The sequence below is a fragment of the Amycolatopsis sp. NPDC051102 genome (genome assembly GCF_040682815.1).
Lineage (GTDB): Bacteria > Actinomycetota > Actinomycetes > Mycobacteriales > Pseudonocardiaceae > Amycolatopsis.
The window spans coordinates 168738-223943 of record NZ_JBFBBT010000003.1 but is presented as its reverse complement, the minus strand read 5'-3'; the positions used below and the strand labels follow the sequence as shown (position 1 = coordinate 223943).

Here is a 55206-nt window from a genome sequence, read left to right as displayed (position 1 = left end):
TGCCACCAGACCAACGACGCCTACGCGGGCACCATCGCCTGGAACTACCTCGCGGGACTGACCGGTGCGTCGGCCAAGCAGGCCAAGATCGCTCTGCGCGGATCCGACCTCCCGGCCTACGCCGCCGCCCACCCCGGCCCCTGCCCGCTGGATCTTCCCATCCGGGGCACCGTTGGCGGGCAGCCCTGGCACCCGGGAATCACGTTCGATGAAGCCTTCGGGCTCGTCGTGCGGCTGGTCGACTGCTGCTTCATCGTGATCGCCTACCTGACCGGCATGCGTCCCGGCGAAGTCCTGGGCCTGCGTCACGGCTGCTGTCCCACACCGGCCGCCGAGGGCAGCTCGGCCGTCACGCACCTCATCCACGGACGCCAGTTCAAACACGCCCGTGACGAGCACGGCAACCACGACTCCGCCGGCGCCGTCCGCGAGACGCCCTGGATCGCGATCCCGCCGGTCGTCCGCGCCATCCGCGTCCTGGAGCGGCTGGTCGGGCCCGGGAAGCTGCTGTTCGACGCGCACACCTTCGACCCGCGCCGCGGCGAGACCCGCCACGGCAAGGCCATGGCGACCACCACGATGGCCAACCGGCTGGAACGCACCGTCGCCTGGCTGAACGCCCTCGCCGAGCAGCTCGGCCGCCCGCAGGAGACGATCCCGCCCGATGGGCGGATCGGCATCGCCCGGTTCCGCCGGACACTGGCCTGGCACATCGCCCGACGACCAGGCGGGCTCGTCGCGCTCGCCCTGCAATACGGCCACCTGCGCACCGTCATCAGCGAGGGCTACGCCAGCCGCTCCCGCGGCGGCATCCACGACCTGCTCGACATCGAGACCGCCCGAGCCACCGCCGACCACCTCAGCGACGTCCATGACGCCCTCGAAGCCGGCCACGGAGTCTCCGGGCCCGCCGCGCGCCGCCTCATCAACTCCGCCACCCAGCACCACCACCGCTTCGGCGGCACCGTCACCACCGCCCGCCAAGCACGCACCCTGCTCGAAGACCCGACCTTCACCGTCTTCGACAACCCCGACGCCTACCTCACCTGCAACTACAACCCCGCCAAAGCCCTCTGCCACCCCGACCGCAGCGGCACACGCGACACCCCCAGCCTGGACCGCTGCGTCGCCAGCTGCGCCAACATCGCCCGCACCGACACCCACGCCCACGGCCTCACCCAAGCCGCCACCGACCTGCGCGACCAAGCCCGAACCGCCCTGCTGCCTGCCCCGCTGGCAGACCGGCTCCACGCCAAAGCCGAGCACCTCGACCAGCTCGCGCAGCAACACCACCACCAGTGAATCACCCTCAAGGACAGCCGGCCATGAGCGCTTCTCACGAACGCGACAGCATCCGCGACGCCATGCAACGGCTGCTGGAAGGCAAACCTCTGCGATCCGACGGGGCGCTCACCGTCGTCTCTCTCGCCACCGAAGCCGGCGTCAAACGCCACGTCCTGACCCACCGGCATACCGACCTAAAGGACGAGTTCTATGCCAAAGTCCGCGCACAGGGCCACATCCCGGCCAGCGAAGTCAAGCTCCGCGCTGACCTTCGAGAAGCAAACGACGTCATCACACAGTTGCGGGCGGAGAACCGGGAACTCGCCGGCACCGTCGAGCGCATGGCCCGCGTCATCAACGCGCTCACGGTCGAAAACGATCAGCTCCAGGACACCGTCGCAAAGCGCTCTTCCGGGACCGTCACTCCTATCCGAACACGATCTTGAGTCACGGTTTCGCAACACAGTTGGAGTCGGCAGGGAAGTCGGGTGCCCGTTCCACGGCAACGCGGGCTGGCGCTGGCTCCGCGACACGACCCCGACGGCTGGGCCGAGGCGGTCGAGTTCGATCGCGCCATCCGCGACGGCTACCCGCACGCCACCAAGCAGGGCCAGGAGTTGCGCGGGCAGTACTTCCTGCACCGGTCGTGCCGGCCGCTCGACGAAGTCGACCTCGACCCGCCTGCTGTCGGAAAGCGGCACCTGCGGCTGGTCTCCGCCAAGGCGGTGGAGGAGGACGATCCTGATGGCTGCTCGCCGTGGTCGTGCCGATCCGGCACCCCGGTCAGCGAGGAGCGTGCGGCATGACCGGGATGCTGCGCTCAGCCACGGACGCGGGGCATGAGCTCCTCTGGTCGGGTCTCGCAGCGTCGGCCACCTACCATCCGGACGAATTGACGATCGACGTCATCACCGCTCTGCAGCGTGAAGTCAACGACGAACTCCGACGGGAGGGCTATCCCGTTCAGCAGTCAGAGCTTCGTGGCAGTCCGGCCAACCCCGGGCGCCAGGCGCCGGGATGACAGCTCCTCACCAACGGGTGACTTGCCATGGCTGGTGCTGCGTCACGGCCGCTCCGGGGTGCGGTCCGATCGGAGGCAGAACCGGCGTCGGTACGTCGCAGCACCACGACCGGTCCACAGATGGGGTTCTGCGCACCGCCGGCGACCGTCAGCGCGCCGATCCCGACCACGCAGCACCTGCGCCCCGTCGCAACCGGCAGCCCCGACAGGGGCGGCCCAAGAGCGCGCCAGAAATCCAACAGCGAAGCTCAATTTCAACCCTGTAAGGACAACGAAGATGACCGAGTCACTGCCACGACGAGCATGGACACCCAAGGAAGTAGCCGCGCAGCTGGGAATTCCCTACGAGACTGTGCTTGACCTGATCCACAAGAAGAAGCTCGGCGCCGTCACAGCCGGACGCTACTACCTGATTCCCGATTTTGAAATAGAAAATTTTCTGCGCACACAAGAGTTGCCCTAACATCGATTGCGCAAATCGAAAATGCGAAATAGCCGCAATCACCTCATCTTTCCAGCGACGGAGTCGGCATCATGGGGCGACCAGCAACACCGGTAGGCACATACGGCGTCATCAACGTCGAGCAGTTGCCTCCGACCCGAGCTGGCAAGGTGCGTCATCGCGCGAGCGCGTACTTCAGAATGGCAGACGGATCGCTTCGCCTCGTTCGCCGGCAGGCACCCACGAAAGGGCAGGCAACGGTCCGCCTGAAAGAAGCGCTACGCGAACTGGCAACCGAAACCCAGGACGGCGACATCGACAAAGACACACGTTTTCACCATGTGGTTGAACTGTGGCTCGAAGAGATCGCTCAGGAGGCAGAATTGGGCAACCTGTCCCCCACCACCGTCAGCCTGTACCGGCGAGCCCTCAAAAACTGGGCGCTCCCCTCACTCGGCCAACTGCGATGCCGCGAAGTCCTCGTCACCCGATGCGACAAGGTAGTCAAAAAGGCACGCGCTAAGGCGAGCTATGACACCGCCAAGACCGTCAAGGCAGCCCTCTCGGGCGCCTGCGATTTTGCCGTGCGCCATGGCGGCATGGATGCGAACCCCATTCGCTCGGTCGGGCGCATGTCGCGGGGCAAGCAGAAGGAAGTCGTGACGTTGTCTGCCCCGCAGCGTGCCGACCTCCTGGCGAAGCTGCGCGCCTACGCGCCGACGCGGCAGGTCGACGCCTGCGGACGGTCGCTGGGGGCACGCGGTCGGATCTGGCTCGATCTGCCGGATCTCATGGAGGCCATGCTGTCGAGCGGAGCGCGGATCGGGGAGGTACTCGCCATCCTCGGACCTGACGTCGAGCCGGCGGCGCCCACCGTCGCGGTGACTCACCACGTCGTCCGCGTGTCCGGTGTCGGGCTCGAGAGGCGCGAGCTTCGTAAGGGGAACGTCGGTGGCCTGCTGCTCGCGGTGCCGCAGTGGTCGGTGCCCATGTGGCAGCGTCGTAAGGACGCCGCTGGCGACGGCGCCCTGTTCGCCTCGTTTACCGGCGAACTCCTCGACCCCTCGAACGTGATCAACCGCCTGACCGAGGCAGTGACCGCGGTCGGCTACGAGTGGGTGACCAGCCACGTGTTCAGGAAGACGGTCGGCACCGTGCTCGACGAAGCTGACCTGCCGATCACGGCCATCGCCGACCAGCTCGGCAACACCCCAGCAGTTGCGGAGCGCCACTACCGGAAGCAGCGAGTAGCCAACATGGGGAACGCCGCTGCGCTGGAGGCGATGATGCCCGCAGCGACGACACCGTGACGCAGTTTTAATCACTAAATTCTCCCTCCAGGCGCCACGGCCCCACAACGCAGAGAAGCCCGGCCGCTGGCCTGGGCTTTCTCATTGCGAAGCTCCCCGCTTGGACTCGAATCAAGAACCCTCTCCACGGTTATCCGCTCCGCGGAGGCCAGCGGATCCGGCACCTAAGCTGCAGACTTCGGTCATGGATCGTCCGGTAGAGATCACTCCCGCCACGCTGGCCCCCCGGCTCGCCGACTTGCCGACTCACGAGATGCCCTGGGAGAGCTTCGAACTTCTCCTGCGCCGGATGGCACGGGAGGTTCGCGGCCTGCGGCAGGTGCAGCTCTACGGGACCCGGGGACAAGCACAGTACGGCATCGACATCATCGGGCGGAACGCCGACGACATGGGTGAGGCGATCCAGGGCAAGAAGTACGTTCGGTTCACCAAGAGGGATCTGGCCGACGCGGTGACGAAGTTCCTCACCGAGCGGTCGAAGCTGCCGTTCGAGGTCGAACGGCTGATCGTCGCTGCGGGCTGTCACGTGGATCGGACCGAGGTCGCCGACGAGCTGTACCGGTTCAGCCAAGACCACGACGACCTCGAGATCGAGTTGTGGGATCGCCGCAGTATCGGCGACGATCTGCGCGGCCGCCGCGACATCGTCACGGAGTTCTTCGGCGATGCAACAGCTGAGTTGTTCTGTTACCACGCTCCGCCTCCGGTCGTCCTCGCGCCAGCCGCCGACCGGATCGGGATGGCGGACGCGTTGATGCGAGGTCCGGCGTCGGCGGTCGGCGCGGATCGGCACCTCGGCGAAGCCGCCCGGATGGAGGCGGAAGATCCGCGCGGCGCGGCCCGGGAGCTGCAGCTCGCCGAAGCCTTGCTGGCCGACGGGAGTTTCGGAGCGCACGCCGCCGTGCTGACTCGCCGCCGGGCTGAACTGCTGTCGGCCGCGGGCGACCATGAAACAGCCGCGGCGCTACTGAGTCGACGATTCTGGCAGGCTCTGGACAGTTACGACCGGGACGAAGCGGGGGAAATCGCGCATTCCCTGCACCGCGTGAGCGAAGCCGCGGGCGGCCTTGCCATCTACGCGATCGCCGAGGCAGCGATCCGAGTCGAGCGCCATCCGCTCGGGCTACCCGCGGTCGAATTCGCCGAGACATGGTTCGCCGAGGCGCCGGAGGAAACCGCGCGACTCGCCTTGCTGACGGCCGAGACCGCTGCCATCGACTTCCCCGGCACGTGGACCCGCGAGAACGCCGATCTGCTAAAGCGATGCGCCGACGCCGTGCCCGGCACCGACGCGGACGGGCTTGTCCACCGGCTCCGCATCGAGATCGCCGACGCCACCGGGGAATGGACGGAACTGCTGGATCGGGCACGTCGCCGCCGCCTCACCCGTGGCACGGCGGCGATGATCCTGGCCCGATACGCAATGCACCACGCCGAACGCGGTGCCTTCGCCGCGGCGGACGAGTCCTGGGAGGAGGCAATCGAGCAGGCTTGCCTGGACGGCCGCAACACCGCCGCCGCTCAGTGGGTTCATTCGCGCCGGTGCCTCCACTCACGGCACCGGGGCCTGGAAGCGGATCTCGGCGACTTTCCCAAGCTGGTCAAGAGCCTTCGGCAGGCCGGCGACGCCGCCGGCACGTCTCCGGCACCTCGGGTCGAAGTCCGGGCTCTCCAGGCATTGGCCCAGGACAAACCCCATGTGGCCGCGCCGCGGCTGCGAAGCTGGCTGCGCTTTGCGCATTCCAAGGGGTACTGGGGAGAAGTCAACTACGTCCGGGGGCTGCTCGCTGACACGTACCGAGAGGCCGGCGAACCCGATCTCGCAGCAGCTCTGGTGATTTCGGCCGGCCAAGCCGGTGCAGTCAAGAAGCTGGCAGAAGATGCCGGCGATCGATTCCTCGATGTGCGGTCCCGGTTGACCACACCGGCGTATTGGGTATCAGCCACGGCTTTCCTGCTGCTCGCTGCTCAGGCCGACCTAGTACCCGACGATGACGTCGACGAGGTTGCTGGCATCGCACTCGACGCCCTCGCCGAGGTACGTGCCGGTCGGCTGCGGGACACTCCGCTCTTCTCTCCGTCTCTGGAGCTAGACGCCTTGAAAGCCGTTTCGGCCCTGGCCGGGCGCTTCCCGGCCGAGCAGACCGCGCGGCTCCTCGCCTATCTCCGGCCGTACGTGCCACGCGAGAAGAACCGGTACCGGTACACCGATGACGATCACGTCCGCGCGTGCGTCGCGATCGCCTCGGCGCATGCTTCGCTGCGTGGGGAAGCGATCGAGCAACTGCTGGGCCTGCTCGCCGAACCCACTTCCGGGGCCGCCAACAAGGTCGAGGAAGAAGCCGGCGACCTGGTCACCAGTTACCCAGACCTCTTCCGCGCTCGCCTGACCGAGCTAGCGGCGCAGGACAACCGATTCGCCGGCGTGCTGCTCGCCCTGATCACAGACAAGCCGTCGGAGGCTCAGCTCGCCGACGCGCGCGCCGCCGCCGAGCAGTTGAAGAAACCGTCACGCAACACCGCGCTGGTGATGAGCGTGGGCACGGCCGCCGTGCGGCAGTCACTTCTGGCCGAGCGCTTGCCTCCGGACGAACGGGCCGTGCTGGTACAGGCGCAGCTCGACCGAGCCGCCTCGCCGTATGAGCCCGGCAGCAACCGTGCCGACTACTACCTGGCCGCGGCCCACTTGTCCGCGGACTTGGAAGACGTCGAAAGCCTCTTCGCCGAAGCGCTGCTTCGGGCCGGCGATCCGGAACCCTCGAACGCCGATCTGGCCGACCGCCTCGGCAATCACCCGCTCGGGATGTTCCGGTCATCCGGCGCGATCACCGACACCCGTCCGTACGCCGTGGTCCTGGCAGCAGCGCTCGCCCGCACCGACGAACAGAAGGCACGGGTCCGCACCTGCGCGCTCGGTCTGCTGGGGCTGGGGCGGAACGCCGGGTACCGCGCCGTGCAAGCGCTGCAGATCCTCGGCCCAGGCGAGCTACTCCGAGATGTGCCGCTCTTGGCGGTGCACCAGGACTGGGCTGCCCGTTCCCTCGCAGCGGTGACATGGCCGGACAGCACACCCTCCGAAGCCACCGTGGGACTGCTCCTGGCCCACGACCCGGACCAGCGAGTCCGGCGCTCACTCGCCCGGGCGGTCCACGAAGCTCATCACAGCGAATCCATCGAACGAGTCAGGGCAGTCCTCGGTTCCGATCCGCGGCACAGCGTCCGCCGACTGCTCGAACAGCCATCGAGGTAAAGCGCCGGTCGACGGCGGCCAGACTTCACCACTGCGAGACACGATTCGCCGTCGACCGCCACCTGAGCACAGGTTCCACCGCGCTCGCCGCTCCGATGGCGAACTGAAAGAACCGCAGGCCGAGAGTGCGAGAGGGCAGATCGGCATCACCGAGGAAGGGCTCAATGCGCGCCTAGGCAGACGGCCTTCGCCGGCGCGTCGGTGGCGGGCAACCCCAACAGGGCCCGTACGTGCCCGCCGGTGTCCCGGGGCAGCACGCTCCCGAGCGCGGCGTGGTCGACCAGCCGCCAGCGCACGTAGGGTGCGTGGAAGACCGGGCGCTGCCGGCCGACGATCGTCTCGGCAAGGTCGGCAGCGACGTCGGCGAGAATGTTCGTCCGGAACGGCACCGCGTCCCTCAGCATGAGCAGCGTGGCGGTGCTGGTGGCAGTCGAGGTGGCTGCCTGGCCGAGTGCGCGCAGCAGCGGGGCGGGCGGCTCGATACTGGGCACAACTCGGACCGCGGCGACCAGCAGCCCACCATGACGCATGCGCAGCGACGTCAGGGCGTCGCCGACCTGAGGTTGGACGACGACGTGCGCCGCCGCCTGGGCCGTCACCGTCAGCAGCCGTGGTGCGGCCGTTTCGTCGATCTCGGCGGCGATGGCGTCAACGACACCGGGCGTTGTACAGACGACGCAGAGCAGCCGCAGCCCCAGCGCGGTGGAGGCGACTTCGACGAGCACGGCAGCCTCGAGCGACCAGCCCTCGGTCACGTGTTCCATGAGCGGGGCGAACCATTACAACTCCGCGACCGCTCCCTGTCTAACTGCCGTTACAACTAGCGGGAGTACTCCCTCAACCGGTCAGTTATGATGTCGCGGCGCTTCTCCAGCCAGCGTCCGACGCGACGCATCGTCGCCTCCAACGAAAGCCCGTCAGGAAAGGTGATGCCGGCGTCGCCCCAAGCGGTCACGATCGGGTCAAGAACTGCGACGAGGTCGGTGCGACCGACGGCCGCTGCCTGCGCCGCGGCTTCCCGGACGTCTCTGACCTCAATCGCGTTCTCGCGATGGCCGTTGCCCCTATGCGTTTCAAGTTCTTTATCTAGCGTAGATGCGGACCAGGTCGGCACGTCTCTTCGTCGCAAGGTGCTTCTATTCAACCAACGTCCGTGGTCGTGGCTGTACGTACGGCGATCAGCTGGATCGGTCAGCCACTGGTCATCTCCGCCCAGGCACCATTCGTGCAGCACATACTCGCGAGCCAGGCGCGCGAGGTTGTCTCCAACTGTTCGGTACCCGATCGTGAGGCGAGCAGTCGCGTCTGGGATGTCGCGCGAGCCGTAAGCCACGGGATGCGACAACCGGTATTGCGACCTATGCCCCGGCGCGATGATTTGACCGGCAAACGCGCTGACATCGATGAAGGCTGTTTCGCATACTGGCGCTCCCGTGAGCTTTCCTAGGCGGCTGACGATTGCCTCGGCGACGAGCGCGAACGGACCCTCAGGACCCTCCAACGCCTTCACCCAGTACTTAGTCGGCGGCGCCGCGTCCTTAACGGCCACAGTGAACGGCAACGCTGCCGTTCCGCCACCCTCGACGTCAGGCTGGTGAAGATCCACTGCCGTGAGCATAGTGAGGTTGCCCGACCAGGACAGCTCATCCCAGAAGTCAACGTACGCCGTATCCATGAGATCCAATTCTATCCGACGCCAGAGTTATAGAGCAAACGGTCAGGCGGGAGATAAGTTCGACGACGGAACCAGGCGAATATACGAGCTTCGCATTGGGCTTGAGCTCAGCAACCATGGCCCTGCACACATCAAGACATCGGACAGATTCTGACGCCTGTTAGAGTCCGCGGAACACAAGTCACTCTTAACACCCTAGAAGGTCAGACGCTTCAAGCTTTTCTAGCGCGCCGAAACGCTCATGCCGGGCTGTAATCTCACCAGTAGATCGCAATGGTTTCCGTCTCCAACAACCTCTCAGAACGCTTACCTTCCTTCGACGGTGACACTGCCACCGCCTGCGACTCGATGAAAGTTCCATCCACATTCAAACCTGCGTCCGCGCATGCTTGCCTGCGCAGCGCCACCAGGCCGGAAGCGTCTAGTGCCTTCCCGGCACAGCGCTCGATGAACGCTTGGATTGGGAGAAACGCGTCACGAATGGTGCTCGCCGACACGAACGCAGCAGCATGCTGAACTCCGAGCAAACGAAGATTAGCCTGATCCAGGCCAGAAAGCGTAGTCGCCGACGTTTCCGCAAGCAGGAAACCGTAACGCACCAATGCGCTAGCTTTTCTATCCTCGATCGGCGTGGGCACAGTCGAACTGCCGGCGAACGCCGCCGCCGACAGCGTGCTGAACTGGGACATGCTGTAGCCAACCCCGGGTGCTATGCGCATGAGCGCGTCAGCGGCTTTCATAGGGTTCCACCGATCCCGCAAACCTCCTTCATTGCTGACTCGACACAGAACATGGAAGCGAGACTTGCTGAACAACAGCCTGCGAATATCCTTCCAGTACAAGTCTTTTTCCGTATGTCCGACCAGATACAACGGCTCCATCCCACCGAGTCCCAACGCGGCGGCGACATCTCGATGAACGATCATCAAGCCCGCCGCAGCGTTCACCATCCCATAGTCGACGAGTCGACATTTCAAAGGGATCAGACCGGCCATCATTGTTTCGACAACCTTGGCCATGCCCGAGACTTGCTCAAACTGTCCTGCTTTGATCTGCGCGCGCAGCTCTTCAGCTTCTTCGGCAACTTCGATGAACGTCGCGAACGCCGCACTGAGCCGGAACATCTCTTCCGCTTCGAGTTCGACCTCAACTTCAATCAGGTCGCCCCGACGCAACGATGCGGCGGGCACAACCCAATCAGACCGCTCATCATCGAGCTGCGGCGATTCCAACTGAGAACGCAACGCATCCACGGTAGGGAGCACCGCTTTAGCTTCGCTCGACCGCAGCGCCATCTCTTCGTGTTCATGCTCGAACAGCTCATGAAAAAGTGTCTGAACAATCGCCTTGCTAACCACCTGCGAGTTGACACTGCGCGCCGATTCAAAACGACCAGAAACCTTGCTCTTCAACGGGGCAACACCGACCTCAGCCTGCGCAGTGAGCTCGGCTTTGGAGTTCAACCCGGCACTGTCGGTGAACGTCTCGGGGATCGTCCCCGCTCGCGCAGCGAGCAAGCTGACGACGCTCACCTCATCGAGATACACAAATTCGCGACGCCGTACCGCTTCAGAGACTCTGCGCTCAGGAACAGCCAACTCGTGCTCGCGTTTCCGGGGCCACGGCCACTTCATTGCGACTCCTTCGACGTGGAGCTGGTTTTCTTCGTGGCTGCGACCGTCTCACGCTGGTTGGCCGCCAGTTCGAACCCTGCTAGGTAGTCCTCGACTGTGACCGCGTCGCGGTCGTCTTTGATCGCGAACAGTGCCGCCTCACTCCGGATGCCGGCAAGTTCCGCCGGGCTCCATCCTTCGGTCCGGTCCGCGATGAGGCCGTGCGGCAGGTCGCCTTCTACGTTCATCTCGCGGACACTCTTTCGCAGGATGTCTTCCCTGTCATCGCGATCGGGAAGCGTGAAGACCACCTGCCAGTCGAACCGCCCCGGTCGGCGCAACGCGTCGTCGATGTCTTCAGGACGGTTGGTTGTCGCGATCACCATCACGTTAGTTCTCTTGTTGTAGCCGTCCATCTTGGTGAGCAGTTGCCCGACCAGCCTGCGCGAGGCTTCATGGGTGTCATCACCGCGTTGTGGGGCGAGGCTGTCGATCTCGTCGAAGAAAATGATCGCTGGCTGATGCTGCTCAGCGTCGTTGAAGATGTCGCGGACGAGTTTTTCGCTGTCCCCGAGATACTTCCCGACGATCTCCGGTCCGCTGACCAGATACAACATCGCGTGGGCTTGTCCTGCGATGATCCGCCCGAGCATGGTCTTGCCCGTGCCCGACGGGCCGGTGAACAACACCCCGCGCGCCGTGGGCGCGTTGATCTTCAACAGCTTGTCTCGATGCAGCAACGGCAGCTCGATAAGCTCGTTGATCCGCTCCTTGAGCGCGGCGTAGCCGCCGAAGTCGTCGTAGGTGGGCGCGTCATCGGGCTCAAACCGGTACTGACTGACGTCGCTCTGCATCTCAGCGAGCTCGTGGACGCGGCGGACTGGTTTCTCGACCAGAACTCTCCGCACCCCGTCGAAGTGAGTGCCTTCGACGGTGTAGCCCACTTTGACAGCAACCCCTGGCGTGATGGGGAACACCAGCAGGACCCCGCTCACGTCGATGATCGCTTCACCACCGTCGAGCAGCTCGGCCACTGTGCCGATCCAAGGCTTCTCGACCCACAGAGCACTCGGTGCTTTCGTCACCTCGCCCGATTGAAGATGGACGAGAACGGTGTCGCCGGCCGCGAGCTTGTCACGCTCCTCCTCGTCTTCATCTTCGCGTAACGACAACACGGTTCCGGCGGGAAAGCGGACGTAGATGACGCCACCGTCGACGTGGTCGACCCGCCCGACCGACTCTTCCAAGGTGTAGCCGTCAGGCATGGTGACGCCCACCTTCCCCTATAGAGCGCCGCACAGCCCGCAGAATTCTGTCCGCGCTCGTGCGCCTTCGATTCGCGACAGGCGACAATCCGAGGCTGTTCGAACCGCAGCGCCAGGTCCGCGCTGGCCGTGCCTCAGACCGCGGGCGCTGATCCAGTTCTCTCACGCCCCGGCCCGTCGTCGCGCTGTCACTGCGCCGACACCGGCTCGCTATAGATGTCGGGCGCGTAGTTCTTTGCCTTGCGCACGAAGAACGCGTAACTTTCGTGACGCTTGAGGCCCTCCTTGATCACCTCAGCATCGACCCCCGCGTGCAGCAGGATGGCCGCGCCGAGGATCCACTTCAGCGACTCCCATAGCACGAGGTTCGTCTTCCAAGTGTTCCGTGGGCCGGGGAGCAGGTGCGCGTAGTCGTTGCGGGCGTTCACCAGGCTCCCGGCCCACTTCACTGCCACCCCTGCAGCTTCCGGCACACAGTCCTTTGTGTACGCGATCAAGCGCTCCAGGCGTTGCCGGTAGGTCTTGTCACCGGTCTTGTGCAGTCGGAGGTCGAGCCCTTCCGCGCACGCCGCCAATTCGAGCAAGTCGGTCTCCAAGAAGCGTCCCGAGTCGCGTTCGAAGGTGCTCACCAAGATCGACGGGATCGGGTCGATGTCCCGAAAGGCCACAACCGCGTTCGCCACTGTCGCGAAGTCGATATCCGGGAGACGTAAGTACGAGTAGCCAGGTTCGATCGGCCTCACCGGTCGGTCTGCGCGGATCGTCGGGTGATACACCGGGTCGTAGAGTTCGGAGTTCTCCGTCGCCACCCGCAGCTGGGTGATCTTGCAAGAGCGATCCAGCATCACCGACGCCAGGTTCAGCACCGGCGCGACGAACTCGCTGTGGAGCGCATCCAGCGAGGCGGCTTCCGCATCGATCCGCAACCACGTCTCGTGCCGGATCTCGAGCCCCACTGAAGTCGGAGACGTCGGCTGCCGATAGTGTCCCAGATGGAGCTTCCCTAGGCCGCCCGGGATCGGCGCCTCCAGGGATTCCGGTTCCTGGTAGGACACCTCCACCGGCTTGCCGGCGGCAAACGACGGCTGGTACTTCGTGAGGCCGTGCCGCGCAGCCCACTCGTCGATGTAGGTGAACCGCACCATCGCCTTGAGGATCTTATCGGCTGGCTCGATGTGCGCGCCGCGGATCAGCCAGTGCCCTTCGAAGACCTGCGTGCCGTTCTCCGACTCGGCATCCAGATCCCCGAACAACTGGAAGTTCAGCGGATAAGTGTCGGCCTGCAGCAGCGTCACCTTCTGCTGGTTGCCGACGCTAAGCTGCCCGTGCACGGTGAACCGCTCAACCGGGAACTCCGGTGCCGGCACTCCCTGCATCCCACCGTCCTCGGTGGGTGACCACTCCACTGGCGCGGTCAGCTGCCCAGCAAGGGTGATTTTCGGGTTCCGACCCGACACATCCAGCCAACCCGGCAGCTTCTGCTCCGGATGGCCAGCCAGCCAAAACCGGCCCAGCAGATGCTGCTCGTCTCGATCCGCCACGCTTCCCGCCCTCTCCCCCACGTAACCATCACCTGGTGAACCGGTCGAGTTTAGCCACGCTGCGTAAGCTCGTCACGCTCTTAACTGTTGCCCGGGCAGCGTGTCGAGTGCCCCAATCGTTGCCGACGTGCCAATAGCGGTCGTTCGCGGGCGCGGCGTAGTCTCCACCGCTCAGCCGGGTGCGGTGCCATAGGCCGCCACGGACGCCACAGGCCCCGGCACCCCGCAGGGATCGAGCGGGCCTCCGCACCGCGTACCCCGACGGAGGCCTTCGTCGCTCCACATTTGTTGCACGGTCGACGACCCACGGGGGTGCTACGGGCAGATACTCATGCACGCTGCGTCCAGCACGACGTCGGCTTGGGGAACGGCGGGTGTCCACGGCACCTGCACGACCTACCCGCTGACGCCCGGAACCCCGACAGCTGCATCACGCACGCTGGCCGGGCAGGGGCTGCAAGAGCCAGCGGAAAGTGACCGGGTGTGCCGTGGAGAGGGCCCACCAGGTGGGTCACTCGGCGTGGACTCCGCGGTCCGGGAAGCCCGGACCGCGCACCTGGTCCTCACCTTCGCGTTGGCCGTGGCGCAGGACGGGCAGTGTGATGCCGGGTCGTTCGCCGGCCTCACTGGCTTTCAACGTTGACGTTCGCAGCACCCCACCACGGCGCACGTCGACAACGCCGCGTGTCAGCGACTCCCTTTACACGAGGTAGTCGGCACGCCGAGATAGCAGCCCCGCCCGCGCCAAGGGGTCGTGGGGGACGTCCACGTGCACATCGCGAAGTGCTTCCAGCCGCGGCAGGCGTGCGGCGTGAGCGAGGTGAAGGCTGAGTCTCCGCATGAGGTTCGGCGCGGTGTGGCCGGGAAGCCCGCTGACGAGGTCGGCGACCTGGCGGATGGTCATCGTGTCACCGACCCTGATCGCCGCGACGACGATGCCGTCCAGGATGGAGTTCACGTCTTCTAGAGCGCGTCCGTAGCCGCTGGAGCGGCGCTTCCCGAATGTACGTCGTTGGCGGTTCCGGGCGTCCTGGATGCTGGCCAGGTGCAGCCGATTGCTTAGCAGCCCGGGGAGGAGCCTCTCGTTGAGGCCGATCTCGGATGCTCGATCCAGCCGGCGGCCACTGTTGCCGGTGTCCCCTCCGCCGCCGGCGGCGACTTCGACGCTGCTGCGACGGAGGATCAGGTCGACCAGCTCGGCATCCCGCTGATCACGATCGATCCGGACATCCCGCATGGCTCGAGCGGCATCGCGGGGGGCCTGTACGAAGCAGCGAGTATGCCGCCCGGAACGCCGAAGTGCTGATGCCCGCAGCGGCGACACCTTGCCGGAGTTTTTAATCACTAAATCCTCCCTCCCGGCGCCACGGCCCCACAACGCAGAGAAGCCCAGGCCGCTGGCCTGGGCTTTCTCATTGCAAAGCTCCCCCGCTTGGACTCGAACCAAGAACCCTCCGGTTAACAGCCGAATGCTCTGCCAGTTGAGCTACAGGGGATTGTTGCTCACTTCCGGTGCCGGTCTCTCCGACCGACAAGAAGAACTTTAGCCCATGCCCACGGCCCCCTTCACACCACCCCCCACTTAGCGCAACCGCCCCCGGGCGGGCGGTTTTCCTGGACAATGGACAGTCGGACGACCTAACGACGGAAGGCGTGGACGCGGATGAAGAAGTTCCTGCTGGGGGCAGGCCTGGGGTACGTACTGGGCGCCAAGGCAGGCCGGGGGCGGTACGAGCAGCTCGTGCGCACCTACCGCCGGGTCGTCGACCACCCCATGGTTCAAGGCGCCGCCGGGGTGGCGCGGGCGAAGATCGGGGAGAAGCTCAAGCGCTGACGCGGGCCACGAAGAACACGCGGCGGAACTCGAACCACGTCGTGCCGTCGGCGCGGGGCGGGTAGGCCGCGTCCAGGCGCGGTGCCAGCGCGGCGCGGAACTGCTCCCACTCCGCGTCGGGCAGTGCTGCGCGGATCGGGCGCAGGGCCGTGCCCGTGATCCACTCCAGCACCGGCGACGGCCCGCGCAGGGGCTGCACGTACGTCGTCTCCCAGGCGTCGACCGTGCAGCCCGCGTCCGCCAGGAGGTTCGCGTACTCCAGCGGGGTCGACACCGCGTCGTCCTCGCGCAGCACCACCTCCGCCAGGCGGGACGCCCACTCCGGGGACGCCGCCAGTTCACGCGTCAGCACGTGCGACGGCGCGTTGAAGTTGCCCGGAACCTGGACCGCCAGATACGCGCCCGCAGGCAACGACGCGGCCCAGCGCCGCAGCAGGTCGGCGTGGTCCGGCACCCACTGCAGGACCGCGTTCGACACCACGACGTCGGTGTCCGGTGCCGGTGTCCAGTCGCGGACGTCGAGCACCGCCGCGTCGAGGCCGCGTTCCCGGGCTGCCGCCACCATTTCGGGTGAACTGTCGCTGCATTCCAGGACCGCCGAGGGCCAGCGGCCGGCCAGAGAGACCGTCAGGTTGCCCGGGCCGCAACCGAGGTCGACGACGCGGCGCGGCGACGAGGCCCCGATGCGCGAGACCAGGTCGTAAAACGGCCTGGCCCGTAGGTCGGCGTAGTCGAGGTACTTGTCCGGATCCCACACGGTCGCCTCCCGCATAAACAGTACGCGTGTACTGAGTACGAGCGTACTGCTACTCCGGTGGGTTGACCAGCTTCGCGGCGACCTGCTCGGCGATGGCTTCAACGAGCGCGCCGTCGGTGCCCGGGTCCGGCCGGACCTGCAGGACCGTGCCGTCGCGGCCCGGCACCTTGCGCTGGACGAACCACGCTCCGCCGGAACCGATCTCCTGCCGGTGCCGCGAGCGGATCGAGCCCTCGACGCGCTGGTACGCCTCGCGCGGCACCTTGCCCGGCGCCGGGAGGCGGAAGCGCACCGGCGGCCGGTCGGCGAGCACGACCGCCGACCCCGCGGTGCCCACCTCCGACGACTCCGTCAGCGTGAAGACGCCGTCCACCCAGGTGGCCTTGCCGATCAGGTGCCAGCCGACGCGCCGGGCGCCACCCTCGGCCGGGATCCACAGGCCCAGCGCCGTCACGACCAGGTGGCCGCCGCCCTCGACCGGGGCGCTGTCGACGACCTCTTCGCCAGGCGAAAGTGACCCCGCGAATCCGTCCGGCGTGCGGTCGCCCAGCAACCGGCGCAGGAAGCTCATCTCAGCTCCACGCGCCGGCGGCCGCCTGCTCGCCCAGCGACTTCTTGTACTGCTCCAGCGCGACGAGGTCGCCGAACAACGCGCGGTAGTCGTCCGGCGCTTCCACCGGCGACAGCCGCTGCAGCTTGCCCTTGATCTCCGCGATCTGCCGCCCGACGAGGCCCTCCTGCAGCCGGGCGAGGATCGACGAGATGTACCGGGAGTCGACTTCGTCCTTGGCCTGCAACGGTTCCACGGCCAGCTCGGACAGCACCCGCCGGACCGTCCCTTCCGGACAGTGCGGGGCCGCCGCGTCCAGCAGCGCCGGGCCGGTCAGGCCCGAACCCGCGCCGCCCGCCTTGAGAACCGCCTCGTGCACCGCGACGTACACCGGGTGCGTGAACGCCTCCAGCGGCAAGGCGTCGTACTCCGGGCCGGCGATCGCGGGCTGCTGCAGCGCCGCTTTCAGCGCCTCGCGCTGCACGGCGAACCGCGGGTCCTTCGGCGCCGGACGGGCGACGTCCTGCGTGGGCGCGGCCTGCGTCGCCTGGGCCCGCGCCGGCTGCCGGAGGGGCGCCCCGCCGCGCTTGTCGGTCACGCCCGCGGCACCGCGGACGCGGTTGACCACCTGCGCGACGTCCTGCCAGCCGACCCACCAGGCGAGCTTCGACGCGTAGCCGTCGCGGGCCGCGCGGTCCTTGATCGACGCCACCATCGGCACGGTCTTCTGCAGCGCCGCGACCTGGCCGTCGACCGAGTCGAGGTCGTAGTTCTTCAGCGTGCTGCGGATGACGAACTCGAACAGCGGGGTCCGCCGCGCGACCAGGTCCTTCACCGCGCTGTCGCCCTTGGCCAGGCGCAGCTCGCAGGGGTCCATGCCGTCCGGCGCCACCGCGATGTACGTCTGGCCGGCGAACGTCTGGTCACCTTCGAACGCCTTCAGCGCCGCCTTCTGGCCCGCTTCGTCGCCGTCGAAGGTGAAGATCACTTCGCCGCGGAAGGCGTCGTCGTCCATCATCAGCCGGCGAAGCACCTTCATGTGGTCTTCGCCGAACGCCGTGCCCGATGACGCCACCGCCGTCGGCACGCCCGAAGCGTGCATCGCCATGACGTCGGTGTAGCCCTCGACCACGACGACCTGGTGCCGCTTCGCGATCTCGCGCTTGGCCAGGTCGAGGCCGAACATGACCTGCGACTTCTTGTAGATCGGCGATTCGGCGGTGTTGAGGTACTTCGCCGAGATCCGGTCGTCTTCGAACAGCCGCCGCGCGCCGAAGCCGACGACGTCGTTGCCGACGTCGCGGATCGGCCAGACCAGCCGCCGGTGGAAGCGGTCCATCGGGCCGCGCTGGCCCTCCTTGGACAATCCGGCCGTGAGCAGTTCCTTGACCTCGAAACCGCGGTTGAGCAGGAACTTCGTCAGCTTGTCCCAGCCGCCGGGTGCGTACCCGCAACCGAACGTCTTCGCCATCGCGGCGTCGAACCCGCGCTCGGACAGGAAGTCCCGGGCCGGGCGCGCCTCGTCGGTGACCAGCTGCTCGGCGTAGAACTCCTGGGCCAGGCGGTGGGCTTCGATCAGCCGGGTGCGGCTGCCGCGGTCGCGCTGGATCGTCGCGCCGCCACCCTCGTAGGTGAGCCGGATGCCGACCCGGTCGGCCAGCCGCTCGACGGCCTCCACGAACGAGATCAGGTCGATCTTCTGGACGAACTTGATCACGTCGCCGCCCTCGCCACAGCCGAAGCAGTGAAAGGTGCCGTGCGTCGGGCGGACGTTGAACGACGGGGTCTTCTCGTTGTGGAACGGGCAGAGGCCCTTCAGGCTGCCCCCACCGGCGCGGCGCAGCGCCACGTACTCCCCGACGACCTCGTCGATCCGGTTCCGCTCGCGCACCTCCGCGATGTCGCTCTCCCGAATCCGTCCTGCCACGCCGCCCACTCTAGTCTTGCCTCCCCGGCCCGGTTCCCCCCGTGTGCGGCACACTCGGCTCATGGCCTCCACGCCCACCGCCCAGGACACGCTCGCCGCCCGGTTCGCCGAGCACCGCAGTCACCTGATCGGGGTGGCCTACCGGCTGACCGGCACGCGCGCCGACGCCGAGGACGCGGTCCAGGAGTCGTGGCTGCGGCTGGCCGGGCTGGACGACGCCGGCCGCGCGGCGATCCGCGACCTGCGGGGCTGGCTCACCACGGTCGTCGGCCGGATCTGCCTGGACCGGCTCAAGTCCGCCGCCGCGCAGCGCGAGAAGTACGTCGGCAACTGGCTGCCGGAGCCGGTCGTGACGCCGTTCGGGCGCCCAGTGAGCGAAGACCCCCTGGAGGTCGCGGTCCGTGACGACGGCCTGCGGATGGCCGCACTCGTCGTGCTCGACAAGCTGACGCCGGAGCAGCGGGTCGCCTTCGTGCTGCACGACGCCTTCTCGGTGCCGTTCTCCGAGATCGCGAACGCGCTCGGCGTCTCGGTCGACGCCGCGCGCCAGCACGCCTCCCGCGGCCGCAAGGCCCTCGCCGACGCGGACCCGGCGCCGCGCGTGCCGCTGGAAGACCAGGCGAAGATCCTCGAGAAGTTCGTCGCCGCCCTGCACCAGGGCGACATCCGGGCGATGACCGAGCTGCTGGCCCCGGACGTCGTGCTCATCGGCGACTCGGACGGCAAGGGCCGCACCGCCCGCCAGCTCATCCTCGGCCCGGACAAGATCGCCCGGTTCTTCCTCGGCCTCACCCGCAAGTACGCGCCCGGGATGCTGGAGCGCGGCGAGCCGGTGCTGGTCAACGGCGACCTCGGGATGTACCTGGCGCCGATGCCGGGCCGCGACGGCTTTCTCGCCCTCGACGAGCACGTGCAGTCGGTCAGCATCCGCGACGGGAAGATCGTGGCGATCTACGACGTGGTCAACCCGGACAAGCTGACGCGGATCACGCGTCCCGGCGCTTGACCTGCCCGATCCCGGCGGCCAGCAGCACGAGCGCGAAGGCCCCGAAGTAGGCCAGCGCCCAGCCCGGGCTCAGCGGCGAGTCGGACAGGACGGTGGCGTTGCCGCCGTCGCGCCCGGCGTTCGCCTCGCCGTGGCCGCTGAGGAACTTCGTGACGGCGTTCAGCGGCAGCCACCGGTGGATCGCCTGCCCGGCCCGCGGGATCAGCAGGACGAGGTTCTCCGCCATCAGCGGGTAGCCGACGACCAGCGCGACCGCGCCGGCGGTGTGCCGCAGGAGCAGCCCGACGCCGACCCCGCAGACGGCGGCCAGGGCGAACACCGGTCCGGTGCCGGCGACGATCCGCCAGTCCGCGGCGCTGTCCAGCGCCAGGTCGGCGTCCGGCGCGAGGATCCGGGCCACCAGCCAGGCCGTGAAGGCGGCGGCTTCGCCGAGCAGGAACGCGTAGCCGGCGACGAGCGAGGCCTTGGCCAGCAGCACCGGCGTCCGGCTCGGGACGGCCTGGAAGGTGCCGTGGATCGTGCCGGAGTGATACTCGCTGGTCACCGCGAGCGCGGCCAGCACCAGCACGGCCACCAGGCCGAGCTGGTAGCCGAACTGCGTGCTCGCGACGGTCGGCGGCAGGTGGGATTCGGACGCGGTGAGCGCGGTGATCGCGGCCGGGAAGACCAGCGCGGCCAGCGCGAAGAGACCGCACACCCAGGGCGTGACGATGCTGAAGAGCTTGATCCGTTCACTGGCGACGAGGTGCATGCGGGAACGGTCCCGCGCCGGACCCCGGTGGCGCGTCCCACCGGGGTCGGGTTCGCGGGGTCCTACGGGAGCGGGACCCGGCAGGCGTCGCCGGAGGTGAAGCCCTGGTCCACGATGCCGAGCGCGCTGTTCATCCGGGCCCGGGAGTTCTCCAGCGCGATCTGGTAGGTCAGCTCGATCACGCCGTCGCGGCCGAACTCGCGCTCGAGCTCGGCGACCTGCTCGTCGGTCACCGTGACCTGCTCCGCCGACATCGCGTCGGCGTAGGCGATCGCCAGCCGTTCCTGGTGGTTGAACGCGGGCGAGGTCGCGTAGCCGTCGATCCGCTTGAGCCGTTCGATGTCCAGGCCGTCGTGCTTCTGCAGCATGGTGCCGAAGTCGACGCACCACGAGCAGCCGATCCGCGTCGCGACCCGGTAGACGGCGAGCTCGCGCACGTTCGCCGGGAGCTTCTTCGACGCGCGTTCCACCAGCAGTTCGTGCGCGATGTTCGCCCGGAGCAGCCCGGGGTGGTGCGCGACGACGGCCATCGGCTCCGGCACGGCCCCGTACCGGCGCCCGGCGATCCGGTAGAACAGCTTGACGACCGGTCCGGCTTCCGTGGTCCTCTTCGCGGTGATGCGCGGCATTGCGGGTCTCCTTCGTCTCGGTCCTACCGCGGGGACGAGACGGCTCCCGGGGACGTGACACGGGGGGCGGTGAGCCACGCCACCAGCATCGTCGCGGCCGCCGCGGCGAACACGACGGCGAGGCCCGGCGCGGCCAGCGCACCGGTCGTGGCCAGCGCGACCCAGCCGAACACCGCGGCCCCGGCGAGGCCGCCCGCCTGCCGGGCGAAGGTCAGCGACCCCAGGGTGACGCCCATCAGGTCACGCGCCGCCCGCGTCTGGCCGAGCACGGTGTAGGCGGAGGTGCAGACGGCGAACGCCGCGCCGGTCGCGAACAGGCCCGGCGCAAGGAGCCAGGGCGTACCCCCGAGGGCCCCGGCGACGGCGATCGCAGCGAGCCCGGCCGTGCCGAGCAGGCAGCCGAGACGCCCCCACGCGGCGAGGTCCGGGTGGCGGCGGGCCAGGGCGGCGAAGGACGTCGACAGGACGAGCTGGCCCGCGGTCATGGCGACGAGCAGCAACCCGGTTCCCGCCGCGCCCGCGCCGGAGGCGGCGACCAGCGCAACGTAGGTGAAGGTGCCGTAGAGCGCGGCGCCCGCCAGGCCGTTGACCACCACCGCGCGCTTGAGGACGGCGTCGGCGAACACCTTCGGCGAGATCAGCGGGCTGGGCGTGCGGCGCTGGCGCCGGACGAACAACACGCCCGCCACCACGACGGTTCCGGCCAGCAACGGCGTCCACAAGGGACTGCGGGCGAGCGCGTCCACCGTGCCGAGCGCGACGACGGCCGTGCCCGCGACGGTCAGCAGCACACTGCCCGGGACGTCGAACTTTTCGTCGGCTCGGCGCGGTTTCGCGGGCAGCCCGCGCAGCCCGAGCACCAGGGCAGGCACGCACAGGGGCAGGTTCACGAGGAAGACCCACCGCCAGCCGGGGCCCGCCGCGAGCAGGCCGCCCAGTGGCGGGCCGCCGAGGGTCGCGGCCGCGAACACGGCCGTCTGCCAGCCCTGCCGGCGCAGCAGCTCGTCGCGGTCGAACAGGTCCCCGAGCGCGCTCATCGCCGTGACGATCAGGCCGCTGCCGCCGAGGCCCTGCAGGGCGCGGGCGGCGATCAGGGAGCCGAGGCCCGGCGCGGCGGCGCACCACGCGGAGGCGGCGGCGAACACGAGGACCGAGCCGGCGAAGGACACCCGACGCCCGTGGAGATCGCCCAGCCTGCCGTGCAGGGGCGTGGCGACGGTCAGGGTCAGCAGGCCGGCGGCGGTCACCGCGACGAGCCCGGTGCGGGCGTGCAGCTCGGCTCCGATCGACGGCAGGGCCGCGGTGAGGATCAGGCCGTCGAGCTGGGCCATGGCCATCCCGAGCAGGAGACCGGCGTAGGCGACGTTCCGCGATGCGTGCATAACGCACACATTATAGTGTGCGTTATGCACGCATCAAGCGAGGGCGGCCCGGCACTCTTCCGCCTGGTCCGGCACTGGGCACGCCAGTGGGCCCCGGACGTCGTCGAGCGCTTCGCCGCCGGCGCCCCGCCGTCGTGGACGGTGCCGAACCTCTTCGTCATCCAGGCGATCGACGGCGCCACCGGCGACGAGGTGACGGTCGCGGACGTGGCGCGCCAGCTGGGCATCGACCGCTCGGTGGCCAGCCGGATGGTCGCCGAAGCGGTGCGAGAGGGCTTCGTCGCACGCTCGACGTCGACCCGCGACGCACGCCGGGCGGTCCTGACCCTCACCGAAGCGGCGAAGAAGTTCCTCGACGCTTCGCGGGCCCACCAGCGCCAGGCGTTCGAAGGGCTGGTGGGCCACTGGGCGCAGGAGGACCGCGAGCGGTTCGCCGGCTACCTGAGCCGGCTCGCGGACGAAGTCCTCGGTTAAGCCAGGATTTCGTTCAGCGCTTCCCAGGCGTGCCACGCCCGCGTGACGCCGAACTGGGCGTTGAACCGCAGCGCCGCCCGCACGTCCTCCGGCGCCGCGCCGCCCCGCAGCGCGCGCCCGACGTGCGTGCGGAACGTGTCGGCCAGCGTCTGGTAGTGGACGTCGACACTGAGGCTGACCAGGCCGCGCTCGCGTTCGCTGAGCGTGCCCGGGCCGTGCCCGGTGCGCATCCGCGACTGCAGGTCGAAGTAGCCGGCGAAATGCGGGTCCAGTTCGGCCAGCCGGGCCCGGACCTGGTCCGGCAGCGGGCTGGGCGCGGCGCCGGGCCCGGTGGAGAGCAGCTCGGCGGCCAGCGGTTCGGCGACCGGCCGCGCCAACCCGAGTTCCGCCTCCAGCTCGGCGATCCGCTCGATGCCGGCGGCCGCCGCGTGGTACCCGCAGTCGTACGAGACGAACCGGAGCAGCTCCCGGACGTCCGCGGTGGACACCCCGGCTGCCAGGCCGGCCCGCACGTGCGCGGCGAACGCCAGGCCCAGGCTCGCCTGGCAGACGTCGGCCGTGACGCACAGGAACGTCTTCTCGCGGTCGGTCAGTTCCGGAATCGCCCGGACGTGCCTCGCGGTGGCCCCGGCCAGCTGGGCGAACACCGGGTCGAGCGCGGCGAGCCGGTCGAGGCTCGTGGGGGTTTCGGTGGTGGTCACGTGGGTGCTCCCTCGATTGTCTGAACGTTCGTAGCGCTACAGCTGTAGTGCAAATGACGCTACACCTGTAGCGCAATGAGTGTCCAGCTACACTGGGCGGTGATGGAAGAGACCAGACGCCGGCGGAACGCCCGTGGCCAGGGCGAGCTGCTGCGGGAAGAGATCGTCACGGCCGCCGTGCGGATGCTCGACGAGCTCGCCGACGACGAGGCCCTGTCCCTGCGGGCCGTCGCCCGCGCGGTGTCGATCGCCGCGACGTCGGTCTACTTGCACTTCCACGACCGCGACGCGCTCGTCCTGGCCGCCATGCAACGCTGTCACGAGGAGCTCGTCGGCACCGGCGACGCAGCGGCCGAGGTCGCCCCGGATCCGGCGGCCGCGCTGCGCGCCCGGATCCTGGCGCAGGCCGGTTGGGCGCGGGCGCACCCGGGGCTCTACAAGGTCCTGCACGAGAGCAAAGTCCACCGGCGGCACGGGATGCCGTTCAAGGAGGTCATGGTCGCCCGTACGACCGAGGCGGTCCAGCGGTGCATGGACGCGGGCCTGGCCCCGGCCGGCGACGCCGCGACCGTCGCCATCGACCTGCGGACCGCCGTCAACGGCATGCTGGCCCAGCGCATCAACGAGCCCGACCTGCCGTGGCCGCCCGCCGTCGAGCAGCTCGACCGGTTCCTGGTCAAGCTGGTGGGCCTGCGGCTCTGACTTGTGCGCCGGGCCCGGACCGGCTTGGGTGGGCCGGTATGAGCAGCGGTTTCCCGACGGTGGTCCCTCGGATGGTGGTGACCGACCTGGTCGCCGCCGTCGCGTTCCTGCGCACGGTCTTCGGCGCGGCCGGCGAGGTCGAGAGCGGCCGGCCCGCCGAGCTCCGCATCGGCGACTCGCTGGTCATGGTCTCGGCCGAAGGCGAGCGCGCGCTGTTCCCGGCGTTCCTGCACGTCTACGTGGCCGACGCGGACGCGACGTACCGCCGCGCGCTCGACTGTGGCGCGGCGAGCCTGGAGGAGCCGGCGAAGATGCCCTACGGCGACCGGCGCGCGATGGTCCGCGACCCGTTCGGCAACGTCTTCCAGATCGCGCAGCGCGGAAGCTGACGGGGCGGCGCTACTCCCCCGTGCTGCCGTCGATCGACTCGCGGATGAGGTCCGCGTGGCCGTTGTGCCTGCCGTACTCCTCGACCATGTGGACCAGGATCCAGCGCAGGCTCGGCCGGCTGCCGTCCCGCCGCGAGCGCCGGGCACGCTGCGACAGGTCGCCGTTCGCCAGCGCCTCGTCGAGCAGTTCGCGGGACCGGGCGACCGTCGCCTCCCAGAGCCCGGTCAGCTGCTCCGGCGTGTCGTCCACCGCGGACTCCCAGTCCCAGTCGGGCGTCGCCGTCCAGTCGACCGCGTCGAACGGCGCCGAGCGGTCGTGGCCGGACAGCACGTGGGAGAACCAGTGGTCCTCCACGTACGCCAGGTGCTTGAGCAGCCCGCCGAGCGTCAGCGTCGACGGCCCCACCGTCGCGCGCAGGGCCGCCGCGTCCAGCCCGGCGCACTTCCAGGCCAGCGTCGCGCGGTGGAAGTCGAGGAAACCCAGCAGCGTCGCGGTTTCGTCGCCGTCGAGGGGCGGTTCGGGCCGGCCCTGTTCGTCCACAGTGGTCACCTGGTCGCTCACGCCGTCATCGGGCGGACGTCCCAGATCCACACCCCGCCGACGAACTCCGCCGGCTTGCGCAGCAGCAGCTCCACAGTGGACTTCAGGGCTTCCTGGTTCTGCCGCGGCCCGACCACGAGCACGTCCGCGTTCCAGTACCGCAGGTCCGCGAGCGCCTGGGTGCGGTCCGCCTCGGTGACCTCGGCGGCCTGCCCGGTGCGCTCGACCTGCGCGAACAGGTCCGACGTCGGCCGCGGGACGGCGCCGTACCGGCCGCTGCGGTCCGTCGCCGACGTCGGACCGACGAAGTAGCCCTCCGGCATCGGGTAGCCGAGACCCGCGTCGACCTGCCAGTGCAGCGGCTCGGCTTCGCCGGTGCTCGGCAGCGGCACCGGCACCAGCGACCCGCCGGGAGCGACGTACTGGCGCCAGATGCCGTCGGCGAAGAACGGCGGCGACAGCGGACGCTGGTGCGTCACCAGCTCCGTCGGCGCGATCGGCAGCAGCACCGCGATGACCGCGCCGATCCAGATCATCCGCAGCGGGAACGCCGGCTTGCCCTCGGGCGGCGCCGGTTGCTCGGCCGCCGCCGTCCAGACGCGGTGCGTCGCGATCGCCAAAAGGCCGCCGGCCACCGGGATGCAGCCCATCGCGAGCCGCGATTCGAGCAGCGAGTCCAGCAACGGCAGCTGGCCCAGCCACTTCCACGGGCCGGCGACGCCGGTGTCGTCGTGCGCCACCGTGATCTCGACGCCGAGGGACAGCAGGGCCATCACGTACATCGTGATCGCCAGCGCCCGCGCCACGACGTCCCGCCACAGCCAGATCGTGAGCACCACCATCAGCACGATCAGCGGCCAGCCGAAGAAGGCGTTCTCCTCGGTGCGGTTCATCGACACGTCCGCGGCCGCCTCCGGCGCGCCGGCGATCGACTGCGTGGCGAAGCGCGTGAACGCCGCCGTGTCGTTGCCCGCCGGGCCGTGCAGCAGCGAGTGGAAGCTCTGCGGGCCGAAGAACTGCCAGTACAACGGGAAGCCGGCGATGAGCAGCGCGACCACCGCGCCGACGGCGATCCCCTTGCCCAGCGGCGCCAGCATGCCGCGGATCTCCCCGCGGCATGGGATCAGGTAGGAGACCGCGAAGACGAGGAAGGTGAGCGCGAAGATCGCCAGCGGCTCTTCGCCCAGCAGGATCTGCCACGCGACGAGCAGCCCGAGCACGATCCCGTTGCGCACCGGGCGTTCGCCGCGGGCGATCTGGATCGTCTTGAGCGCGATGAACGGCAGCACGAACAGCACCACGAAATTGGGGTGCGCGTTGCCGTGCGAGATCATCGGCGGGGCGAAGCCGCAGAACGCGCCGCCGATGGCCGCCGCCGTCCGGTTCGGCACCAGGTGCCGGGAGAACACCCAGTACCAGCCGGTCGCGGTGCCGGCGAGGCCAGCGGTGAGCACGATCGCCCAGGTGAGCGTCGCGCCGAAGGTGAGCGTGATCGGGGCCAGCGGGATGTTCAGGCCGAACATCGCCGCGTTCGCCGCCATGTTGACGCCGAGCGGGTAGTTCTGCAGGTCCGTCGTGAACGGGTTCTGGAAGTGCAGGACGGACTTCGCGACGACCGTCGAGTACCACTCCCACTGGCTCTGGTCGGACGCGCCGTTCCAGAGGTAACCGCGCTTGAGGTCGAACCACAGCCCGTTGTAGAGCAGGATCGTGAACAGCAGGAACCCGCCGGTGATCGCGGAGTCCTGCCACGCCCAGCGCTTCGGTCCCTCGGGGAGTTCGGGAGCGGGCGGCACCAGCTCGGGAACGGCTTCGGACTTCAGGCTCACGGTTCGACCACCCTGGCGAGGAAGTAGAGCGCCCCGGTCCCGGCGTGCCGGACCAGCAGCAGGAACGGCCGGTCGACCGTGACGGCGACCGGGTCGTCGACCATCATCGAAGCGAGGCGCATGACCAGCGCGGTCGCCGCGGCCCCTTCGAAACCCTGTTCGTCGACGCGCAGGACGGCCTGGTGCAGCACCTCGGACACGGTCAGCCGCGGGTCCGGCGACAGCCCGCTCAGGTCGGCGTCGTCGGTGAACATCGTGCGGACGCCGAGGCCGCGCAGCACGCCGGTCAGCGAGCTGGGGACGTCGAGTGCGATCTTGGGGAGCGCGAGCTCGACGGCTCTGAAGGTGATCGCGTCGAGCAGGCTCGTCAGGGACGGCTGGTCGAGCTCGGTCTCGGCCTCGGCGAGGTCGCCGTCGGGCAGGAGGACGACTGCCTGCAGGCCCCCGGCCGCGGCGAGCTGCACCGCCTGCCAGCCGCCGGCGTGCGCGTAGCCGACGCGCTCGCTCAGCCACATGGTCGGCACGTCCCGGTCGCCGGAGGGGGCGTGGAACGGCGCGTCGCCGGTGTTGGCCTCGCGGAACGGCAGTTTCCACGCGGCCTTCAGGTACAGCGCGTTGACGAGCACGGCCGCGACGTCGGAGTCGATCGAGCCGGGCGGCAGCAGCTGCGGGATCAGCCCGCGCGTGGTGCGGCCGACGTCGTCGTTGATCAGCGCCCGGGCGGCTTCGGGCTCTTTCTCGAACGGCGCGCTCGCGACGGCGGCGCCGGGCCACGCGGCGAGTTCGGCCTTGAAGGAGTCTTCGAGCGGGAGCCGGTCGTCAGCCCACAGCGTGTTGGCTACGGCCAGCTCGGGCTGCTCCTCGCTCCGGCCCTCGTCGACGAGCTGGGCGGCGTCCCGCAGCAGGACGGTCTGCTCGTCCGGGTCGCCGACCAGGGCGACCAGCTCGTCCCGGGTGCGCCCGCGGGCGACGCGCGCGGCGAGGGTCAGCGCACTGGCCACCGAATACGGCGAAAAGCAGGTGTTCCCGCCCTCGGCACCGAGGGCCGAGTGGACGGCGAGGGCGAACCGGAGGTGGCTGTCCGTGGCCATGCGGGCGAGACTACCGGACCGGAGCACCCCACCGGCCGCCCGCGCGCAACTCCACCCGAGGATGACAAAACCCGGCGAAAGTTTCGCCCCACCGGCCGTGCGCCACCAGGCTTCTCCCGTGATCGAAAGGTCAACTCGCGTGCTCAGGAGGTCAACTCGCGTGATTGGGAGGTCGACACGGCTCGAACCCACCCTCCCTGCGTGTCGACTCCCCAATCACGCGTGTCGACCCTTCAATCACGCGTGTCGGCTCTCTGGTCACGGTCAGCGGTGGTGGCGGGTGACGTGCCAGGAGTGCCAGGCGTGGGCCTGGGCGTCGGTGAGGGAGGCGACCTGGTCGACCACCACGCGCAGCAGGCCCGCGTCGTCCGCTGCCGCGTTCCAGGCCGGGACGAACAGCGGGTCGAGGGACTCCGGGGCCCGCTGGGCGAGGGCGTGGACCAGGTCGACCAGCAGCTCGCGCTGGCCCTCCTGCATCGCCAGCCGGCGGCGGTCGCTCATCACGTACCGCAGGGCCAGTGCCTTCAGCAGGGCCACTTCGGCCGCCACCTGTTCCGGGACGCACAGGCGGGCCCGGTAGCGCCCGAGCGGGCCCTCGCCGAACTCCGCGCGCGTTCCGGTGACCGCCGCCGTCGTGAAGCGGCCGACCAGCTCGCTCGTCAGCCGTTTCAGCGCGACCTGGGCGCCCGGCGAACCGTCCGGCTCGGCCGACACCAGCGCCGCGACCACCGGCAGCGCCAGCAGTTCCGCGGCCGCATCCTCCAAAGTGGACACCGACTGGGCGGAGAAGTGCTTGGCGGCGGCCTCGGCGACGGCCGCGCGCTCGTCCGGGTGGGCCAGCACGCGCAGCTTGATCCGGCCGGCCAGCACCCCGTCCTCGACGTCGTGCACCGAGTACGCCACGTCGTCGGCCCAGTCCATGATCTGGGCCTCCAGGCACGTCCGCTCCGGCGGCGCCCCGGCCCGGAACCACTCGAACACCGGGACGTCGTCGGCATACACGCCGTACTTCACCTGGCCGGGTTTGCGCGGCCACGGGTACTTCGTGGTCGCGTCCAGGCAGGCGCGGGTCAGGTTGAGGCCCACCGGGTCGCCGGCGTCGGAGAGCAGCTTCGGTTCCAGCCGGGTGAGGATGCGCAACGTCTGCGCGTTGCCCTCGAACCCGCCGCACGCGGCCGCGACCTCGTCGAGCGCGCGCTCGCCGTTGTGCCCGAACGGCGGGTGGCCGATGTCGTGCGCCAGCCCCGCGGTGTCCACCAGGTCCGGGTCCGCGCCCAGCTCTTCGGCGATGCCGCGGCCGATCTGCGCGACTTCCAGCGAGTGCGTCAGCCGGGTGCGCGGGACGCCGGTGACCTCGGCGCCCTCCCCTGGCCCGACCACCTGGGTCTTGCCGGCGAGCCGCCGCAGCGCGGCGGAGTGCAGCACCCGTGCCCGGTCGCGGGAGAACGCGCTGCGCCCGTCCGCCCGCGCGCCGGGCAGCGCGGCGCCCTTCGCCGGCTCCGGCAGCAGGCGGGCGGTGTCGTGCTCGGTGTAGTCCACGTGACCAGCCTAAACGGGCCCACAGACAGAAACTCAGCCGAGGAAAGTCGCGAACAGATCGTCGGCCGGGGTCTTCGTCAGCCGGTAGTACAGCAGCGCGCCGGTCTCGCGGACGATGTACCGCACCTGGGTGACGCGCTCCTGGACGATCGGCCCGCTGTGCGTCGGCGCGGTCCACGCCTCCAGCCCCAGGTCGCCGGCCATCGTGCGGGCGCGGAAGGAGTGCCACGGGTCGCTGACCAGCACCGCCGTGCGCCACCCGCGGGCCTCGACCTGCTGGGCGACCGCGCGCAGGCTCCGCAGCGTGTCGCTGCCCTCGCCGACCGCGAGCGTCGCCGACGCCGGCACGCCGCGCCGGGTCAGCCAGAGCTGGCCGGCCCGTGCCTCGGTGAAGTTGTCCTCGGCCTTCTTGCCGCCCGCGGTGACGATCATCTTCGCGACGCCCGCGTCGTAGAGCTGCTTGGCCTTCACCAGCCGGGCGGCGTAGATGTCCGACGGCTTGCCGTTGTACTGGGCCGCGCCCAGCACCACGATGACGTCGGCGGGCCGCCGGTCGTTCTCGCGGGCGACCTCCCAGACACGGAACGCCGTGCCGCCGACGAGCGCGAGCAGCATGAGGAGGGTGCCGAAGGCGATCCGGCGTGCCCAGCTCGCGCGCGAGGGCTTGGTGCGTTCAGCGGTACCCACCCGCCCCATTCTGTCAGAGGCGCGCGGTCCGTTCAGAGCCAGCCGCGCTCCTCGGCGACGCGCACCGCTTCGGCTCGCGTCCGTGCCCCGGTCTTGCCGATCGCGGCGGAAAGGTGGTTGCGGACGGTGCCTTCCGACAGGTGCAGGGCGCGGGCGACGTCGGCCACCGTGCTGCCGTCCCTGGCCTCCCGCAGCACGTCGAGCTCCCGCCCGGTGAGCGGGCTGGCGCCGGTGGCGAGGGACTCCGCGGCGAGCGCGGGGTCCACCACCCGGAGTCCACTGTGGACGCGCCGGACGGCTTCGACGAGCTGTTCCGGTGGCGCGTCCTTGACGACGAACCCGGCCGCGCCCGCGGCCATCGCGCGGGCGAGGTAGCCGGGCCTGCCGAAGGTGGTGCAGATGATCACCCGGCAGGACGGGAGCGCGGCCCGCAGGTCGGCCGCCGCCTCCAGGCCGTCCTTGCCCGGCATCTGGACGTCCAGCAGGGCGACGTCCGGCTTCGCCTCGCGCGCGGCGGCGACCACCTCGTCGCCGGAGCCGACCTGCCCGACCACTTCGATGTCGTTCTCGAGGCCCAGCACGGTGGCCAGCGCCCCGCGCACCATGGCCTGGTCGTCGGCCAGCAGCACCCGGATCAAGCGAGTCCTCCCGCGGGTTCGGCACGCACGGCCGGGGCGGCCGCACGCGGTTCGGGCTGCGGGATCTCCGCCCGCACCAGCAATCCTCCCCCGGACCGGACGGACGTCCGCAACGTGCCCCCGACCGCGTCCAGCCGCTCGGAGAGCCCGCGCAGGCCGTTGCCCTGGACGACCCCGGTGGCCTGGCCGTCGTCCTCGACCTCCAGCCAGGCGCTGCCCAGCCGGACCTTCACCTGCTTGGCCCCGGAGTGCCGCAGCACGTTCGTGACGGCTTCGCGCAGCACGTACCCGAAGGTGTTCTGGAACTCCGGCCGGACGTTGTCCACGGCGTGCGGCATGTCGGCTTCGATCTCCGCGGCCCGCAGCGCCGCCCGGGCGCCGACGAGCTCGGCCGACAGCGACACCTCGCGGTACTCCGACACGGTCGCGCGGACGTCGGAGAGCGCGCTGCGCGTCAGGCTCTCGACCTCGCGGATCTCCTCGACCGCGCGCGGGATGTCCCCCGAGCTCTCCAGCACCCGCCGGGCCAGCCCCGCCTTGACGGTGATCGTGGTGAGGCTGTGCCCGAGCAGGTCGTGCAGGTCGCGGGCGACGCGCTGGCGTTCGTTCGTCACGGCGAGGGTGGCGATCTCCTTGTTGGCCAGCTCGAGCCGCCGGATGGCGCGGATCAGGTTGGCCATGAAGAACATCGCCAGCGTCACCGAGGCGACCGTGATCAGGTCGCCGTAGCCGTCCAGGAACTTGCCCTCCACCGCCAGCAGCAGCGCGCCGGCCAGCAACGTCGGGATGTCGACGAGCACCGCCCACGCGGGCGGGGCCAGGAACACCATCACCGCGGTGCCGTAGAGCAGGATGAACGGGCTCGACCCCGCCACCGCGACCGTGCCGAGGCCCAGCAGGTTCATCCCGATGCCGAAGGCCAGCTTCGCCGGCCGCCGCCACCGGAAGGCGAAGGGGAACAGCAGGTAGCAAAGCGCGTAGGCGTAGATCAGCACGCCGGTGGCCACGAGGCCGGCGGTCACCTCGGGCTCGGCGGCCAGTGACCTGGTGGCCGGGATCAGGAACGGCAGCAGGAAGACCACGCCCAGGACCGGCCAGCGCAGCCGGTCCGGGCCGCCGCCCTCCGCTTCGGTGAACGGGTCTTCCCACCAGGATTCCCTGCCGTTCAGCCCGAACCGGTGCCTCTCGGACTCCGCCATCGCCGTTCCTCGTCCTTCCGGGCCCTCAGACGCGGGCACTGTCCTTACGGTAACGCCTGATCACCAGCGCCCCCAGCACGACGGTCCACGCGCCGAGCACGCCCACCGCGGTCGGCAGCGACACCACCATGTCGGTGGTCACCGCGGGCCGCACCACCTGCAGCACCCAGTACGTCGGCATGATCTGCGCGACGTCGTGCATCCACGCCGGCATCGTCTCCAGCGGGATCCACAGGCCGCCGAGGAAGCCCATGCCCAGGGTGACGATCATGCTGATCGGCTGCATCGAGTCCGGCGTGCCGAACTGGCCGATCAGCAGGCCGAGCAGGACCAGCGGGAGCGTGCCGAGGAAGACGCCGGCGAAGATGCGGACCCAGCCCGCCGCGTCCAGGTGCACGCCTTCGACGGTCACGGCCAGCAGCGGCACCAGGATCAGCGCCGGCAGCCCGACGAGCATCCCGGACAGCGCCTTGCCGCCCAGGTAGCCGAATCCGGTCAGCGGGGTCAGCCGCAGCTGCCGCTGCCAGCCGAGCGCGCGTTCCAGGGCGAGCCGCCCGCCGCTGGTGTTGGCCGCGGCGAACGCGCCGAAGGTCATCATGTTGATCATCACGATCGCCGCGAACTCCGCGTGCTGCGGGTCGCTCGCCTTCACGAAGACGCTGGCCTGCAACAGGAACATGAGCACCGGGAACGCGATCACGAAGACGATGAACCGCGGGGCGCGGAAGTTCCGGCGGATCTCGGTGAACAGGTAGGTGGCGTTCATCGCGCGGACTCCGGGGTCTCGTCGGCGGTCAGGGACAGGAAGGCGCCTTCGAGGCCGATGGCGCTGATTTCGACGTCGTGCACGGCCGGGAGGGCCGCCTTGAGCGCCCACAGCGTGGCGTCGGAGTCGCCGCTGGAGATGGCGACGCGGTCGCCGCGCAGCTCGAACTCCTTGACGCCGGGCAAGGCCGCGATGACCGCGTCACTGGCGCCCGGGACGGCCGCGCGCAGGGTACGGCCCCCGGCCAGGGCGCGGACCTCGGCGACGCTGCCGTCGGCGACGATCCGGCCGCGGCGCATCAGCACCACGCGGTCGGCGAACTCCTCGGCCTCTTCGAGGTAGTGCGTCGCGAACAGGACCGTGCGCCCGGACTCGGTGAACGAGTACATCGACCGCCAGAACTCACGCCGGGTGCCGACGTCCATCGCCGCGGTCGGCTCGTCGAGGATCAGCAGGTCCGGGTTGCTGACCAGGGCGACGGCGAACCGCACGCGCTGCTTCTGCCCACCGGAGAGCTTGTTCGCGCGGCGGCCGGCCAGCTCCTCGACACCGGCGGCGCGCAGGGCCTCGGCCACCGGCATCGGCTTGCGGTGCAGCGCGGCGACCATGCCGACGGTCTCGCCGACGGTCAGGTCGTCCATCAGGGCGCCGCCCTGCAGCATCGCGCCGATCAGCCCGTCGCGGACGGCGTCGGCCGGCTTGCGCCCGAACACGCGCACCTCGCCGGCACCGGGCGTGGTCAGGCCGAGGATCATGTCGACGGTGGTGGACTTGCCGGCGCCGTTCGGGCCGAGCAGGGCGACCACCTCGCCCGGGGCGATGGTCAGGTCGACGCCGTCGACCGCGTGGACCTCGCCGTAGTGCTTCCGCAGGCCGGTGAGGTGGATCGCGGCCCCCGCCGCCACCGCCTGGTTGTCTGTTTCTCCCATGCCCCCAGGCTGCCGCCCGGAAGGCCCGGCTCCCCAGACCGTGCGTCACGACCTGACCGTGACAGGTGTCAGGGGTAGCCGGGCCCCGGGTGGTTCAGCAGCCGATGAGGCGGCCGGCCAGGTAGGACTCGAGCTTGTCGATCGCGATGCGCTCCTGCGACATCGAGTCGCGCTCGCGCACGGTCACGGCCTGGTCTTCGAGCGAGTCGAAGTCGACCGTGACGCAGTACGGCGTGCCGATCTCGTCCTGACGGCGGTAGCGGCGGCCGATCGCCTGGGCGTCGTCGAAGTCGACGTTCCAGTGCTTGCGCAGGGTCGCGGCGACCTCCTTCGCCTTCGGGGTCAGGTCGGCGTTGCGCGAGAGCGGCAGCACCGCGACCTTGAACGGCGAAAGCCGCGGGTCGAGCTTCAGCACCACGCGGATGTCGGTGCCGCCCTTGGCGTTCGGCACCTCTTCCTCGACGTAGGAGTCCACCAGGAACGCCATCATCGAGCGGCCGACACCGGCCGCCGGCTCGATGACGAACGGGCGGTACCGCTGGCCCGAAGCCTGGTCGAAGAACGACAGGTCCTGGCCCGAGTGGTTCGAGTGCGTCGTCAGGTCGAAGTCGGTGCGGTTGGCGATGCCCTCCAGCTCGCCCCACTCCTGACCCGCGTTGAACGCGAACCGGTACTCGATGTCGACGGTGCGCTTCGCGTAGTGCGAAAGCTTTTCCTTCGGGTGCTCGAAGTGGCGCAGGTTCTCGGGCTTGATGCCGAGGTCCTTGTACCAGTTCGTGCGCTCGTCGATCCAGTACTGGTGCCAGCGCTCGTCCTCGCCCGGCTCGACGAAGAACTCCATCTCCATCTGCTCGAACTCGCGCGTCCGGAAGATGAAGTTGCCCGGCGTGATCTCGTTGCGGAAGGACTTGCCGATCTGGCCGATGCCGAACGGCGGCTTCTTCCGCGACGTCGTCTGGACGTTGGAGAAGTTCACGAAGATGCCCTGCGCGGTCTCCGGGCGGAGGTAGTGCAGGCCCTCTTCGGACTCCACCGGGCCGAGGTAGGTCTTCAGCATCATGTTGAAGTCCCGCGGCGGGGTGTACTGGCCGCGCGTGCCGCAGTTCGGGCACGGCACCTCGGACAGGTCGTCCTCCCGGGTCTCCTTGCCGGTGCGCGCCGCGAACTCCTCGGCGAGCTGGTCGGCGCGGAACCGCTTGTGGCACGACAGGCACTCGATCAGCGGGTCGGTGAACACGTTGACGTGCCCCGACGCGACCCAGACCTCACGCGGCAGGATCACCGACGAGTCGAGGCCGACGACGTCGTCGCGGCCCTGGACGACGGTCTTCCACCACTGGCGCTTGATGTTGTCCTTGAGCTCGACCCCGAGCGGCCCGTAGTCCCACGCAGAGCGGGTGCCGCCGTAGATCTCTCCGCTGGCGAAGACGAAACCACGGCGCTTGCACAGGCTGATGATCTTCTCAATGGTGTTCGTGGGCACTCCACGCTCCGAAAAGCTTGCGGGGACGGTTCAGGACTGAACGTCCAGGGTATCGGCCGGGGCCCACCGCTTTTCGCCCAGGTGAGCCTACGGCCGTGACACCAGCGACGCCGTCACGACGCGGTTGTCCTCATAGCCTTCGCTGCCGCCCACGTACTCGCCGCCGCACGTCACCAGCAGCAGCTTGTGCGGCCCGTCCGGGTTGAACAGCTGCTCGGAACGGCCGGCGAGGTCCGACTTGTGCACCGTCTCCGTGGCGTCGATCCGGTACACCCACGCGCCGCCCGCGGCGTCGGTCAGCTTGACCTCCTGCCCCTCCTTGACCTGCCAGAGCTCGTTGAACGGGCCCTTCTTGCCCTTCCAGTTCACGTGCCCGGACAGCAGCGCGACGCCGTGGTCGGCACCCAGCTTCGCGCCCCACCAGGCGGCCTCGTCGAGCCCCTCCGGGATCTTCAGCGCACCCGCGGCGTCCAGGTCCTCCTGGACCAGCTTCGCGGTGCCGCCGCCGGGCAGGGACAGCTGCGCGGGGTCGCGGCCGGCGTCCTGCCCGGTGCTCTGCGGCGCCGGCTGGTTCGCGGCCGGGACGGGCGCACCGGCGCCGTTCGCGACCGCGGGTTCATCCTTTCCGGTGAACACGAGCAGGGTCACGACCAGCGCCGCGACCACGAACGCCCCGGCGACGCCGACGATCCACCAGCGGCCGGAGCTCTTCTTCGGCTCCGCCGGGTTCCGATCCTGCATGTGCTTGTGCTCCTTCGCTGTCCGGGCAGTGCACAGACAGGCATGCCGCGAAGGGCACCGGAGGTTGCAGCGAACCCGATCAGCCGGTGGGGCGCGTCACCAGCCGGGCCGTGACCAGGCGGTTCTCGTCGTAGCCCTCGGTGCCGCCGACGTAGTCCCCGCCGCAGGTCACCAGCACCAGCCGGTGCGGGCCGTCCTGCCCGAACCAGCGGGCGGCCTGGTCCGGGAGGAGCTCCTTCGGGACCGTGACGACGTCGTCCACGCGGTAGACCCACCGGCCGCCGCGGGCGTCGACGACGCTGACCTCGTCGCCCTGGCGCATCCGCCACAGCTCGTCGAACGGCCCGCGCCGCCCTTCCCAGTTCACGTGCCCGGACAGCAGCGCCGCCCCGCGGGCCGCGCCCAGCTTGGCGCCCCACCAGGCGGCGTCGCCGAGGCCGCGCGGGATCGGCAGCACACCGGTGCCGGTGAGTTCGGTGCGGACCAGGCGCGCGGTGGCGCCGCCGGGCAGGCGGACCGTGCCCGGCCGCTGCTGCGCGGCCGACTCGCTGTCCGCCGGCAGCACGGCCGGGGCCGCGTCCTCTCCCGGCAGCGCACCGGGCGGCGGGGCGGCGGCCAGTGACGTGGTGGCCGGCGGGAGCCAGGTCAGCACGATGATCCCGGCCGCGAAGGCGGCCACGGCCAGCGCCGCCGAGACGGCGGCCAGCGCCGTGCGCAGCACCTAGTCCGTCCCGGTCCGGCGCCGCCGGCCGAGCAGCAGGGCGACCGCGGCGAAGAACACCCCGCCGAAGAGCAGGCCGAGGCCGAGCGGGACGCGGGAGCTGTCCCCGTCCGTGGCGGGCGCGGCCGCGCCCAGGTAACCGGCCGGGACCTGGGTCGGCACGGGGGCCTGCGTGGCGGTCGCGCCGCCGGCGGGACCGGCGGTCTTCGCGACGAAGCCCTTCGGCACCGAGCAGCTGACCCCGCCGAGGACGATGGTGGTCCGCACGTCCTGCAGCGCGGTGCCCTGGGCGTCCTTGACGTGGGTGGTGATCTCGGCCCGCCAGCCGGCGACGGCGGTGAAGTCGCCCCCGCGCCAGCCGTCCTGGCGGATCAGCTGGTCGAACGTGGCCACCCGGGTCAGCTTGAGGTCGGAGACCGTCGTCGCCGGGTCGGCGTTCGTGATGTCGCCGGGCGGGCCGAGCCGCAGGTTCGTCAGCTGCAGGCCGGCGTTGCCGCCGGGCATCGGGACGATGCCGAGGCCGCCGCCGGCCTGGCGCACCCACAGCCGCGTCACCGAACTCGCCGAGGAAAGTTTCGCCGGGCCGGTGCAGTCGACCGAGGTCTTGGCGCCTTCCAGGACGAGCACGGTGTTGTCGACCGGCCGGGCGCCGCCCTGCCAGTTGTCGCGCAGCGCGTAATTCGTCTCCGCGACGGCATTGGGGACATTGGTCGCCTGCAGCGCGGCGAAGACGTTGTGGTCCCGGCTCGAGACGCCCGGCGGATACGGGTTCTGTGACGCGCTGTAACGGCCGAGGTCGATCTGGTAGTGCCCGCCGAAGGTGGCGCGCTCGCCATCGTCCTTGGGCACCGAGACGCGGTCCGCACCGAGCTTCGACTGCCCGGGCAGCAGCGGCGACCGTTGCGTTTCGGTGATCAGGGCGCCGCCGTGCTGGCCTTCGGCCCCGATCCGCACCGAGGCGATGTTCGCGAACGAAACCGGGCCGGTCTTTTCGTCGACGGCCTGGCTCTGCGCCTCGGCGACACCCACGCCGGCCAGGGGGAACACCACCGCCGTCAGCGCGGCCGCCCTCGTCACGAAACGCCTCATGTCTCCCCACTGCTCTGCTCGGGCGGCTCGTCGGCATCCGAGAAGCGACGAAACGCTCCGCGACAACCTTGCACCGTCGGCCACGGCTTGCGAAGCCGAAGAGCCAATATCCCACGAACTCACCCGGATGGGGTAATACGACCGGCCGTACCCCGCAGCTCGGCGCCGAGGCGGAGGTCACGACCGGGGGAACACTAGGATGGGCGGCGCCGTTATCGGCAATGACTACGGAATTCATGGTCGCAGGTGGCGGACGAGCGTGCTGGAGGCGGGAATGGCGACGGTGACCGGGAGTGGCGGCCGGCCGGGGCTCGCGGAGTGCACGCCGGAGTCCCCCGAGGCGCCGGCGCACCCCGCGCCGTCGGTCCTTTCCGACGCGGGTGACCTGCTGCGCGCGCTGGCGGCGCCGGTGAGGATCGCGATCGTGCTGCAGCTGCGCGCGGCCGACCGGTGCGTGCACGAGCTGGTGGACGCCCTCGACGTCGCGCAGCCGCTGATCAGCCAGCACCTGCGGGTGCTGAAGACGGCCGGGGTGGTGCAGGGCGAGCGCCGCGGCCGCGAGGTCGTCTACCGCCTCGCCGACGACCACCTGGCGCACATCGTGGTCGACGCCGTCGCCCACGTGCAGGAAGGAAAGTGATGAACCCCGCCGCGTCGCGCAGCCAGGCCCCGGTGCCCGGGCGCCGATCGACCCGGCAGCGGGCCGCGGTCGTCGAGCTGCTGAGCACGATCGACGACTTCCGCTCCGCCCAGGAACTGCACGACGAGCTGCGCAAACGCGGCGACGGCATCGGCCTGACGACGGTGTACCGCACCCTGCAGTCCCTGTCGGAGGCCGGCGAGATCGACGTCCTGCGCACGGACTCCGGCGAGGCGATCTACCGCCGGTGTTCCGCGCACCACCACCATCACCTGGTGTGCCGCCTGTGCGGCCGCACGGTCGAGGTCGAGGGCCCGGCGGTCGAGCGCTGGGCGGAGAAGATCGCGGCGGAGCACGGCTTTTCGGAGATCTCCCACACGGTGGAGATCACCGGCACCTGCGCCGAGCACTAGTGCGGCGGGGTGGTTCCCTGCCGGTCCAACGCGGTCTGCCCCGTGCAGGTGAGCTCGCCGGGCTGGACCTGCGCCCAGGAGGGACGCCAGACGAGCGTGGCCCCGTTCACCCGTGAGCCCAGCAGGCAGTCGATCCCCCCGGTCGACCGGTCGCCTGCCCGGTAGGCAACGCCGACATCGGTCCCGCGCAGCGCGATGTCCTGCAGCGGTGCCCGATCAGCGGTCTGCGTGTCGGGGTTGAACGCCCGCGGCGCCGGTATGGAGCGCGCAAGCGCGGCGCGTACGTCGTTCTCGGTGGCCGCGGCAGGCAGCCCGGTGAGCACGGACTGCAGCGCCGGATCGAAGCCCTCCGGCACGTCCCACCGCGGGATCGGCGGCGGGTTCACCGGCGTCGCCCCCGCCGGACAGTCCCGCCGGCTCGGCTCCTCCACCAGACCACGGAAGTTGTAGCCGACGTCGTAGCAGGCCGTCACGGGTTTCTGCGGGAACCATTCGTCCTGGGAACCGTCGTGGTGCACCCGGAAGACCAGGTGCACCGTCGTGGCCTCCAGGTCGTCCGAAGGCGTGTCACGCAGTTCGAGCACCGCGAAGTTCGGCCCGCGGCCGAAGTTGGTTTCCAGTGCCTTGCGCGCATACCCGGCCGCCGAGTTCTGCGGCGGCGAACCGATCGCCTCGGCCACCCGCTTGGCCACCCGGTCGGTCTCCGTATCGCCCGGCGCGCACGCCACCAGCGACACCGAGCACAGCACGAACAGCCCGGCCACCCCCGTGATCCTCACCGGGCCAAGACTACGCGGACCGGACCGACCGGCTGGGTACGCGAGTGTCAGTACTCGTAAGGGTCCTTGGGGGTCGGGACGGTGGTCAGGGAGGCCGGGGTGAAGTCCGGGGTGTAGCTCGTCGCCTTGGTGGCCGTGCCCGGGACCACCTGGCCCGTCACCTGGATCCAGGCGTCGCTCGCCAGGTGGTCGGCTTCGCCGCCGCGGAGGCGGACCGTCACCGGGAACGCGTCCGCCGCGCAGCAGCTGATCACCAGGCGGGCCAGCAGCGTCCGGCCTTCCGTGTGCACGACGAAGCCCGTCAGCGAGACCGTGCGGCCGTTGAGCGTGCCCGCCGCGTCCCAGCCCGCGCGGCTGACGAACTCGTTCACCGACAGCGGCACCACGGTTCCCGCCGGCAGCGGGGGGAACGCCGCCGCGTTGGCCGCCGCCGCGCTCGCCGGGACGCGGGCCTCGGTGCGGATCACCGAGTCCGCGCCCAGGGCCGGTGGCGCGACCAGGAACACCGCCAGCACCGGCACCAGCAGCAGCCACGCCGGACGCGCCGAGTGCGAGTGGCCGTCGTGGTCGTGGGACGCCCGCGCCGCCACGAGGTCGCGGACGATCGCCACCGCGCCCAGCAGCACCATCACCGCGCCCCCGGCGATGATCCACGGCTGCTGCGCCGGCTTGACGTACCGCAGGTAGTCGCCGTTGACCGCGATCTTGACCAGCGCCCCGCCGAGCAGGATCAGCAGGACGTTCTGGGTCTCCCGTTTCACGCGACCCCCACCAGGAATCCGGCGCCGAGCGCGCAGGCCACCGCCACCACGAACGTCGCCGGCGCGAACCGCACCGCGAACGACCGCCCGAACGTGCCCGCCTGCAACGCGAACAGCTTGACGTCGATCGCCGGCCCGACGACCAGGAACACCAGCTTCGGCAGCAGCGGCAACGCCGTCAGCGACGCCGCTACGAACGCGTCCGCCTCGCTGCACAGCGCCAGCACCACCGCGAGCACCGCCATCACGACCACGCCCAGCACGAGCTGGCCGCCCAGCACCCCGAACCACTTCGCCGGCACCAGCACGTTCAGCGCCGACGAAATCAACGCCCCCAGCACCAGGAAACCGCCCGCCTCGACCAGATCCGTGCGCGCGGTCTCGGCGAACACCCGCCACCGCTGCCCGCCCGCCACCTCCGGCAGACGCCGGAGCGCGTGCGAAGCGATCCACTCGAGCTTGCCCCAGCGGGCCCACAGCCAGCCCATCGCCATCGCGGTGGCGAGCGAGCCTGCGAACCGCGCCACCACCATCTCCGGCCGGCCGGGGAACGCGACCGCGGTGGCCACCAGCACCACCGGGTTCACCGCCGGCGCCGCCAGCAGGAACGTCAGCGCCGCGGCCGGGGCCACGCCCTGTCCCATCAGCCGCCGGGCCACCGGCACCGAAGCGCATTCGCAGCCCGGCAGCGCGACCCCGGCCAGCCCGGCGACGCCGACGGCCGCGCCGGCCCGGCGGGGCAGCACCTTCTCCAGCACGCGGGCGGGCACGAACGCGGCGATGGCCCCGCTGATCAGCACGCCCAGCACCAGGAACGGCAACGCCTGCACGCAGACGGCGACGAACACGGTCGAGCCGGTGCGCAGCGCGGGCACGTCGAACACCTGCTGCAGCCGGCTCTGCGCGAGGACCGCGATCAGCAGGATCGCGCACAGCACTTCGACCGAGCTGATCCGGAACCGGCGCGTGCGCCGGCCGGGCTCGGCCTCGGTGTCGGAAACGATGTTCACGACGGCGATGATGCCAGGGCCGTCCGACACTCCGGGACCCGCACGGGCCGCGAACGGAGGATCACGGTCGGTTTCGGTACCCGGATCTCCGTTCGCGGCGAAAATCCACCCCGGACGGGTCAGTCGCCGGGGACGATTCCGGGCAGATCGGTCCGCAGCTGCGACGCCGTCGACACGACCAGCATCAGCAACGTCCCGAGCGCCGCTTCGTCGAGACCGGCCGCCGGGAACGCGTACCGCAGCGTCACGTCGACGCCGTTGTCCGAATGCCCGATCCCGAGCGTCCCGAACAGCCCCTGCCCCGCCCGCTCGGCGACGGCGATCGACAGCTCCGGCGCGTCCGCCAGGTCCCAGCCGACCACACAGGTCAGGGTGAGCACGGTGAGGCCCTCGCCGAGCCGGGTCGCCTGGATCACGCACGGCACGCCGCCGTGGGAGAACGTCAGCGCGCCGTCGTCGTCGACGTGCACCTCGAGGTAGCGCTCCAGGGCCTCCCGGGCCCGCGTCAGCAGCTCCCCGGTTTCGACCGCTTCCGCGGCGCTCACGAAGAAGCCGCCTGGTCGACCGCGCCGCCGAAGCGGCGATCCCGCTTCGCGAACTCCAGGCAGGCCCGCCACAGGTGGGTCCGGTCGAAGTCCGGGAACAGCGTGTCCTGGTAGACCATCTCGGCGTAGGCCGACTGCCACAGCAGGAAGTTCGACGTCCGCTGCTCGCCCGAGGGCCGCAGGAACAGGTCCACGTCCGGCATGTCCGGCTGGTACAGGTACTTCCCGATGGTCTTCTCGTTGACCTTGTCCGGGTTCAGCTTGCCGTCGGCGACGTCCTGCGCGATCCGCTGCATGGCGTCGCCCAGCTCGGCGCGGCCACCGTAGTTGACGCACATGGTCATGTTCAGGGCCGTGTTGTGCTTGGTCTTCTCCTCGGCCGCCTGCAGCTCCTTGATCACCGACGCCCACAGCTTCGGCCGCCGCCCGGCCCACCGGATGCGCACGCCGATCGAGCCGAGGTAGTCGACCTGGCGGCGGATGGTGTCGCGGTTGAAGCCCATCAGGAACCGCACCTCTTCGGGGCTGCGCTTCCAGTTCTCGGTCGAGAAGGCGTACACGGAGAGCCACTTGACGCCCAGCTCCACGGCCCCGCTGGCGACGTCGATCATCACCGCTTCGCCGCGCTTGTGGCCCTCGATCCGCGGCAGGCCGCGCTGGTTGGCCCAGCGGCCGTTGCCGTCCATGACCAGCGCGACGTGCTTGGGCACCAGCTCGCGCGGGATTTCCGGTGGCTTCGCGCCCGACGGGTGCGGATCCGGGGCCCGCAGCTCGTATCGCGACGCCTTGTTCTCGCGTCCCCTGCGCAGCACTGCGAGCCTCCCTGGATGGGTGAACCGATCAGGCCCGACCCTACTGCCCGGACACCGATTGTCCTTCGGGGGTCCGGGCGGCTGAGCCCCCGGCTCGGGGGGCGGCGCCGGATTTCACCGTCTCCCGGGCGCGTCGCTCGACCAGGGGCAGCGACCGCAGCTGCCGCTCCAGGTGCCACTGCAGGTGGGCCGCGACCAGGCCGCTCGCGTCGCGGCGGGTGCCGGGCAGGGTCGACTCGGCCAGCGGCCATTCGCCGTGCAGGAGGGCGGTGAGCAGGTCCAGGACCTCGGGCGCCGGGTGCACACAGCCGGGGATGCGGCAGTCGGAGCACATCGAGCCGCCCGCGGCGACGCTGAACGCCGTGTGCGGGCCGGGCAGGCCGCAGCGGGCGCATTCGGTGAGCGCGGGCGCCCAGCCGGCGTAGGACATCGCGCGGAGGAAGAACGCGTCGAGCACCAGGGACGAGTCCCGCTGCCCCTCGGCCAGGGCCCGCAGGGCGCCGACGACGAGCAGGTACAGCTTGAGCACCGGCTCGCCCTCTTCGGCCGAGAGCCGGTCCGCGGTTTCGGCGATCGCGCTGGCCGCGGTGTAGCTCTGGTAGTCGGCGACCAGCGGCAGCTGGAAGGCGTCGACGGTCTCGACCTGGGTGATCACGTCGAGCGTCCGCCCGGTGTAGAACTGCACGTCGACGTGGCCGAACGGCTCCAGCCGGGCCCCGAACCGCGACGAGGTGCGCCGCACACCCTTCGCGACGGCGCGGACCTTGCCGTGCCGCCGGGTCAGCAGGGTGACGATCCGGTCGGCTTCACCCAGCTTGTGCGTGCGCAACACCACCCCGGTGTCGCGGTAGAGGTTCACCACCCCGACATCGTCCCACTTCGGGGTGATGCCGGGGTGGAGCGCCCCGCGGAACCGGCGGCGGCAGTTTTCAGGAGACGCCGTAGGCGATCAACGGGATGAGGAACGCGAACAGCACCAGGACGCAGCTGAAGCCGCCCAGGATCGAGGAGACCAGGCAGAGCGTCTTGGTCGTCCGCGACGCCTGCTCCGCCATCATGTAGTTGCCCTGCATCTTGTACGTGCCGACCTCGTTGGACTTCATGATGGCGAAGATCCCGAGGATGATGCCGCCGAGGAAGAGCGAGGCGATCGCCCAGCCCTTGTAGTCCTTGATCTGGTTGATGTCGCCACCACCGGGCATGCCGCCGTACCCCGGGGCGCCGTAGCCGGGCGCACCGAAGCCACCGGTGGGCGGCTGGCCGTACGGCGCCGGCTGCCCATACGGCGCGGGCTGCCCGTACGGCGCCGGCTGGCCGTAGGGCGCGGGCACGCCGCCGGACGGCGGGCCGTAGCCGGGCTGCTGCGGCTGCTGGCCGTAGGGCTGCTGCTGGCCGTAGGGATTGGTCATGACGTTCTACCCCAACTGTTCGTGAATCCCGCCGGGAGATCCCGGCGGTGGTGCGGGAAAGCCGGTCAGCGCTGCTCGTTCGGCGGCTGGCCGAACTGACCGGGCTGGATCTTCTGGGTCGCTTCGGGTTCGCCGGGGGCATCGGGGCGCAGCATCTGCGTCCGCTCGGCCTGCTCGTCGAACGCGGGGCCGCTGCCGGAGCCCGGGCGCAGCATCTGGGTGCGCTCGGCCTGCTCGTCGAACGCGCCGCCCGGCTGCGGCTGGCCGAAGCCACCCGGCGCGGGCTGCTGCCCGAACCCGCCCGGCTGCGGGGGCTGGGCCCCGAAACCGCCGGCGGACGGCGGCTGGCCGAACCCGCCTGGCTGCGGCTGGCCGAAGCCGCCCGGCGCGGGCTGCTGCTCGAACCCGCCGGACTGCGGCTGCTGCGGGAACCCACCGGAGCCGGGCTGCTGCGGGAACCCACCGGACGGCGGCTGGCCGAACTGGCCCGGCTGGCCCGGGGGCGGGAAGCCGCCGGCGAACGACTGCGCGCTCTGCGGGGCGAACCGCGCGGCCGCGTCGTCGGCGTTGACCACCACGGTGCCGATGATCTTGTCGGCGAGGGTCTGGCTCTTGTCGTCCCAGAGCGGCCACAGCCAGCCGACGTAGCAGATGATGTTGTCGACGAAGTGGGCGAGATCGCGCACGAACGCCATGCCGGCGCCGATCGGCTGCCCGGTGTCCTCGCGGACCAGCTTGATCTTGGCGACGCGCTTGCCGAGCGACTGACCGGTGTTGCCCTGCTGGATCCACCGGTTGTAGACGGACCAGCCGATCCAGGCGAGCGCGACGAGCAGGCTCAGCATCGAACCGCCGTTCCCGCTGAACGACAGCGGGATGATGATCGCGTACAGCAGGACGACGGGCCCGAAGTCGATGAGCGCGCCGAGGGCGCGCTGTCCCCAGGCCGCGTAGTTCCGCGGCGGCCCGAAGGGGTTGCCCTGCTGGCCGTACGGCCCGGGCTGTCCGTAGGGGGCCGGCTGGCCGTAGGGCGTGGGCTGCCCGTACGGCGGCTGCCCCGGCTGCGGCTGCCCGAACGGCTGCTGGCCACCGGGCTGCTGCCCGAAGGATTGCTGACCGTAGGGATCGGTCATTGGGTCTCCCCCTCGCTGGTCACTCCGCCGCACGCCCCGTGCGGAACCACCCCGGACGTACGGCGTGGTCCGCGGGAGCGTACTCGGTTCGCGTCCGGCCCCGGCGTCCCGGTTCCCGCGCGCCGGAAATCAGACGCGCAGGCCGGTGAACGGCGCGAACGGCAGGTTGCGGACGACGAACCAGACGACGAACACGACGGAAAACACCAGCGGCGTCCACCGCCAGTGCAGCCAGCTGTTCATCGCGCGGCCGCGCAACCGCCCGAGCGTCCACGCCGCCATGCTCCACACGAAGAGGAACACGAAGACGAACGACACGGCGTTGTAGTGCAGGGCCGCCGGGATGTTCCCGTGCATCAGGCTGTACGCCATCCGCATGCCGCCGCAGCCCGGGCAGTCGATGCCCAGCAGCGCCTTGGTCGGGCACAGGGGCAGGAACCCGCCGGGGGTGGTCGGGTCGCCGACCCAGACCGCCACGCTGCACACGCCGAGCCCGGCGACGACGGCCAGCGGCGGGGCGAGCGCTCGCAGCTTTTCCTTCGCCCCCCGGGCGGGGATTCCGGTGTAGACGGTCGGAGCCGTCACTACCGCACTCCCATCGACGAGACGCCGATGCCCAGGATGACGACGAAGACGACGATGTAGAGCAGCAGGAGGATCCCGACCGAGATGGCCGACCACATCGCCCACTTGCGGGCGTCGGCCGCGGCCTTCTGCGCCTCGGCGTGGAAACCCTGGAACCACAGCGACTGCACCTGGCTGGCCTTGACGATCGCGACCACGCCCAGGGGCAGGCAGCACAGCACGGTGCTCAGGATCGCCCACACCATGTTGTTGTCCGGCGGCGGCCCGTAGTTCGGCGGGTAGCCATAGCCATAGCCGTAGCCGGGTGGCGGTCCGCCCGGGGGCGGGTACGGCGGCGGGTACTGGTCGGTCACCGGAATCCTCCTGCTGCTCGGCTACGTCAGTATCGCGACGGCACCGTGTTGAACGTGAACGCGCCCGCGACCAGCAGGATGATCCACAGCACGTTGAGCACGACACCGACGATCGCGGCGATGATCGCCCACTTCTTGGCCGCGTCGGCGGCCTGCTGCGCGGCCGCGGTCTGGCCCTGCGCCCACAGACCGTTCACCTTGGTGGCCTGCACGATCGACACGATGCCGAACGGGAGGCAGCAGAGGATCGTGGTGAGGATCGCCCACACGAGGTAGTTGCTCGGGGGCGGGCCCGGCTGGTAGCCACCCGGCTGCCCGCCGGGGTAGTTCGGCTGCCCGCCGGGCTGGTGCGGCTGGTCGCCGGGGTAGTTGGGCATGCCCTGGCTGTCGGTCATGATCGGTTGTTCCCCTTCGTCGTGCTCCACAGACGACCACCGGATCCGCGGCCCGCCCCGACCGGGCGCGGTGTGGTCGAAGCCGCGACTGTAGGGGGCGGCGTGGCCGCGCGTCCGATGATTCGTCCCGCCGCGACCGAATCGAGACCAGGAATTCCGCTGATCCTCGCCGGCACGGCGAAAGCGCCGGTCAGAAGCCCAGCCGGCGTAACTGACGGGGGTCGCGCTGCCACTCCTTGGCTACCTTGATGTGCAGGTCGAGGTAGACCTTCGAGCCGAGCAGCGCCTCGATGTTCTTGCGGGCGGCGGCACCGACCTCGCGCAGCCGTTCGCCCTTGTGCCCCAGGATGATCCCCTTCTGGCTGGGCCGTTCCACGAACAGGAACGCGTGCACGTCGATGAGGTCGTCGCGGCCTTCGCGAGGCAGCATTTCCTCGACGGTGACGGCGATCGAGTGCGGCAGCTCGTCGCGGACGCCTTCCAGCGCCGCCTCGCGGATCAGCTCGGCGACCAGGGTCTGCTCGGGCTCGTCGGTGAGCTCGCCACCGGGGTAGAGCTGCGGCCCTTCGGGCAGCTTGCCGACGAGCAGGTCGGCGAGCGCGTCCACCTGGAATCCGTCCACTGCGGACACCGGGATCAGCTCGGCGAAGTCCATCACCTCCTGCAGCGCGAGCAGCTGCTCGGCGACCTGCTGGGGCTGGACGAGGTCGGTCTTGGTGACGATGCCGAGCACGGGCGTTCGCTTGGCGATCTTCTGCAGCTCGGCGGCGATGAACTTGTCGCCAGGCCCGATCTTCTCGTTCGCCGGCACGCAGAAGCCGACGACGTCCACTTCGGACCACGTCGTGTGCACGATGTCGTTGAGCCGCTCGCCGAGCAGGGTGCGCGGGCGGTGCAGGCCCGGCGTGTCGATCAGGACGAGCTGGGCGTCCTCGCGGTGGACGATGCCGCGGATCGCGTGCCGGGTCGTCTGCGGCTTGCTGGAGGTGATCGCGACCTTGGTGCCGACGAGGGCGTTGGTCAGCGTCGACTTGCCGGCGTTGGGCCGGCCGACGAAGCAGGCGAAGCCGGAACGGTGCTCGGTCATCGCTCGCGCACCTCGAGCACCGTGCCGTCGGGGGCGGCGAGGATGATCGGCGCGTACTTCGCGATGTCACGCACGGCGTGCACGGACGCGCCCTTGAGCAGTCCCTCTTCGCTGACGACGGCGGCCGCTTCGATGCCTTCGGCGCCGCTGGACAGCGCCGCGGCGACCGCGGCCTGCAGGGCGGTGAGCTTGAACGACGGCTGGTCGACCGTGCCCGCCGCGTAGGTGCGGCCGTCGGTGTCGCGGACCGCGGCGCCTTCGGGGGCCTGGATGCGGGCGCGCGAGGACCGGGCGAGGACGACCAGCTTCTGGTCCTCCGCCTCGAGGTCAGGCATGTTCGACGCTCCTGTCGCGTTCGTCGGTGTGGGGCAGGCGGGTGCGGCGGCGCGTCCGGTCGACGGGGTCCGTCATCGCTTCGGCGTCGGCCGGGTGGACGACCACGGAGGTGATCCGCATGCGCCCGCGCCGGTCCTTGCCCCCTTCGGCGAACAGCCGAAGGCCGGCGACCTCGGCTTCGGCCCCCGGCAGCGGGACCCTACCCAGTCGTTCCGCGAGCAGCCCGCCCACGGTCTCCACGTCGTGGTCTTCGAGGTCGATGCCGAACAGTTCGCCCAGGTCGTCGATGCCCATCCGGGACGAGACCCGGACGGCGCCGTCGTCGAGCTCCTCGACCTCCGGGCGCTCGTCGGCGTCGGACTCGTCGGTGATCTCGCCGACGATCTCCTCGAGGACGTCTTCGATGGTGAGCAGGCCCGCCGTGCCGCCGTACTCGTCGACGGCGATCGCCATGTGGTTGTGCGAGCGCTGCATCTCCTTGAGCAGCTCGTCGAGCCGCTTGGAGTCGGGGACGAACGACGCCGGGTTCATCACGGAGCCGACGACCGTGCTCGGCCCGTCGGGGTCGAGGTAGCCGGTCATCAGGTCCTTGATGTTGACGACGCCGACGATGTCGTCGACGGACTCGTCGATCACCGGCAGCCGGGTGAACCCGGTGCGCAGCGCGAGGGCGAGGGCCTGGCGGACGGTCTTGGTGCGCTCGATCCAGACGATCTCGGTGCGCGGCACCATCACCTCGCGCGCGACGGTGTCGCCCAGCTCGAACACCGAGTGGATCATCTCGCGTTCGGAGTCCTCGACGACGCCGCGTTCCTGGGCCAGGTCGACGAGCTCGCGCAGCTCGACCTCGGAGGTGAACGGGCCTTCGCGAAAGCCCTGGCCGGGGGTGATGGCGTTACCGATGAGGATGAGCAGCCGGGACAGCGGGCCGAGGACCGAGCCGAGGACGCGGACGGGCCCGGCGACGTACCGGCCGATGCGGTACGGGTGCTGGCGGCCGAGGGTGCGGGGGCCGACGCCGATGAGGACGTAGCTGACCACGACCATGACGACGGCGGCGACCAGCACGGCCAGGCCGAGCGGCGCCAGGCGGGTGCCCACGAACACCGTGACGAGCACGGTGGCGGTGAGCTCGCAGCCGAGGCGGAGCAGGAGCAGCAGGTTGATGTGCCGGCGGCGTTCGGCGACGACGGCGGCGAGGTGGCGGGCGCCGGGCAGCCCGAGCCGGGCGAGGCCCTCGGCCCGGGCTTGCGACACGGTGCTGACGGCCGCGTCGGCCGCCGCGAACACGCCGGCCAGGAGGACGAGCGCGATCGCGAAGATGAGCTGGGACATGGCTGACGCCTAGGGCGTTTCCCCGGCGGGTGGCTCGGCGGGGACGGCGGGGGGCTCGAGCCCGGCGATGCCGAGGACGCGGTCGTCGGTGCTGCGCTGGGCGTCCCGCTTCTCCAGGGCGGCGACGGCGTCCTGGTACTCGCCGAGGATGCGCTTCTGGAGGGCGAACATCTCGCGTTCCTCGGCGGGTTCGGCGTGGTCGTAGCCGAGGAGGTGGAGCACGCCGTGCACGGTGAGCAGGTGCAGCTCGTCGATCAGGCCGTGGCCCGCGGTCTTGGCCTGGTCTTTGGCGAAGGCCGGGCAGAGCACGATGTCCCCGAGCAGCGCCGGCGACGCGTCGGGCGCGTCGGGGCGGCGGGAGGAGTCGAGCTCGTCCATGGGGAAGGCCATGACGTCGGTGGGGCCCGGGAGGTCCATCCAGCGTTCGTGGAGGTCTTCCATCACGTCGAGGGTGACGAGCAGGATGGACAGCTCGGCGAGCGGGCTGACCTCCATCTTGTCGAGGGCGTAGCGGGCGGCCGAGACGATGGACGTCTCGTCGACGTCGACGCCGGACTCGTTGGCGATTTCGATGCTCAACGCCGGTTGCCCTTCCAGCCGTCGTTCTGCTGGGCGTCCTGCACGGCCTGCCACTTCTCGTAGGCGTCGACGATGCTCGCGACGAGCCGGTGCCGGATGACGTCCTGGCTGGTGAGCTCGGCGAAGTGGAGGTCCTCGACGCCGGTGAGGATGTCCCGGACGACGCGCAGGCCGCTGCGCTGCCCGCTGGGCAGGTCGACCTGGGTGATGTCGCCGGTGACGACGATCTTGGACCCGAAGCCGAGCCGGGTGAGGAACATCTTCATCTGCTCGGGCGTGGTGTTCTGGGCCTCGTCGAGGATGATGAAGGCGTCGTTCAGCGTGCGGCCGCGCATGTAGGCCAGCGGCGCGATCTCGATGGTGCCGGCCTGCATGAGCCGCGGGATCGACTCCGGTTCGACCATGTCGTGCAGCGCGTCGTAGAGCGGCCGCAGGTAGGGGTCGATCTTCTCGTTGAGGGTGCCGGGCAGGTACCCGAGCCGCTCGCCGGCCTCGACGGCCGGGCGGGTCAGCACGATCCGGGTGACCTGCTTGGCCTGCAGCGCCTGGACGGCCTTGGCCATGGCCAGGTACGTCTTGCCGGTGCCGGCGGGGCCGATGCCGAAGACGACGGTGTGCTTGTCGATGGCGTCGACGTAGCGCTTCTGGTTCAGCGTCTTGGGCCGGATGGTCTTCCCGCGGCGGGAGACGATGTTGAGGCTGAGCACCTCGGCCGGCGAGGCGTCGCCGGTGGAGAGCATGCCGACGGTGCGGCGCACGGTGTCGGGCCCGACCTGCTGCCCGCCGGTGGCGAGCTGCACGAGCTCGGCGAAGACGCGTTCGGCGAACGCGACGTCGGCCGGCGTGCCGGTCAGGGTGACTTCGTTGCCGCGCACGTGCACGTCCGCGGCGAGGAGCTCCTCGGCGACACGCAGGTTCTCATCGCGGGAGCCCAGCAGGCTGAGAGCGGCAGCGTCGGGGATGGGGAACCGGGACTGCGCGGCCTGAACGGCGGCATCCTCGGCCTTGGCGACGTCTCCGGGGACGTCGGGTCGGGCGGCTCCACCCGGTACGGTTCCGGCCACGTGGCCTCAGGCCTGCTTTCTCGGTGAGGGACTACGGACCCCACCGATGCTACTGGCACCCACCGACAGAACGCAGGCCGGTTTCCCTAGTCCTCGTCCGGAGCCCCGAACAGCCCGAGCGGCTCCCCGCCGAGAACGTGGGCGTGCACGTGGAAGACGGTCTGCCCGGCATCCCCATCGGTGTTGAAAACAACCCGGTACCCGCTCTCGAGGATCCCCTCGACCTCAGCAACCTTCCGGGCAGCGGCAACCACATCAGCCAGCAGCTGCGGATCAGCAGCAGCAAGCTCCCCAACGTTCCGGTACCGCTTCCGAGGCACAACGAGCACATGAACCCGAGCCTGCGGCCGAACATCCCGAAAGGCAAAGGTGGTCGCATCCTGATAGACGACATCAGCAGGGATCTCCCCACCAACGATCCGTTCGAACAGGGTCTCAGCCTCAGAATCGCTCATGCGAGCACCCTATCGACCAGGGGAAGCAAGAAGCCCGAAGCCCACCGAGCCACGCAACACGCCCCACGCAACACGCCCCACCCAACGCAACCGAAGCGGAAGCCGCGGGGGTCCGGGGCTAGCCCCGGCTGGGGGTCTGGGGGTTTGACCCCCAGAAAACACAACGAACGCAAAGCGGCATCTGAAGGAGCGAAGCGAGAGAAGATGCCGCGGCGCGGTAGACCCTGGGGGTCGATCTACCGCAACCGCGGCGGCCGCCGGACCGAGGGGGGAGGTGCCCGGCGGGGTCCGTGTGTCTTCCCAGTGCGCGCCGAAACAGTGTGTGGCGCGTTAGTAAACGAGAGTAACGGGTCGGAGTGTGATCGCGCCATAACTGGGCGCAAAATCAGGGGGTCTTTTTTAGGTGATCTTTCAGCTCCACCGGGTCGTCAGGGCTCCCAGGGCGCCCAGTGCCACGGCGGCGGCCGTCGACGTCCGCAGGACCGTCGTCCCGAGGCGCACCGCTCGCGCTCCCACGTCTCGCAGTGTGCGGAGTTCGTCGTCCGTGACGCCGCCCTCGGGCCCGACGACCAGCAGGATGTCCCCGGTGTCGGGCAGCGGGAGGTCGGTGAGCCGGTCCGGGACGTCGGATTCCAGCACGATCGCCAGGGACATCGTGGCCACGAGGCCGGCGAGTTCGGCCGTGGTCACCGGCTCGGTGACGTCCGGGACGTGCGCGCGGCGGGCCTGTTTGGCGGCGGCGCGGGCCGTGGCGCGCCAGCGGGCGAGGGCTTTGTCGCCGCGGCCGCCGTCCTCCCACTTGGCGACGCTGCGGGCCGCCCGCCACGGGACGATCGCGTCGACCCCGGCTTCGGTGGCGAGTTCGACGGCGAGCTCGCCGCGGTCCCCCTTCGCCAGGGCCTGCGCGACCAGCACGCGCAACGCGGGCGGCTCCTCGGTCCAGAACGATTCGACCGTCAAGGCCAGCAGCGGGTCACGCCCGGCCTGCACGGACTCGACGACGCAGCGCGCCATCGCGCCGGCGCCGTCGGACAGGACCAGCCGCTCGCCGGCGCGCAGGCGGCGGACCGTCGCCGCGTGCCGGGCTTCCTCGCCGTCGAGCAGTGCGCGGCCCGAGGCCGGCACCGACGCGGCGAGGAAGACCGGCAGGGTGGTGTCGGGCACGGTCAGCGGTGGTTCTTGGCGCGGAGCTTGGAGAACAGCCCGCCGTGCTTGGTGCCGTTGGACGCCAGTGTCGGGACCTCTTCGCCGCGCTGCTGCGCGAGCTCGACCAGCAGCTCGCGCTGGGCGTCGTCGAGCTTGGTCGGGACCACGACGTCGATGTGGACGTGCAGGTCGCCGCGGCCGTCGACGCGGCCGGAGGACCGCAGCCGCGGCATGCCCTTGCCGGTGAGGACGAGCTCGGCGTTGGGCTGGGTGCCCGGTTCGACGTCGAGTTCGTAGTCGCCGTCGACGAGGGTCGAGATCGGCACCGTGGCGCCGAGCGCGGCCGTGGTCATCGGGATCCGGAAGTTGCAGTGCAGGTCGTGGCCCTGCCGGACGAAGACCTCGTGCGGGGTCTCGTCGATCTCGACGTACAGGTCGCCGGCCGGGCCGCCGCCGGGGCCGACCTCGCCCTGGCCGGACAGCCGGATGCGCATGCCGTCGCCGACGCCCGGCGGGATCTTCGCGGTGACGTTGCGGCGGGCGCGGATGCGGCCGTCGCCGCCGCACTGGCGGCAGGGGTCGGGGATGACCTCGCCGAAGCCGCGGCAGACCGGGCAGGGCCGGGCGGTGACGACCTGGCCGAGGAACGACCGCTGGACGGACTGGACCTCGCCGGCGCCGCCGCAGGTGTCGCAGGTCTTGACCGAGGTGCCCTCGCTGGTGCCGGCACCGCGGCAGAGGTCGCAGACGATCGCCGTGTCGACGGCGATCTCCTTGTCGACGCCGGTGGCGCACTCCTCGAGGGTGAGGCCGAGCCGGATCAGCGCGTCGGAGCCGGGCTGGACGCGGCTGCGCGGGCCGCGCCCGCGCCCGCCGCCACCGCCGGCCGCGCCGAAGAAGGCGTCCATGATGTCGCCGAGGCCGCCGAAGCCGGCGAACGGGTCGCCGCCACCGCCGCCGCGCGCGCCGCCGTCCATCGGGTCGCCGCCGAGGTCGACGATCTTGCGCTTCTGCGGGTCGGACAGCACCTCGTAGGCCGTCGTGACCTCGGCGAACTTGTGCTGAGCGTCGTCCGACGGGTTGACGTCGGGGTGCAGCTCCCGGGCCAGCTTCCGGTACGCGCGCTTGATCTCCTGATCGCTCGCGTTCTTGGCCACCCCGAGGATGCCGTAGTAGTCCCTCGCCACCGTCTCTGCTTCTCCTTCTGCTCTGCCCGGCTCAGCGGCCGGCCAGGATCTGCCCCACGTAGTTGGCGACCGCCCGCACCGCGGCGATCGTGCCGGGGTAGTCCATCCGGGTCGGGCCGACCACCCCCATGCCGCCGAGCACCACGTCGTCGCGGCCGTAGCCGATCGAGACGACCGAGGTGCTGCGCATCTGCTCGTCTTCATTTTCCTCACCGATGCGCACGGTGATCGCACCGGGGTTGCGCGCGGCGGCCAGCAGCTTGAGCACGACGACCTGTTCCTCGAGCGCCTCCAGGACCTGGCGCAGCGAGCCGGGGAAGTCGGCGACGTTGCGCGTGAGGTTGGCGGTACCGCCGAGCACCAGGCGTTCTTCGGGGTGCTCGGCCAGCGACTCGACCAGCACCGTGGTGACGCGGATGAGCGCGTCCCGCAGCTCGCCGGGCGACTTGTCGGGCAGCTCGGCGACGCGCGCCGCGGCGTCGTTGAGCCGCCGTCCGGCCATGGCCGAGTTGAGCACGCTGCGCAGCCGGGCGACGTCCTCTTCGGTGACGACGTCGCCGAGGTCGACGGTGCGCTGGTCGACGCGGCCGTTGTCGGTGATCAGCACCAGCATCAGCCGCGCCGGGGTGAGCGGGACCACTTCGAGGTGCCGCACCTTGGCGTTGGTCAGCATCGGGTACTGGACGACGGCGACCTGCCGGGTCAGCTGCGCGAGCAGCCGGACCGAGCGCTTGAGGACGTCGTCGAGGTCGGTGCCGCTGTCGAGGAAGGTGGTGATGGCGCGGCGCTCGGCCGCGCTCAGCGGCTTGATCTCGGAGAGCCGGTCGACGAAGAGGCGGTAGCCCTTGTCGGTCGGCACGCGGCCGGCACTGGTGTGCGGCTGGGTGATGTAGCCCTCTTCTTCGAGCGTCGCCATGTCGTTGCGCACGGTGGCGCTCGACACACCCAGGTTGTGCCGCTCGACGATCGCCTTGGACCCGACGGGTTCCTGGTTGGACACGTAGTCGGCCACGATCGCGCGCAGCACGTCGAAGCGGCGTTCCTCCGCGTTGGCCACCGGTTCCTCACCTACCTCGCTCGCTGCTCGATCCGAGTTTACGGAAGCCTGAGCCGGTCGCGCTCAACACGGGCCGAGCGCGCCGGGTAAAGGGCACGCAAACCGAACCCCATGCATTGTTCTGCAGCAGATTTTCCCGCTTGAAAGGGGAACCGAAAACCGGTTTGCTCCCTCTGATCCCCGCATCCTTCCCCGACTGACGAGGTCGCCGTGAACAGTTTTGATCCGGCTTCGGCCGGTATGCCCGAAATCGCCCGGCGCGCGGCCGAGGCGAAGGCGCGGCTCGAGCGTGTCTCGGCGACCGCCACGAGCGCCGACGGGGCCGTCACCGTCACCGTCAACACCGCCGGTGCGCTGCAGGAACTCACC

61 protein-coding genes and 1 tRNA gene (2 of these 62 running past the window's edge) are annotated in these 55206 nt (G+C 70.1%); 15 read left to right on the top strand and 47 right to left on the bottom strand.

Going from position 1 to position 55206, the window contains the following annotated elements:
* From AB0M93_RS11440 to AB0M93_RS11410, 7 genes are all read left to right on the top strand, one after another.
* Positions 1 to 1302 carry the 3' portion of an integrase gene (locus AB0M93_RS11440; protein ID WP_364271286.1) on the top strand. The gene continues 783 nt to the left of window position 1, outside the view, so only the last 1302 of its 2085 coding nucleotides appear in the window; its start codon lies beyond the left edge, outside the window; it ends in the stop codon at positions 1300 to 1302.
* A gap of 23 nt (positions 1303 to 1325) precedes the next feature.
* The gene (locus AB0M93_RS11435; RefSeq protein WP_364271283.1) at positions 1326 to 1730 is read left to right on the top strand and encodes a hypothetical protein; all 405 of its coding nucleotides are present in this window, start codon (positions 1326 to 1328) and stop codon (positions 1728 to 1730) included.
* 42 nt (positions 1731 to 1772) lie between these two features.
* The gene (locus AB0M93_RS11430) at positions 1773 to 2090 is read left to right on the top strand and encodes a hypothetical protein (protein ID WP_364271280.1); all 318 of its coding nucleotides are present in this window, start codon (positions 1773 to 1775) and stop codon (positions 2088 to 2090) included.
* Positions 2087 to 2305, top strand: a complete 219-nt coding sequence (locus AB0M93_RS11425; protein WP_364271277.1) for a hypothetical protein — start codon at positions 2087 to 2089, stop codon at positions 2303 to 2305. Before AB0M93_RS11430 ends, AB0M93_RS11425 begins: the two co-directional genes overlap by 4 nt.
* Positions 2306 to 2582: 277 nt before the next feature.
* A complete protein-coding gene (locus AB0M93_RS11420) occupies positions 2583 to 2768 on the top strand; it encodes an excisionase family DNA-binding protein (protein WP_169524045.1) in 186 nt (61 codons plus the stop codon).
* 71 nt (positions 2769 to 2839) lie between these two features.
* Positions 2840 to 4057 carry a site-specific integrase gene (locus tag AB0M93_RS11415; protein ID WP_364271273.1) on the top strand — a complete coding sequence of 406 codons (1218 nt, stop codon included), beginning with the start codon at positions 2840 to 2842 and terminating at the stop codon, positions 4055 to 4057.
* Between the two features lie 184 nt (positions 4058 to 4241).
* A complete protein-coding gene (locus AB0M93_RS11410; RefSeq protein WP_364271270.1) occupies positions 4242 to 7307 on the top strand; it encodes a hypothetical protein in 3066 nt (1021 codons plus the stop codon).
* Positions 7308 to 7468: 161 nt separating this feature from the next.
* On the opposite strand, the gene AB0M93_RS11405 is transcribed toward AB0M93_RS11410, so the two are convergent.
* The 7 genes from AB0M93_RS11405 to AB0M93_RS11375 form a co-directional block, all read right to left on the bottom strand.
* A complete protein-coding gene (locus tag AB0M93_RS11405; protein WP_364271267.1) occupies positions 7469 to 8071 on the bottom strand; it encodes a hypothetical protein in 603 nt (200 codons plus the stop codon).
* 56 nt (positions 8072 to 8127) lie between these two features.
* The gene (locus tag AB0M93_RS11400; RefSeq protein WP_364271264.1) at positions 8128 to 8982 is read right to left on the bottom strand and encodes a hypothetical protein; all 855 of its coding nucleotides are present in this window, start codon (positions 8980 to 8982) and stop codon (positions 8128 to 8130) included.
* Between the two features lie 257 nt (positions 8983 to 9239).
* Positions 9240 to 10616: a hypothetical protein gene (locus AB0M93_RS11395; RefSeq protein WP_364271261.1), complete on the bottom strand. Its 1377-nt coding sequence runs from the start codon at positions 10614 to 10616 to the stop codon at positions 9240 to 9242.
* Positions 10613 to 11860: an AAA family ATPase gene (locus AB0M93_RS11390; protein WP_364271258.1), complete on the bottom strand. Its 1248-nt coding sequence runs from the start codon at positions 11858 to 11860 to the stop codon at positions 10613 to 10615. Before AB0M93_RS11390 ends, AB0M93_RS11395 begins: the two co-directional genes overlap by 4 nt.
* 188 nt (positions 11861 to 12048) lie before the next feature.
* On the bottom strand, positions 12049 to 13401 hold the full coding sequence (locus tag AB0M93_RS11385) for a HEPN domain-containing protein (protein ID WP_364271255.1): 1353 nt from the start codon (positions 13399 to 13401) through the stop codon (positions 12049 to 12051).
* Between the two features lie 700 nt (positions 13402 to 14101).
* Positions 14102 to 14746 (bottom strand): hypothetical protein, encoded by a 645-nt coding sequence (locus AB0M93_RS11380; RefSeq protein ID WP_364271252.1) that lies wholly within the window; start codon positions 14744 to 14746, stop codon positions 14102 to 14104.
* Between the two features lie 78 nt (positions 14747 to 14824).
* Positions 14825 to 14897 (bottom strand) — tRNA-Asn (locus tag AB0M93_RS11375).
* A gap of 167 nt (positions 14898 to 15064) precedes the next feature.
* Here AB0M93_RS11375 and AB0M93_RS11370 point away from each other — a divergent pair.
* Positions 15065 to 15235, top strand: coding sequence for a hypothetical protein (locus AB0M93_RS11370; RefSeq protein ID WP_003097798.1), 171 nt, complete (start codon positions 15065 to 15067; stop codon positions 15233 to 15235).
* Here AB0M93_RS11370 and AB0M93_RS11365 read toward each other — a convergent pair.
* Genes AB0M93_RS11365 through dnaG form a run of 3 tightly spaced genes read right to left on the bottom strand, consistent with a single transcriptional unit; the run spans position 15225 to position 18478 of the window.
* Positions 15225 to 15992 carry a trans-aconitate 2-methyltransferase gene (locus tag AB0M93_RS11365; protein ID WP_364271249.1) on the bottom strand — a complete coding sequence of 256 codons (768 nt, stop codon included), beginning with the start codon at positions 15990 to 15992 and terminating at the stop codon, positions 15225 to 15227. The two genes, AB0M93_RS11370 and AB0M93_RS11365, sit on opposite strands and share 11 nt — an antisense overlap.
* Before the next feature lie 49 nt (positions 15993 to 16041).
* The gene (locus AB0M93_RS11360) at positions 16042 to 16563 is read right to left on the bottom strand and encodes a hypothetical protein (protein WP_364271246.1); all 522 of its coding nucleotides are present in this window, start codon (positions 16561 to 16563) and stop codon (positions 16042 to 16044) included.
* 1 nt (position 16564) lies between these two features.
* Positions 16565 to 18478 (bottom strand): DNA primase, encoded by a 1914-nt coding sequence (gene dnaG / locus AB0M93_RS11355; RefSeq protein ID WP_364271243.1) that lies wholly within the window; start codon positions 18476 to 18478, stop codon positions 16565 to 16567.
* Between the two features lie 52 nt (positions 18479 to 18530).
* Here dnaG and AB0M93_RS11350 point away from each other — a divergent pair, with 52 nt between their 5' ends.
* Positions 18531 to 19475, top strand: coding sequence for a sigma-70 family RNA polymerase sigma factor (locus AB0M93_RS11350; protein ID WP_364271241.1), 945 nt, complete (start codon positions 18531 to 18533; stop codon positions 19473 to 19475).
* Here AB0M93_RS11350 and AB0M93_RS11345 read toward each other — a convergent pair.
* The 3 genes from AB0M93_RS11345 to AB0M93_RS11335 all read right to left on the bottom strand — a co-directional run bounded on the left by AB0M93_RS11345 (position 19456) and on the right by AB0M93_RS11335 (position 22237).
* The gene (locus AB0M93_RS11345) at positions 19456 to 20226 is read right to left on the bottom strand and encodes a hypothetical protein (RefSeq protein ID WP_364271238.1); all 771 of its coding nucleotides are present in this window, start codon (positions 20224 to 20226) and stop codon (positions 19456 to 19458) included. The genes AB0M93_RS11350 and AB0M93_RS11345 overlap by 20 nt on opposite strands.
* A 62-nt stretch (positions 20227 to 20288) precedes the next feature.
* The gene (locus AB0M93_RS11340; RefSeq protein WP_364271235.1) at positions 20289 to 20855 is read right to left on the bottom strand and encodes a carboxymuconolactone decarboxylase family protein; all 567 of its coding nucleotides are present in this window, start codon (positions 20853 to 20855) and stop codon (positions 20289 to 20291) included.
* A 23-nt stretch (positions 20856 to 20878) separates the two neighbouring features.
* The gene (locus tag AB0M93_RS11335) at positions 20879 to 22237 is read right to left on the bottom strand and encodes an MFS transporter (RefSeq protein WP_364271233.1); all 1359 of its coding nucleotides are present in this window, start codon (positions 22235 to 22237) and stop codon (positions 20879 to 20881) included.
* Between the two features lie 24 nt (positions 22238 to 22261).
* On the opposite strand from AB0M93_RS11335, the gene AB0M93_RS11330 reads away from it, so the two are divergent.
* The gene (locus tag AB0M93_RS11330) at positions 22262 to 22711 is read left to right on the top strand and encodes a MarR family winged helix-turn-helix transcriptional regulator (protein ID WP_364271230.1); all 450 of its coding nucleotides are present in this window, start codon (positions 22262 to 22264) and stop codon (positions 22709 to 22711) included.
* Here the strand turns inward: AB0M93_RS11330 and AB0M93_RS11325 are convergent.
* A complete protein-coding gene (locus AB0M93_RS11325) occupies positions 22708 to 23412 on the bottom strand; it encodes a carboxymuconolactone decarboxylase family protein (protein WP_364271227.1) in 705 nt (234 codons plus the stop codon). The two genes, AB0M93_RS11330 and AB0M93_RS11325, sit on opposite strands and share 4 nt — an antisense overlap.
* Before the next feature lie 102 nt (positions 23413 to 23514).
* Between AB0M93_RS11325 and AB0M93_RS11320 the strand changes: the two genes are divergently transcribed.
* Complete coding sequence (locus tag AB0M93_RS11320; RefSeq protein ID WP_364271224.1) at positions 23515 to 24114, top strand: TetR/AcrR family transcriptional regulator; 600 nt, start codon at positions 23515 to 23517, stop codon at positions 24112 to 24114.
* A 71-nt stretch (positions 24115 to 24185) separates the two neighbouring features.
* Positions 24186 to 24503, top strand: coding sequence for a VOC family protein (locus AB0M93_RS11315; RefSeq protein ID WP_364271221.1), 318 nt, complete (start codon positions 24186 to 24188; stop codon positions 24501 to 24503).
* A 10-nt stretch (positions 24504 to 24513) separates the two neighbouring features.
* Here the strand turns inward: AB0M93_RS11315 and AB0M93_RS11310 are convergent, their stop codons facing one another.
* The 13 genes from AB0M93_RS11310 to AB0M93_RS11250 all read right to left on the bottom strand — a co-directional run bounded on the left by AB0M93_RS11310 (position 24514) and on the right by AB0M93_RS11250 (position 37756).
* Positions 24514 to 25065: a DinB family protein gene (locus AB0M93_RS11310; RefSeq protein ID WP_364271218.1), complete on the bottom strand. Its 552-nt coding sequence runs from the start codon at positions 25063 to 25065 to the stop codon at positions 24514 to 24516.
* A complete protein-coding gene (locus AB0M93_RS11305) occupies positions 25062 to 26867 on the bottom strand; it encodes a glycosyl transferase (protein WP_364272834.1) in 1806 nt (601 codons plus the stop codon). Before AB0M93_RS11305 ends, AB0M93_RS11310 begins: the two co-directional genes overlap by 4 nt.
* A 2-nt stretch (positions 26868 to 26869) precedes the next feature.
* Positions 26870 to 27964: a serpin family protein gene (locus tag AB0M93_RS11300; RefSeq protein ID WP_364271215.1), complete on the bottom strand. Its 1095-nt coding sequence runs from the start codon at positions 27962 to 27964 to the stop codon at positions 26870 to 26872.
* Positions 27965 to 28228: 264 nt separating this feature from the next.
* Positions 28229 to 29503 (bottom strand): deoxyguanosinetriphosphate triphosphohydrolase, encoded by a 1275-nt coding sequence (locus AB0M93_RS11295; RefSeq protein WP_364271212.1) that lies wholly within the window; start codon positions 29501 to 29503, stop codon positions 28229 to 28231.
* Positions 29504 to 29536: 33 nt separating this feature from the next.
* Complete coding sequence (locus AB0M93_RS11290; protein WP_364271209.1) at positions 29537 to 30190, bottom strand: YdcF family protein; 654 nt, start codon at positions 30188 to 30190, stop codon at positions 29537 to 29539.
* A 32-nt stretch (positions 30191 to 30222) separates the two neighbouring features.
* Complete coding sequence (locus AB0M93_RS11285; RefSeq protein WP_364271206.1) at positions 30223 to 30828, bottom strand: response regulator transcription factor; 606 nt, start codon at positions 30826 to 30828, stop codon at positions 30223 to 30225.
* Entirely contained in the window at positions 30825 to 32027 is a 1203-nt protein-coding gene (locus AB0M93_RS11280) for a sensor histidine kinase (RefSeq protein ID WP_364271203.1), read from the bottom strand. The genes AB0M93_RS11285 and AB0M93_RS11280 overlap by 4 nt, the downstream gene beginning before the upstream one ends.
* A gap of 25 nt (positions 32028 to 32052) precedes the next feature.
* Positions 32053 to 32793 carry an ABC transporter permease gene (locus AB0M93_RS11275; RefSeq protein ID WP_364271200.1) on the bottom strand — a complete coding sequence of 247 codons (741 nt, stop codon included), beginning with the start codon at positions 32791 to 32793 and terminating at the stop codon, positions 32053 to 32055.
* A complete protein-coding gene (locus AB0M93_RS11270; RefSeq protein WP_364271197.1) occupies positions 32790 to 33722 on the bottom strand; it encodes an ABC transporter ATP-binding protein in 933 nt (310 codons plus the stop codon). Before AB0M93_RS11270 ends, AB0M93_RS11275 begins: the two co-directional genes overlap by 4 nt.
* A gap of 94 nt (positions 33723 to 33816) precedes the next feature.
* Positions 33817 to 35205: a glycine--tRNA ligase gene (locus AB0M93_RS11265; protein ID WP_364271194.1), complete on the bottom strand. Its 1389-nt coding sequence runs from the start codon at positions 35203 to 35205 to the stop codon at positions 33817 to 33819.
* Between the two features lie 87 nt (positions 35206 to 35292).
* Positions 35293 to 35946 (bottom strand): class F sortase, encoded by a 654-nt coding sequence (locus AB0M93_RS11260; protein WP_364271191.1) that lies wholly within the window; start codon positions 35944 to 35946, stop codon positions 35293 to 35295.
* 79 nt (positions 35947 to 36025) lie between these two features.
* A complete protein-coding gene (locus AB0M93_RS11255) occupies positions 36026 to 36667 on the bottom strand; it encodes a class F sortase (RefSeq protein ID WP_364271188.1) in 642 nt (213 codons plus the stop codon).
* Positions 36668 to 37756, bottom strand: a complete 1089-nt coding sequence (locus tag AB0M93_RS11250) for a hypothetical protein (RefSeq protein ID WP_364271185.1) — start codon at positions 37754 to 37756, stop codon at positions 36668 to 36670. It abuts the gene before it with no gap.
* 274 nt (positions 37757 to 38030) lie between these two features.
* Here AB0M93_RS11250 and AB0M93_RS11245 point away from each other — a divergent pair, with 274 nt between their 5' ends.
* Together AB0M93_RS11245 and AB0M93_RS11240 are read left to right on the top strand one after the other, a co-directional pair.
* The gene (locus AB0M93_RS11245) at positions 38031 to 38396 is read left to right on the top strand and encodes a metalloregulator ArsR/SmtB family transcription factor (protein WP_364271182.1); all 366 of its coding nucleotides are present in this window, start codon (positions 38031 to 38033) and stop codon (positions 38394 to 38396) included.
* Entirely contained in the window at positions 38396 to 38809 is a 414-nt protein-coding gene (locus tag AB0M93_RS11240; protein ID WP_354808946.1) for a Fur family transcriptional regulator, read from the top strand. The genes AB0M93_RS11245 and AB0M93_RS11240 overlap by 1 nt, the downstream gene beginning before the upstream one ends.
* Here the strand turns inward: AB0M93_RS11240 and AB0M93_RS11235 are convergent.
* From AB0M93_RS11235 to hrcA, 20 genes are all read right to left on the bottom strand, one after another.
* A complete protein-coding gene (locus tag AB0M93_RS11235) occupies positions 38806 to 39588 on the bottom strand; it encodes a hypothetical protein (RefSeq protein WP_364271179.1) in 783 nt (260 codons plus the stop codon). The two genes, AB0M93_RS11240 and AB0M93_RS11235, sit on opposite strands and share 4 nt — an antisense overlap.
* 47 nt (positions 39589 to 39635) lie before the next feature.
* Positions 39636 to 40349: a TIGR03943 family protein gene (locus tag AB0M93_RS11230; protein WP_364271176.1), complete on the bottom strand. Its 714-nt coding sequence runs from the start codon at positions 40347 to 40349 to the stop codon at positions 39636 to 39638.
* The gene (locus AB0M93_RS11225) at positions 40346 to 41359 is read right to left on the bottom strand and encodes a permease (RefSeq protein WP_364271173.1); all 1014 of its coding nucleotides are present in this window, start codon (positions 41357 to 41359) and stop codon (positions 40346 to 40348) included. The genes AB0M93_RS11230 and AB0M93_RS11225 overlap by 4 nt, the downstream gene beginning before the upstream one ends.
* A gap of 119 nt (positions 41360 to 41478) precedes the next feature.
* Positions 41479 to 41904 carry a YbjN domain-containing protein gene (locus AB0M93_RS11220; protein ID WP_364271170.1) on the bottom strand — a complete coding sequence of 142 codons (426 nt, stop codon included), beginning with the start codon at positions 41902 to 41904 and terminating at the stop codon, positions 41479 to 41481.
* Positions 41901 to 42716 carry an isoprenyl transferase gene (locus AB0M93_RS11215; RefSeq protein ID WP_364271167.1) on the bottom strand — a complete coding sequence of 272 codons (816 nt, stop codon included), beginning with the start codon at positions 42714 to 42716 and terminating at the stop codon, positions 41901 to 41903. The genes AB0M93_RS11220 and AB0M93_RS11215 overlap by 4 nt, the downstream gene beginning before the upstream one ends.
* Positions 42717 to 42756: 40 nt before the next feature.
* A complete protein-coding gene (gene recO / locus AB0M93_RS11210) occupies positions 42757 to 43578 on the bottom strand; it encodes a DNA repair protein RecO (protein WP_364271164.1) in 822 nt (273 codons plus the stop codon).
* A 67-nt stretch (positions 43579 to 43645) separates the two neighbouring features.
* Positions 43646 to 44125 (bottom strand): CD225/dispanin family protein, encoded by a 480-nt coding sequence (locus tag AB0M93_RS11205; protein WP_364271161.1) that lies wholly within the window; start codon positions 44123 to 44125, stop codon positions 43646 to 43648.
* A 65-nt stretch (positions 44126 to 44190) separates the two neighbouring features.
* Positions 44191 to 45258, bottom strand: coding sequence for an RDD family protein (locus tag AB0M93_RS11200; RefSeq protein WP_364271158.1), 1068 nt, complete (start codon positions 45256 to 45258; stop codon positions 44191 to 44193).
* A gap of 129 nt (positions 45259 to 45387) precedes the next feature.
* A complete protein-coding gene (locus tag AB0M93_RS11195; protein ID WP_364271155.1) occupies positions 45388 to 45843 on the bottom strand; it encodes a DUF2752 domain-containing protein in 456 nt (151 codons plus the stop codon).
* A complete protein-coding gene (locus AB0M93_RS11190) occupies positions 45843 to 46196 on the bottom strand; it encodes a CD225/dispanin family protein (RefSeq protein WP_364271153.1) in 354 nt (117 codons plus the stop codon). Before AB0M93_RS11190 ends, AB0M93_RS11195 begins: the two co-directional genes overlap by 1 nt.
* Positions 46197 to 46222: 26 nt before the next feature.
* Positions 46223 to 46591 carry a CD225/dispanin family protein gene (locus AB0M93_RS11185; RefSeq protein WP_364271151.1) on the bottom strand — a complete coding sequence of 123 codons (369 nt, stop codon included), beginning with the start codon at positions 46589 to 46591 and terminating at the stop codon, positions 46223 to 46225.
* Positions 46592 to 46781: 190 nt separating this feature from the next.
* Positions 46782 to 47678: a GTPase Era gene (era, locus tag AB0M93_RS11180; RefSeq protein ID WP_364008863.1), complete on the bottom strand. Its 897-nt coding sequence runs from the start codon at positions 47676 to 47678 to the stop codon at positions 46782 to 46784.
* Positions 47675 to 48013 (bottom strand): hypothetical protein, encoded by a 339-nt coding sequence (locus AB0M93_RS11175; RefSeq protein ID WP_013228397.1) that lies wholly within the window; start codon positions 48011 to 48013, stop codon positions 47675 to 47677. The genes era and AB0M93_RS11175 overlap by 4 nt, the downstream gene beginning before the upstream one ends.
* Positions 48006 to 49349 (bottom strand): hemolysin family protein, encoded by a 1344-nt coding sequence (locus tag AB0M93_RS11170; protein ID WP_364271148.1) that lies wholly within the window; start codon positions 49347 to 49349, stop codon positions 48006 to 48008. The genes AB0M93_RS11175 and AB0M93_RS11170 overlap by 8 nt, the downstream gene beginning before the upstream one ends.
* Positions 49350 to 49358: 9 nt before the next feature.
* Positions 49359 to 49928, bottom strand: a complete 570-nt coding sequence (gene ybeY, locus AB0M93_RS11165; protein WP_364271145.1) for an rRNA maturation RNase YbeY — start codon at positions 49926 to 49928, stop codon at positions 49359 to 49361.
* Positions 49925 to 50992, bottom strand: coding sequence for a PhoH family protein (locus AB0M93_RS11160; protein WP_364271143.1), 1068 nt, complete (start codon positions 50990 to 50992; stop codon positions 49925 to 49927). The genes ybeY and AB0M93_RS11160 overlap by 4 nt, the downstream gene beginning before the upstream one ends.
* Before the next feature lie 86 nt (positions 50993 to 51078).
* Positions 51079 to 51447, bottom strand: coding sequence for a histidine triad nucleotide-binding protein (locus AB0M93_RS11155; RefSeq protein WP_364271141.1), 369 nt, complete (start codon positions 51445 to 51447; stop codon positions 51079 to 51081).
* A gap of 411 nt (positions 51448 to 51858) precedes the next feature.
* Positions 51859 to 52611 (bottom strand): 16S rRNA (uracil(1498)-N(3))-methyltransferase, encoded by a 753-nt coding sequence (locus AB0M93_RS11150; RefSeq protein WP_364271138.1) that lies wholly within the window; start codon positions 52609 to 52611, stop codon positions 51859 to 51861.
* Positions 52612 to 52613: 2 nt separating this feature from the next.
* Positions 52614 to 53780 carry a molecular chaperone DnaJ gene (gene dnaJ / locus AB0M93_RS11145; RefSeq protein ID WP_364271135.1) on the bottom strand — a complete coding sequence of 389 codons (1167 nt, stop codon included), beginning with the start codon at positions 53778 to 53780 and terminating at the stop codon, positions 52614 to 52616.
* A 31-nt stretch (positions 53781 to 53811) separates the two neighbouring features.
* Positions 53812 to 54837 (bottom strand): heat-inducible transcriptional repressor HrcA, encoded by a 1026-nt coding sequence (gene hrcA, locus AB0M93_RS11140; RefSeq protein ID WP_364271133.1) that lies wholly within the window; start codon positions 54835 to 54837, stop codon positions 53812 to 53814.
* A gap of 210 nt (positions 54838 to 55047) precedes the next feature.
* On the opposite strand from hrcA, the gene AB0M93_RS11135 reads away from it, so the two are divergent.
* Positions 55048 to 55206, top strand: partial view of a YbaB/EbfC family nucleoid-associated protein gene (locus AB0M93_RS11135; RefSeq protein WP_364271130.1) — the beginning only. The gene runs 252 nt beyond the window's last position; 159 of the gene's 411 nt are visible here — the first part of the coding sequence; the start codon lies at positions 55048 to 55050; the stop codon falls past the right edge of the window.

What these genes read in the sequence shown, in the direction of transcription:
- AB0M93_RS11435 (WP_364271283.1), top strand. Translation starts at nt 1,326, where the DNA reads ATGAGCGCTTCTCACGAACGCGACAGCATCCGCGACGCCATGCAACGG.
- AB0M93_RS11425 (WP_364271277.1), top strand. Translation starts at nt 2,087, where the DNA reads ATGACCGGGATGCTGCGCTCAGCCACGGACGCGGGGCATGAGCTCCTC.
- AB0M93_RS11420 (WP_169524045.1), top strand. Translation starts at nt 2,583, where the DNA reads ATGACCGAGTCACTGCCACGACGAGCATGGACACCCAAGGAAGTAGCC.
- AB0M93_RS11415 (WP_364271273.1), top strand. Translation starts at nt 2,840, where the DNA reads ATGGGGCGACCAGCAACACCGGTAGGCACATACGGCGTCATCAACGTC.
- AB0M93_RS11410 (WP_364271270.1), top strand. Translation starts at nt 4,242, where the DNA reads ATGGATCGTCCGGTAGAGATCACTCCCGCCACGCTGGCCCCCCGGCTC.
- AB0M93_RS11405 (WP_364271267.1), bottom strand. Translation starts at nt 8,071, where the DNA reads ATGGAACACGTGACCGAGGGCTGGTCGCTCGAGGCTGCCGTGCTCGTC.
- AB0M93_RS11400 (WP_364271264.1), bottom strand. Translation starts at nt 8,982, where the DNA reads ATGGATACGGCGTACGTTGACTTCTGGGATGAGCTGTCCTGGTCGGGC.
- AB0M93_RS11395 (WP_364271261.1), bottom strand. Translation starts at nt 10,616, where the DNA reads ATGAAGTGGCCGTGGCCCCGGAAACGCGAGCACGAGTTGGCTGTTCCT.
- AB0M93_RS11390 (WP_364271258.1), bottom strand. Translation starts at nt 11,860, where the DNA reads ATGCCTGACGGCTACACCTTGGAAGAGTCGGTCGGGCGGGTCGACCAC.
- AB0M93_RS11370 (WP_003097798.1), top strand. Translation starts at nt 15,065, where the DNA reads ATGAAGAAGTTCCTGCTGGGGGCAGGCCTGGGGTACGTACTGGGCGCC.
- AB0M93_RS11360 (WP_364271246.1), bottom strand. Translation starts at nt 16,563, where the DNA reads ATGAGCTTCCTGCGCCGGTTGCTGGGCGACCGCACGCCGGACGGATTC.
- AB0M93_RS11350 (WP_364271241.1), top strand. Translation starts at nt 18,531, where the DNA reads ATGGCCTCCACGCCCACCGCCCAGGACACGCTCGCCGCCCGGTTCGCC.
- AB0M93_RS11345 (WP_364271238.1), bottom strand. Translation starts at nt 20,226, where the DNA reads ATGCACCTCGTCGCCAGTGAACGGATCAAGCTCTTCAGCATCGTCACG.
- AB0M93_RS11340 (WP_364271235.1), bottom strand. Translation starts at nt 20,855, where the DNA reads ATGCCGCGCATCACCGCGAAGAGGACCACGGAAGCCGGACCGGTCGTC.
- AB0M93_RS11335 (WP_364271233.1), bottom strand. Translation starts at nt 22,237, where the DNA reads ATGCACGCATCGCGGAACGTCGCCTACGCCGGTCTCCTGCTCGGGATG.
- AB0M93_RS11330 (WP_364271230.1), top strand. Translation starts at nt 22,262, where the DNA reads ATGCACGCATCAAGCGAGGGCGGCCCGGCACTCTTCCGCCTGGTCCGG.
- AB0M93_RS11320 (WP_364271224.1), top strand. Translation starts at nt 23,515, where the DNA reads ATGGAAGAGACCAGACGCCGGCGGAACGCCCGTGGCCAGGGCGAGCTG.
- AB0M93_RS11315 (WP_364271221.1), top strand. Translation starts at nt 24,186, where the DNA reads ATGGTGGTGACCGACCTGGTCGCCGCCGTCGCGTTCCTGCGCACGGTC.
- AB0M93_RS11300 (WP_364271215.1), bottom strand. Translation starts at nt 27,964, where the DNA reads ATGGCCACGGACAGCCACCTCCGGTTCGCCCTCGCCGTCCACTCGGCC.
- AB0M93_RS11280 (WP_364271203.1), bottom strand. Translation starts at nt 32,027, where the DNA reads ATGGCGGAGTCCGAGAGGCACCGGTTCGGGCTGAACGGCAGGGAATCC.
- AB0M93_RS11275 (WP_364271200.1), bottom strand. Translation starts at nt 32,793, where the DNA reads ATGAACGCCACCTACCTGTTCACCGAGATCCGCCGGAACTTCCGCGCC.
- AB0M93_RS11270 (WP_364271197.1), bottom strand. Translation starts at nt 33,722, where the DNA reads ATGGGAGAAACAGACAACCAGGCGGTGGCGGCGGGGGCCGCGATCCAC.
- AB0M93_RS11260 (WP_364271191.1), bottom strand. Translation starts at nt 35,946, where the DNA reads ATGCAGGATCGGAACCCGGCGGAGCCGAAGAAGAGCTCCGGCCGCTGG.
- AB0M93_RS11250 (WP_364271185.1), bottom strand. Translation starts at nt 37,756, where the DNA reads ATGAGGCGTTTCGTGACGAGGGCGGCCGCGCTGACGGCGGTGGTGTTC.
- AB0M93_RS11245 (WP_364271182.1), top strand. Translation starts at nt 38,031, where the DNA reads ATGGCGACGGTGACCGGGAGTGGCGGCCGGCCGGGGCTCGCGGAGTGC.
- AB0M93_RS11240 (WP_354808946.1), top strand. Translation starts at nt 38,396, where the DNA reads ATGAACCCCGCCGCGTCGCGCAGCCAGGCCCCGGTGCCCGGGCGCCGA.
- AB0M93_RS11205 (WP_364271161.1), bottom strand. Translation starts at nt 44,125, where the DNA reads ATGACCAATCCCTACGGCCAGCAGCAGCCCTACGGCCAGCAGCCGCAG.
- AB0M93_RS11200 (WP_364271158.1), bottom strand. Translation starts at nt 45,258, where the DNA reads ATGACCGATCCCTACGGTCAGCAATCCTTCGGGCAGCAGCCCGGTGGC.
- AB0M93_RS11185 (WP_364271151.1), bottom strand. Translation starts at nt 46,591, where the DNA reads ATGACCGACAGCCAGGGCATGCCCAACTACCCCGGCGACCAGCCGCAC.
- era (WP_364008863.1), bottom strand. Translation starts at nt 47,678, where the DNA reads ATGACCGAGCACCGTTCCGGCTTCGCCTGCTTCGTCGGCCGGCCCAAC.
- AB0M93_RS11175 (WP_013228397.1), bottom strand. Translation starts at nt 48,013, where the DNA reads ATGCCTGACCTCGAGGCGGAGGACCAGAAGCTGGTCGTCCTCGCCCGG.
- AB0M93_RS11170 (WP_364271148.1), bottom strand. Translation starts at nt 49,349, where the DNA reads ATGTCCCAGCTCATCTTCGCGATCGCGCTCGTCCTCCTGGCCGGCGTG.
- AB0M93_RS11155 (WP_364271141.1), bottom strand. Translation starts at nt 51,447, where the DNA reads ATGAGCGATTCTGAGGCTGAGACCCTGTTCGAACGGATCGTTGGTGGG.